This window comes from Streptomyces prunicolor (assembly GCF_045162825.1).
GTDB classification, from domain to species: Bacteria; Actinomycetota; Actinomycetes; order Streptomycetales; family Streptomycetaceae; genus Streptomyces; species Streptomyces prunicolor.
The window spans coordinates 2,241,148-2,298,818 of the sequence record NZ_CP108676.1; the positions used below are offsets into that span (position 1 = coordinate 2,241,148).

Genomic DNA, 57,671 nt, shown 5'->3' on the forward strand with positions numbered 1-57,671 from the left:
TGCCGCCGGTACTGCCACCGGGCGGCGGCGACGGGCAGTCGACCTGGAAGACCTTGTGCTTGCCGTTGCCGTTCTCGCCGACGAAGTTCCAGGTCAGCTTGTACATGCCGTTCGGCAGCTGCGCGACGGGCATGGTATGGCCGGTACCGGTCGTGAGCGTGATGGAGCCGGAACGGGTCGCGCCGCCCGGGATCGACGGCTGCGTCTCGATGGACCAGGTGACCTCTTGAACCGTGTCGAAGTTGAACGCGTCGAGGTAGAAGTCGCAGACCTTCGGCTGGTTGCGCTCGTCGGTGAAGGGCGTGCCCACCTCGTGGATCTTGACGTCTCCGTTGTCACCGGGGGCGGCGACGGCGGCGGGCGCACCGCAGACGACGGTTGCCGCGGCGGCGAGAACCGCCCAGGCGGCGGCTCTACGGGGCAGGAATGAGGTCGGCATGAACAGCCCTCCGAATCAGGTGATTATCGTACGAATTACTCCTTAACCTGATTCCTTTTCACGTCCGGCCCGGCGAACGTGTGCGCAGCGCCGTACGCACCGTCAGATATCGCTAGATGTCGCTCTTCCGGCTCAAGGACGGACCGGCCCGCCGCACCCCGCCGGAAGCCGCACGCCCCTCGGACGATCGGCCCGGTGAGCGCAGCGCGACCCCCGCCGACAGCACCAGCAGCGCACCGAGCATCACGAACGGCGCGGCCACACCCGCGACTCCGGCGACGAGACCGGCGCCGGCGGGCGCGGCGACCTGGCCGAGGCGGTTGCCGGTGAGCCGTAGGGCGAGGGCGGTGGAGCGGGCGTCGTCGGGGGCGGCCTGGACGACCGTCGTCATGGAGAGAGGCTGGCCGACGCCCAGGCAGAAGCCCAGGATCGCGAGCATCAGGCCGATGGCCCAGACCGGGAGCGGCAGGGCGATGCCCGCGCACAGGACGCCCGCCAGGAGGCAGGTCGCGGTCAACAGGGCTGCGCGGCCCAGCAGTTGGAGCAGCGGGGTCAGGACCAGTCGACACGCGATGGTGGCCGCCGCGCGGATGCTGAGCAGGACGCCGATGACCGAGGGTGCGATACCGCGGTGCTCGCCGACCACCGGGAGGTAGGCGGTGAGGATGTCGGTCGCGGAGAGCACGGAGAGGCTGATGAAGATGCCCGCGGGTACGCCCCGGGCGCCCAGGATGCTCTGCATGGGCACGCGATCGCCTTGCTCCGTACGGGACTTGACGGTCGTACGGTCCTCGATGCGCCACAGGGACGTGAACGATACGGCGGCGCCCGCGCCCGCGACGAGGAGGGCGAGCGCGCTGCTGCCGGCCATGTCGGAGCCGCCGATCAGGGCGCCCGCGGCGATGGGGCCGATGAGCTGGCCGAGGGAGGCGCCGATGGTGAAGTGGCCGAAGTTGCGGTCCTGTTCGTGCGGGGCGGACTGGCGGGCCACGAGCGACTGGGCGCCGATCACGAAGCAGAGATGGCCGAGGCCCATCACGCCGCTCCACATCGCCATCGCCCAGAGGGAGTTGGCGAGTCCGCTGAGCGCGCAGCCGCCGGAGATCAGGACCACGCCGACGGGCAGCAGGGGTGCGCAGCGGCCGTGGTCGGTGCGGCGGCCGAGCGGTACAGCGGCGAACAGCGGGAGCAGCGCGTACACGCCCGCGATGACGCCGATCGCCCGCTCGTCGGCGCCGAGTGCGAGGGCCCGGTAGGAGACGGCGGGGCGGGCCATCGACACCGCTCCCTGCGTGAAGCTGAAGGCGATGACGAGGCGGAGCAGCCAGCCGCGGTTCCTGCCGGGCGCCATGACGAAGTCCCTTGTCCCGTGGGTCGAATGATGCCGGGTCAGATGATGCCGAAGAGGATTCCTGCCCCGAGGACGACGAGCGATGTCAGGGCGGCCCACTTGACGACGAACCTGGTGTGGTCGCCGAACTCGACCTTGGCCATGCCGACCAGAACGTACACGGCGGGCACCAACGGGCTGGACATGTGCAGCGGTTGACCGACGAGCGAGGCGCGGGCGATCTCCAGGGTCGAGACGCCGTGGGCGTTGCCGGCCTCGGCGAGCACCGGGAGGATGCCGAAGTAGAAGCCGTCGTTCGACATGAAGTACGTGAGCGGGATGCTGAGCACGCCGGTGACGAAGGCCATGTGCGGGCCCATGCCGTCGGGGATGTTGTCGACCAGCCAGGTCGCCATGTGGTCGACCATTCCCGTGCCTTGGAGCACGCCGGTGAAAACGGCGGCGGCGAAGACCATGCCGGAGACGTTGAGGACGTTCTCCGCGTGGGCGCCGAGGCGGGCCTTCTGGTCGGGCATGTGGGGGAAGTTGACGGTCAGGGCGAGGGCGGCGCCGAGCAGGAAGAGGACCGGGATCGGCAGCCACTCCATGATCATGGCGGTGAGCAGAGTGACCGTGAGCAGCGCGTTGAACCAGTAGAGCTTGGGGCGCAGGGTCGCCCTGTTGGGGTCGAGTCCCTGGAAACCGTCGTCCTCGTCGGGGAGTTCGGCGTCCGCGTCCGTGCCGGAGCCCGAACTGCCGTTGCCCTTGAGGTCGTTGCCGACGCCCGAACCGCCGGTGCCCTTCTCCGCACCCTTGCCCGTGCCGGCGCCCACGAGGACCGTCTCCGACTCGGCGGGCTCCTCCACGAGCACCTCGTCCAGCGTCAGCACGCCGAGCCGCTTGCGCTCGCGGCGGCCGAGGACGTACGAGAGGACGAGGACGGCCAGCATGCCCACGGCGAGCGCCGGGATCATCGGGACGAAGATGTCGCTGGCGCTGACCTTGAGGGCGGTCGCGGCGCGGGCGGTGGGGCCGCCCCAAGGGAGCGTGTTCATCACGCCGTTGGCCATCGCGGCGACGCCGGTCATCACGACGAGGCTCATCTTCAGGCGCTTGTACAGCGGGTACATCGCCGAGACCGTGATCATGAAGGTGGTCGAGCCGTCGCCGTCCAGGGAGACGATCGCGGCGAGGACCGCCGTGCCGACCACGATGCGCAGCGGATCCGCCTTGCAGAACTTGAGGATCCCTCGCACGATCGGATCGAAGAGACCCACGTCGATCATCACGCCGAAGTAGACGATCGCGAACATGAGCATCGCCGCGGTGGGCGCGAGGCTGGTGACGCCGTCGATGACGTAGTCGCCGAGCTTGCCGCCCTTTCCGACGAAGACGCAGAACAGCGCCGGTATCAGCACGAGCGCCGCGATCGGCGACATCTTCTTCAGCATGATCAGGACCAGGAAGGTCGCGATCATGGTGAAGCCGAGGATGGTCAGCATGAGTGGAACACCTAACGTTCGCCTTTGAACTCCCACCAGGGGCGGCGGTCCGACGACGTTAGGTCGCGCAAAGCTCCGTTAACAAGATGTTGACGCGCGAGCAATAAGCGCAAAAGTCCAGGTCACAGCGGTGTGGTGAGCGCGGCGACCTCCACGGGCACTCCGTTGAGCACCGCGTTGCCCGACAGCGGGTCGAGCTGACTGCCGTCGAGCAGCTGGTTCACGTTGACGCCCGGATCGGCGGCGGCGTGGCTGAGCCGGGTGCCGGGACGGTCGTGGCCCCAGCCGTGCGGGAGGCTCACCACACCCCGGCGCAGGGCGTCCGTGATCTCGGCGGGGGCGGTCACCTCTCCCCCGGCACCCTTCACCCGCACCGGCGCCCCGTCGACCACGCCGAGGCGCTCGGCGTCCTCGGGGTGGATGTGCAGGGTGCAGCGGTTGGTGCCGCCGGTGAGGGCGGGCACGTTGTGCATCCAGCTGTTGTTGGAGCGCAGATGCCGACGGCCGATGAGGACCAGCCCGTCGGCTCGGTCGCTCATCGCCTGCCGGAGCCGGGGCAGGTCGTCGACGATCGGCTGCGGGAGCAGTTCGACCTTGCCGCTGCGGGTCTTGAGCGGCTGCGGCAGGCGGGAGGCGAGCGGGCCCAGGTCGATGCCGTGCGGGTGCGCGAGGAGTTGTTGGAGGGTGAGCCCGTCGGGTCGTACGCCGAAGCCGTCGCCGTACGGGCCCAGGCGCAGCATCATGTCCAGCCGTCGCTCAGGGCCGGTGTCGCCGACGAGTTGGGCGGCGACCTCGTGCGGATCGCGGCCGTGGACGGGCGAGTTGGGGTCCGTGACGGCCTTGCCGAGGGTCTGGTCGATGACCATCGTGTCGACGGCGGCCGGGTCGGCGCCGTGCATGCCGCTCGCGGCGAGGATCAACCGGGCGAAGATCTCGGTCTCGGCCATCCGGCCGGGCTCCAGCGGGATCGCGGGGCGGGTGTAGCGGACCTGGTTGCGGACGGCGAGGGTGTTGAACGCGAAGTCGTGGTGCGGGCTTTGGGAGGGCGGGGGCGGCGGCAGTACTACGTCGGCGTGGCGCGCGGTCTCGTTGAGGTACGGGTCGACGCTGACCATGAAGTCCAGTGAGCCGAGGGCTTTGTCGAGGCGGGCGCCGTCCGGTGCGGAGAGCACGGGGTTGGCGGCGGCGACGATGAGGGCGCGGATCGGTTCGCCCTCGGCGGTCGCGGTGTCGATCTCCTCGGCGAGCGCGGAGAGCGGCAACTCCCCTTTCGCCTCCGGGTATTGACTCACCCGTGAGTGCCAGCGCCCGAGCTCGAAGCCGCGCCCCGGTCCGGCGGGCCGAGGTGTCCGGTCGGTGGCGGCCCGCGGGAAGAGGGCACCGCCGGGCCGGTCGAGGTTACCGGTGAGGATGTTGAGGACGTCGACGAGCCAGCTGGCCAGGGTGCCGTGCGGGACGGTGCAGCTGCCGATACGGCCGTACACGGCGGCAGTTGGGGCGGCGGCGAGTTCGCGGGCAAGGGCGCGGATCTCGTCGGCGCCCACGTCACAGGCGCCGGCCACGGCTTCCGGGGTGAAGTCCCGTACGGCCGCGCGGAGTTCCTCGACGCCCTCCACGTGCGGGGCCAACTCGCCCAGTTCCACGAGGTGTTCGTCGAAAAGAACGTAGGTCATCGCGGCGAGCAGCAGGGCGTCGGTGCCGGGGCGGACCGCGATGTGGCGGTCGGCGAGCTTGGCGGTGCGGGTGCGGCGCGGGTCGATGACGGTGAGGGTGCCGCCGCGGGCCTTGAGCGCCTTGAGCTTGCCGGGGAAGTCGGGTGCGGTGCACAGACTCCCGTTGGACTCAAGGGGGTTGGCGCCGATGAGGAGGAGGTGGTCGGTGTGGTCGAGGTCCGGTACCGGGATCGCGTTGGCGTCGCCGTAGAGCAGGCCGCAGGAGACGTGTTTGGGCATCTGGTCGACCGTGGACGCGGTGAAGACGCTGCGGGTGCCGAGGGCGCCGAGCAGGACCTGGGGGTAGAGGGCGCCGGCCATGGTGTGCACGTTGGGGTTGCCGAGGACGACACCGACGGCGTGCGGGCCGTACCGCTCGACGATCGGGCGCAGGCCGGCGGCGACCGCGTCGAACGCCTCTTCCCAGCTGGCCTCGCGCAACTCGCCGTCCCGCCGCACGAGGGGGCCGCGCAGCCGGTCGGGGTCTCCGTCGACAGCACCGAAGGAGGCGCCCTTGGGACAGATGAACCCCCGGCTGAACACATCGTCGCGATCGCCTCGGGCGCCGGTGACCCGGGTGCCCTCGATGGTGAGCATCAGCCCGCAGGTGGCTTCGCACAGGGGGCAGATGCGCAGGGCGGTGCGGGACACGAGGGCCTCCCATGGGCGACGTTGCCTCTTGGCGGCGAGCATACCGAGCGGTATGGGGGGTGGCGAGGGGGCGACGGGGGTGAGGTCGGAAACCTGCGGGGGTGGGGGGGCGGGTGGCGGGGGCTCGGCCGGAAGGGCGGACGGGCGCCCGGCACACAGCGCCCGAACCCCGCCCGGTACCCGCCGAGAGCCAACCGCCCGACCGGAGGTCGGTCCAGCACCCCCGTGCGGGGCAGGCAAGCAGGCAGCCCAAGACCCGCTCGATACCCGCGGAGCGCCACCCGGCGCCCGGACCGCAGGTCAGTCCAACACGCGTGCCAGATACGCCCGCAACAACTCCCGCGTCTCCCCGATGACCTTCTCGTCACCCTCCGGCGCGACCCGGAACGCCAGGTGGACGAGGGCGTCGGCGGTCTCGACGGCGATGAGGAAGGTGCGGCGGAGGTCTTCGTCGGGCTCGCGGGCGAGGTAGCCGGAGAGGAGGTCGGTGAGGCGGTCGGCGACGCGGATGTTGGGTTCCGCGTGGCCCGAGCCGATGGGGATCTGGTTGCCGAAGTCGACGAGGGAGAAGCCGGGCGCGGTGCGCTTCATCGCGAGGTACTCGTCCAGGACGGCGTCCACCGCCGTCCGCCAGCCCTCGGCACCCGACTCCTTGAGTCGCTCGGTGACCCGCTCCGTGTAGCGCTCCAGGTTGCGCTGGGCCAGCGCGTCGGCCATCGCGCGCTTGTTCCCGAAGAAGCGGTAGACCGAGCCGATGGGGACACCGGCGCGCAGCGCCACCGCCCGGGTGCTCAGCGCGTCGTAGCCGACCTCGTCGAGCAGGTCGGCGCAGGCGTCGAGAATCCTGGTCAGCCGTTCGGCGCTCCGCCGCTGCACGGGCGCACGCCGGAGCGATGTCGTGTGGGGCACGGGCTTCATCATGCCTTTCCGTCGCGGTCAGGTGAAGCTCGTACCTGAGTACGGAACTGGGTGTCCGTAGCACTCATTTCGACCCCTGCGCCGACGTGGAGCTGGAGCTGGGGACCTTGCTGCCGTCGGGCGTGGCCTGCGCCACAGACGCCGTGATGTCCGCCGTACTCTCCACCGGTTTGCCGTGCACGGCCCACACGGTGCCGTCGTCGGCGTAGAGGCGCGCGGTGACGTGGTGGGTGCCGTGCTGGACGAGGTCGCCGGCGAGGCGGTACTCGGGGACGCGGAGGCGCGCGACGGTGCGGCCGTCGACGAGGAGGCGGACGGTTCCCCGGCCGGCGACCGCGACCGACTTCGCGCCGGCGGGCGAGAAGCGGAAGTCGTGCACGGTCAGCGTGACGTCCCAGCTGTCCTCGGCGGCGTCGGGCTCCACCTCGATGCCGACCTCCGGCGCGCCCTTCTTGCCCACCTCGCGGTAGTGCCGGCCCTGCTCGTCGGTGTCGTCGAGGACCTTGCCCACCGGCGACGGCGACACCCCCTCGCCCTTCCGCCCCTGGGTATCACCGGAGCCGCAGCCCGCCGATCCGGCCAGCAGCAGGGCACAGACCGCGAGCGCGGTGAGAAGTGCGCGCGACCACGACATGCGGGGGAGAGTAGAACAACGGTCCGACAGCCGGATCCCCCTGGAGGCTGGTTCTTGGTCTCCGTGAGTCGGATTTTCCGGCCGCACCCCTCATTCTTTCCGGCCGCCCCCTCCCCGTCCTCTTGCGCCCGCGAAACCGCAATCCTACGGTGATACATAGGAATCAGACGGCAGGGAGCAGGCATGAGCGGGGACGCACGCAAGACCGCCGAGGGGCTGACCCACCTCACCGGTTTCGGCAACGAACACAGCTCGGAGGCGGTGCCGGGCGCCCTGCCCGAGGGCCGCAACGCCCCGCAGCGCGCACCGCTCGGCCTCTACGCCGAGCAGCTCAGCGGTACGGCGTTCACCGAGCCGAGGGCGCACAACCGCCGCTCGTGGCTGTATCGCGTCCGCCCCTCGGCCGCGCACCCTGCGTTCACCCGAGCCGACAACGGCTCGATCCTTACGGCGCCCTTCACGGAGACGGTGCCCGACCCGAACCGCCTGCGCTGGAACCCGCTCCCCGACCCCGCGCCCGGCACCGACTTCCTGGCCGGCCTGTGGACCCTGGGCGGCAACGGCGACGCGACCCAGCGCACCGGCATGGCCGTGCACCTCTACCACGCCGACGCCTCCATGGACCGTGTCTTCAGCGACGCGGACGGCGAGCTGCTGATCGTCCCCGAGCGCGGCGGGCTGCTGCTGCGCACGGAGTTCGGGCTCCTCCATGTGGAGCCGGGACATGTGGCGCTGATCCCTCGTGGGGTGCGCTTCCGTGTGGAGCTACTGGATGCTTCAGCCCGCGGATATGTGTGCGAGAACTATGGGGCGCCCTTCCAACTCCCCGACCTCGGCCCGATCGGCGCCAACGGCCTCGCCAACGCCCGGGACTTCCGCGCGCCGGTCGCCGCGTACGAGGACGTCGAGGGCCCGGTCGAGGTGGTGAACAAGTTCTGTGGCAACCTCTGGACGGCGACCTACGACCACTCGCCCCTCGATGTTGTCGCCTGGCACGGCAACCATGTGCCGTACACCTATGACCTGCGCCGATTCAATGTGCTCGGCTCCATCTCCTACGACCACCCGGACCCGTCGATCTTCACGGTGCTGACGTCGCCGTCGGACACCCCGGGTCTGGCCGGTGTGGACTTCGTGGTCTTCGCGCCGCGCTGGCTGGTGGGCGAGGACACGTTCCGGCCGCCGTACTTCCACCGGAACGTGATGAGCGAGTACATGGGCCTCATCGAGGGCGCCTACGACGCGAAGGCCGAGGGGTTCGTGCCGGGCGGTGGCTCACTGCACAACATGATGTCGGCGCACGGCCCGGACCGGGAGACCTTCGACCGTGCCAGCGCCGCCGAACTGCGCCCGCAGAAGATCGACGACGGCCTGGCGTTCATGTTCGAGACCCGCTGGCCGGTGACGGCGACGGCCCAGGCGGCACACGCCGATCACCTCCAGCAGGGCTACGACGAGGTGTGGCAGGGCCTTCAACGTCACTTCCGCCCCTTGCCCTGACGATCCCCTACCGGTACGGATGGCCCCGTGACCTCCTTCGCTCCGGACTCGATCGTCCTGAACCGCAAGCTGCCGCTCTGGTACCAGGTGTCGCAGTCGCTGCGCGCCTCGATACTCGGCCGCTCACCCCGGGACCCGTTGCGGCTGCCCACGGAGGAGCAACTCGCGGGGCACTACGGCGTCAGCGTGCTCACCATGCGGCAGGCGCTGAAGGAGTTGGAGGACGAGGGGCTGATCACCCGGCACCGTCGCCGGGGCACGTTCATCGAGCCGGACGTCCAGCGGGCCACTCCCGTACGGCTGTTGGGCTCGGTGGACGCGATCGTCGCCCAGCAGTCCGGCATGACGACGGAACTCCTCGACCACGGCAAGGCGCCGGTGCCGCCCGAACTCACCGAGTACTTCCCGGACTTGCCCGAGGTGGCGACGTACCACCGCCTCCGCAGCGACGAGAAGACCGGCGAGCCCACCAACCACGCCCGCAACCACATCCGCCCCGAACTCGCCGCCCGCCTCGACCTGGACGACCTGATCCGCTGGCCGATGACCAAGGTGCTGCGCGACGTCGTCGGCGCGGACATCAGCCGCATCACGGACACGGTGGCGGCCCGCCTCGCCGACCCGGAGACCGCCCGCCTCCTCCAAGTCCCGCTCCTCAGCCCGATCCTGCACTACACGGGCATCACCTACGACACACAGGGCAGAGTCCTGGACGTGGCAGTCATCCACTACCGGGGCGACCGTTTCTCCTTCTCGGTCACCCTCGACTCCGCGAACTGACGTCGTCGTACGATGCCCAGCGTGACGCACGACGACGCTCCGCTGCTCGCGGACCTCATGCCGTGGTCCGTCGCACCGATCCGGCTCGGCCGGGGGTGGCCGACGGCACCTGACCCGGCAACCCTGAAAGCGCGCTGGGACGCCCTGGTGAAGGCCGAAGTCCCCGACCGGGAAACCCTGTTCGAGCCGACCCGCTCACGCACCCTGCACTCTGCGGTGTCCCAACTCCCCGGCCAGCCCAGCGGCACGGAGAAACTCATCCGGGCCACAGGCCCCTCCCCGGAACCGATCCGCGTCCTGCACGCCCCCTTCGACGAGCAGTGGCTGATCCCCGACCACCGCCTGATCGACGTGGCCCGCCCGGAGTTGTGGCGGGTGGCGGACGAACGCCAGATCTTCGTGGTGGAGACACCGGGCGCCCCCGGCACCTCCGGCCCCCTCCTGCTCGCGTCCACGATCCTCCCGCTGGTCCGCCCAGGCCGCGTCCGCCCCCTCTACCGCCGCCCAGCAGCCGAGGAACCGAACCTGGCACCGGGCCTGCTGCCCCACCTCGCCACCCGCCTCGGCCACTCCCCCACCCCGGCGGACGTCCTCGCCTGGACGGTGACGACGGCCCGCCCCGGCCCGGCCGTACCCCTGACCCGGGACCCCGAACTCTGGGCACGCGGCGTCGAGTTGGGCCACCGCATCCTCTGGCTGATGCGCCGCAACGGCGACCGCCCCAAACTCCCCGGCGGCCGACGCCCGTACGTCCGCGCCCCGTTGCCGGCCCTCCCCCTCACCCTCCACTACGACCGCGACGAGGAGACCCTGCACCTCGACGAGGGCCGCATCTCCCCGGTACCGCCCGAGTCCTGGGACTTCGAGGTGAGCGGGGTACGGGTACTGGAACAGTGGTTCAACTCCCGTACGGCGGAAGCCGACCCGGGCACCCTGGCGGCGATCCGCCCGACGACCTGGCAGCAGACGTGGACGTCGGAACTGCTGGAGCTGATCACGGTGTTGGCGCTGCTGGCGGAACTGCGCCCACAGCAGCAGGAGTTGGAGGTGACGGACCAGATCACGGCGGCGGAGCTGCGCAAGGCGGGCGTCCTCCCGGTGCCGGAGTGGACGCGCCACCCCGCATCGGTCCTCGACCACCACGAGGAGGGCCCGGAGGGCCAGTTCGCACTGCTCTAGCCCCAAAGCCATACAGACAGGGCTGGAGGTGTGGTTGTCAAGCGTCGGGCGGGGTGAGCATCGCGATGAGGCTCTCGACTTTCGCCGACACGCCCTTGCTGCCGTCCGTCGCCGCGACGGCCACGATGCGCGGGTGGCTGGAGGCGCCGCCCACCAGGGCGAACCGCTGGTGCGGGTTGGCGGTGGCGGCGGCCTCGGTGGCTGGTTTCATACCGGCGCCGACGGCGATGACCAGACCGCAGTGCTGTTGGACGGCACCGTTGATGTACGGCAGTGCGGCCTTGGCGTCGATGGTCGGCGTGGGGAATCGCTGGGCGTTGACGTGCCCGGCCGCGGCGGCCTGCTGCATGCCCTGCCAGGCGGCCCGGGCGAGCCCGGCGTCGGTGGCGTTGGTCGGGGAGACGAGCAGGCAGGCACGGAAGTTGCGGGAGACGTTGTTCGCCCGGGGGCTCGGGGCGTCGTTCCCGGACAGGAGCACGGAGAGCGTCACTGCGACGACGGCGGCGGTCAGGGCGCCACCGCCGACGAGGACCGGGCGTCTGCGGACACCGCCGACGAGGCGCGCGATGGTCGGAACCGGCATGGCGATGATCCTTGCTGCTGGTCGGTGGCGGGGTCGGGAGCTGGGGCACCGGGCTCAGGAGGTGCGGCGGCGGCGGCGGAGCACCACGAGCCCACCCGCGGCGATCGCCACCGACGCGGCGGCGATGCCGCCGACGGCCCAGGGCGTGGCGGCGCTCTGCCGTGCGGACTTGGCCGCCGTGCCGCCGACGGCAGCGATCAGCGGGTTGGTACGGGCGGCCGGTGCCGGGGCCCGCAGGGCCTTCAGCGGGTTGACGACGCCGTATCCGAGGTGGTCGTCGCGGCCGTGGGCGCCTCCCGCGCCGGTCGGCCGGTCGGCGGTGGTGATGAGCCGGGCGATGATCTGCCCGGCGCTCTCCGCAGGAAAAGCGGCGCGTAGCAGTGCGGCGGTGGCGGAGACATAAGGAGCGGAATAGCTTGTTCCGTCCTTGGTGAGATAGCCGCCGCTGTTGTTCGTCGAATAGATGCCGACTGCCGGAGCGGCCAGGGATATGTACGAGCCCGATTCACTGGTCGGCCAGAATGCGCTCTCCCTGGTTGTTCCGGAAACGGCGACGACCCCGGGAAACGCGGCCGGATAACTGACCTGATTCCCCGCCCGCCCGTCGTTGCCCGCTGCCGCCACCACGACGATGTCGTGCGCGACCGCGTAGCGGACGGCGTCGCGGAGTTGCGGGTCGGCCACGTCGGTGGTCATCGAGATATTGATGACCTTGGCTCCGTGCCGAGCCGCGTAGACGATGCCCTCGGCGAGCGCGAGCGGATCCGCGGCGCCGTCGGTACTGATCCGGACAGGCAGGATCGACGATGCGGGGGCCAGCCCTGCCATGCCGTGCCCGGTGCCGCCGGTTGCCGCGATGACCCCGGCGACCGACGTGCCGTGCGAGTCGTCGGAGACATCGATCTGGCCGTTGGCCGCCTGGCGGGTGATGTCCGTACCCGGCAGCACCCGCCCGGCGAGGTCGGGGTGACTGGCACCGACCCCACTGTCGACCACCGCCACGGTGACACCGGCTCCCCGGCTGAGCCCCCAGACCTTCACCGCGTCGAAGTGCTGTGCGTCCAGCGGCCATTCGGCACTGAGCGGCGTCACATCCGCCACCGGCAGGGCGGACGCGCCGGTCGCGGACAGCGCCGACAACACGAGCAGCGGCGGCAGCACGCCGTAGAGCAACGCCCGTAGGGTGCCGGTCCGTTGTGGTCCCATCCCCGCCGACCGTCCCCTGTCCGCTATGCAGCCCCGACCCCCGCCGGGGGAGTCAGCTTCTCCCGTGAACGGGTCGTCACATCCCTCGGAATAGCAAAGAAATGCTCGCGGAATGATCAATGCCGGGTCGGTGTTGAGGAAATATGGACGATATGGCACGAGATGAATGACTGTCCGGTTTCGGTTCCGTACTGATAGAAGGTCCCCCAACCGGGCCTGGCACCCAAGGGGCTTGTGGTTCTTCTGGGGGGTAGAACAGCGGTGGGTCATTTCTGGATATCCGCTCGACGTGTGCCGGGTTCGTTACGGGCGACGGCGTTTTTGGCGGTTACCGCGTTGATCGTCACCTATGGCGGGCAGTCGGCGGTGGCGCTGCCGGTTTCGGCGGCGGCGCCTGTCACGCCGGCGCAGCAGGGTGGTTCGGCGGCGGGCAAGAAGCACGCGGTCTCCGCGTCGGCCACGGCGAGCAAGGCGAAGTCGAAGGTCGGCGCCTTGGCGACCGGTCCGGTCAAGGGTGCCGTGCCGGCCTACAAGCCCCATGCCGAGCAGGGTGATCCGGCCGGCTCGGGCAGCCGGGTGCACAAAGCACCCAAGCCGGTTGCCGACGTACCGGCACCGGCGCACAAGAAGCCGCAGGGTTTCCGTGCGTCCACCAGCGTCGAGCAGCCCAAGCTGGACACCGCGACCACTACCGTGTTCAAGAACGCCGACGGTACGTACACCGCCCAGATCCACACCCATGCCATCAACGAGCGTCGTTCCGACGGTAGTTGGGCCCGCATCGCGCCTTCCACGACCGGCTCCGCTCCCGCGACCGGCTCAGCGGCGCCGAGCGCTGCCGCGTCGCCCGGTGCCTCCGACGCGTCGTACCGGACGCTGACGTCCGCCGCCAACCCGACCGGCCAGGGCGCCAGTTCGGCCACGACCTACGTCGAGTCCGGGGTGACGCAGAACTTCAACGGCAACGGGCAGTTGTACGTGGGCCAGTACCTCAGCCACACCTACAACTCCTACCTGCAGTTCAGCGGTTTCAAGACGCAGTTCGCGAACGACTACATCGTCAACTCCACGCTCTGGCTCGACACCGAGTTCTCGGGCAAGGACACCAGCGGCACCTGTTCGGTCCAGCCGGTGAACGTCGCCGCCGTAAGCGCCACTTGGGATCCGACGAAGATCAATACGTATCCGGGTCCGGCGGCCGGTGCGCAGATCGGCAGTGCCTCTTTCGCCGCCGGGACCGACTGCGCCAACGGCCGCCAGTGGGAGGGCATCGGCCTGAACACCGCGACGGCGATGAACTGGGCGCACGGCTGGGCGGCCAACTACGGGCTGCAGCTCACCGCCCCCAACACCGCTGCCGGGGCGAAGGAGTTCTACGCGGACGACGCCTACCTCTCGGTGGAGTACACGCCGAACGGCGCCGGGGCCTCGTACTCCGAGGTCAGCTACGCCTCGCCGTGGAACAACCAGCCCGGCTGGGGCAAGGTCACCGTGCAGAACCGGGGCACCGCGACCTGGACCCCGGCCAACGGCTACAAGCTCTCCTACCAGCTCTACACCGTCTCCGGCACCACCCGCACGCTGCTCACCACCCCGGCCTCGACCCCCGCCGTGATGCCGTCGACGGTCGCCCCGAATCAGCCGGTCACCGTCACCGCCGCCATCCCCGCGCTCACCGCGGGGGTGACGTATCTGATCTGCTGGGACATGGCGTACAACGGTGTGCTGTTCTCCACCTACGGCGTCCCGCAGACCTGTTACTCGCTGCCGGTGGTCAACAACCCGCCGATCATCGACACCTTCACCCCGGGCAACAACGGTTCCGTCTTCAGCCTCACCCCCACCCTCGGTGTCACCGGGCACGACCCGGACAACTACCCGGGCACCGCGCTCAGTTACTCCTTCGCGGTCTACGCCAACGGTTCGACCACCGCGCTGGCGACCTCGGGTGCGATCGCCACCTCGACCTGGGTGGTGCCGGCGGCCAAGCTCGCCTGGGGCGGCACGTACTACTGGACCGCGCTGGTCAGCGACGGCAACGCGACTTCCCTGTGGTCCGCACCGGACTACTTCAACATCCCTTCCGCGCCACAGCCGTTGGTGACCGCGCACCTGGGCGTCGCCCCGTACGACACGACCGTCAAGGGCGTCGACCCCCAGATGGGCGACTACTCCACCCAGGCGACCGACCTGTCGGTGGGCGCGGTGGCCGACGGCCCGGCGCTGAACATCGAGCGGACCTACAACAGCCTTGACCCGGGCGTCTTCAAGGCGTTCGGTGCGGGCTGGTCGTCGATGCTGGACATGCGGGCGACGCCGGACTCCGACGGTTCCGGCAGCATGGTGATCACGCTCGCCGACGGCCGGCAGGAGCGCTTCGGTGCCAACGGTGACGGCACCTACAGCCCCCCGGCCGGTGACTACGCGGTCCTGACGGTCCCACCGGACGGCTACGGCGTCTCGGGTTTCGCGCTGACCGAGAAGTCCGGCATGCGCTACATCTTCACCGTCGGGGCCACCGACCCGGTCACCGGTCAGCCGTACTGGGGCCTGTCCGAGTTCGGCAACCGCAACGGGCACGGAGTGGACCTCGAATGGAAGACGGTCACCCTCACCCTGCCCGGCGGCGGCACCACCGCCGTCAAGGAACCGGTCCAGGCCGGATACGGCGTCAACCAGGACAACGGGTACAACGACGGCGCCACCAACAGTGCGCCCGACACGAACATCCTTATCGAACTGACCTGGGGCGTACAGCAGTTGACGGCGACGGACGGCGCCGTCAAGAACGTCCCGCATGTCATCTCGGTGACCGACCGCACGGTCGCCGGGGTCACCCACCCCTGGACGTACGCCTACAACGCCGCGAACTACCTCACGGGTGTGTGCCCGCCGGCGACCAGCACCACCACGTCCACGGCCTGCACCGGCTACACGTACACCTCGGGCACCAGTTCCGGATCGCACTTCGCCTCGATGGTCCAGGACTCCAACCCGACCGACTACTGGCGGTTCGGTGACGCCACCGGTTCCACGACCGCCGCCGACAGTGTCGTGGTCAACCAGGGCACCACCAACGCCACGCTGGCCAATGTCACCCTCGGTCAGCCCGGCCCGCTGGCCGGATCGCCCGCCACCGCCGCGTCGTTCAACGGCACCAGTTCCTATGCCGCGCTGCCGGACAACCTGGTGGCGGCCGCCAGCAACCTCGCGGTCGGCATGTGGTTCAACACCACCCAGGCCGGGGGCACGCTGTTCTCGTACCAGAGCGGGAAGCCGGGCACGGCCGTCACCTCCGGTTACGTCCCGTCGATCTACATCGGCAGCGACGGCAAGCTCCGCGCCGAGTTCTGGAACGGGCATGCCGCACCGATGACCTCACCGAACGCGGTCAACGACGGCAAATGGCACTACCTGGTGCTCTCCGGTGCCCGGACCGACCAGACCCTCTTCCTCGACGGTGCGCAGGTCGCCACCCTCACCGGCACCACCATCACCTTCGGCGCCTGGCCGTACACCACGGTCGGCGCGGGTGAACTCACCGGCTCCTGGCCGGCCAGCCCGACCGCCAACGCGCTGGGCTTCTTCAACGGCAAGATCCAGGACGTCTCCTTCCTGCAGCACCCGCTCGGCCTCCCCGCCGTCCAGCAGGAGTACGCCTCCGGGACGCTCGCCGCCGACGAACTCACCGGCACCCAACTGCCTTCCGGCAAGACCGCGTTGGCCGTCACCTACAACGCGCTCACCGACCGCGCGGCGACCGTCACCGACGCCGACGGCGGTACCTACCGGCTCGCCTCCCCGGTCACCACGGGCAGCAGCGCCGCCTACTACGGCGCCGTCCGCGGCACCCGGCCCTCGTACGACTACCCGATGACCGAGCAGGCCGGTCTCACCGCGGTCAACCAGTACGGCATCGACAAGGCGGCCGACAGCGCCACCGACGGCATCTACAACGACGTCATGCTGGGCGAACCCGGCATCTTCGGCCCCGGCGGAGACACCGCCGCAGGCTTCAACGGCACCTCCTCGTACCTCTCGCTGCCCTCCGGCGCCCTGGACGACAGCACCGGGAACGCCACCGTCGCCCTGTGGTTCAACACCAAGCAGGCCGGCGGGGTGCTCTTCTCGTACCAGAACGGCCAGACCGGCTCGGTGCCCACCAGCTACACCCCGGCCCTCTACATCGGCTCGGACGGTCTGCTGCACGGCCAGTTCTGGGACGGCACCACTTCCCCGATGGCGTCCAAGGCCGTTGTCAACGACGGCAATTGGCACCTGGTCGAACTCAGCGCCACCGGCACCACCCAGACCCTGTGGCTCGACGGGCAGAGCCAGGCCACCCGCGCGGGCAAGTCCATCGCGGGCCAGGCGGCCACCTGGGGCGAGACGACGGTGACCGTCGGCGCCGGGTACATCGCAGGATCCTGGCCCAAGCTCCCCACCGCCAACGCCCAGGGTTACTTCAACGGTGAGATCGGTCAGGTCGGGGTCTACAAGACCGACGTCGACCTGACCGGAGTCGAGGCCGCGCTCGGCCTGTACCAGGCCAAGGGCTCCGCCACCACCCTGATGCCGTCGACCACGGTCACCGTCACCGATCCCACCCAGGGCACCGAGAAGTACGCCTTCGACCCGGCCAACGGCAACCGCACCACCTCCGTGACCGACGCGCTCGGCGGCACCACCAGTTACGCCTACGACTCCCTCGGCTTCCAGGACGCGAGCACCGACCCCGACGGGCACACCGTCACCCGCCGGCACGACGTGTACGGCAACGTACTGACCACCACCACCTGCCGTGCGGCCAACTCCTGCCAGACCTCGTACTTCAGCTACCACACCAACGCCGCCGACCCGATGGACCCGCTCAACGGCAAGGTCCTCTACGCCGCCGACGCCCGCTCCGGAGCCACCGGGACCGCCGACCCGGCCTACCGCACGGCCTACACGTACACCCCGTTCGGCGCCATCGCCTCGGTGACCACGCCCCCGACCTCGGACTACCCGAGCGGACGGACCGTCAAGTACAGGTACTACAACAACAACGAGACGTTCACCAACACCCTCGGCGTCGTCACCAACGAGCCCTACGGGATGCTCGCCACGGTCACCGACCCCAGGGGCCAGGTCACCAGGTTCACCTACTGCTACGGACAGGTCTGCAGCGAGACCGACCCCTCCGGCGAGACCACCTACTCCAGCCACGACGTGTTCGGCCGGCTGACCACCAAGGCGGTCAGCTCCGACACCTACCCGGTGACCTTCACCTACTACGGGGCGCCGGTCGGCGGTGTGCAGACCAATTACACCTACGACGCCCTCGACCGGGTCGCAACCGTCACCGACCAGGCCACCACCGACGCCGTCACCAGCACCGTCCACACCCCGAAAACCACCTACAGCTACGACGTCGACGGTGACCTGACCGGCAGTTCGACCGCCGACACCACCGGCCACGACGCCACCCGCAGCACCGGCTACGTCTACGACGACCAAGACCGGGTCATCACCGCCACCGACCCGGCGAACCTGACGACCCACTACACGTACGACACCTCCGGCCGGACCACCACCCGCACCGACCCCGGCGGGACCACCTACAGCTACGGCTACTCGGCGACCGGACAGCTGCTCAACACCACTCTGAACGGCTGGACCGGTGACCCGACCGCGCCCTCCGGCGCGCAGGACCTCGTACTGGAGTCGCGGGCCTACGACCCGGCCGGGCGGCTGGCCTCCGTCACCGACTCCATGGGCCGCACCACCAGTTACAGCTACTTCGACGACGACCGGTTGCAGTCCGAGACCGTCGCCTCCGGCACCGCGTCCGCCGTCACCGACAAGGCGTACGACTACGACGCGGCCGGCAACCGCACCTGGGAATGCGACGTCTGGACCGGCACCTCCTGCACCCGGCAGACCACGTACTCCGTCGACGCCGCGGACCGCACCACCAGCACCGCCGTCGACCCCACAGGCGTCAACCGGGTCACCGCCAACACCTTCGACCCGGACGACAACGTCCTGTCCCAACTCCTCACCGGCGACGGCCAGACCCGCCAGGTCGGCTACTCCTACGACGCCGCGGGCCACACCACCTCGCAGTCCGTACGCACCGACGCCACCGGGCCGACCGGCTACTGGCCGCTGACCGACGGCGCGGTCAACGCCGCCGACTCCTCCGGCAACGGCTTCACCGGCGTCCCGGCCACCGGGGCGACCTGGGCACCGCCCGGCGGCAACTACGCCACGTTCAACGGCACTTCAGGCGCAATTCTCACCAGCGGCACCCCGGTGGTGGACACCACCAAGGCCTTCAGCGTCTCCGCGTGGGCGTACCTCAGCGCCACCAGCACCACCAAGGACTTCACGGTCGTCAGTCAGCAGGGCGCCCAGAACAGTGCCTTCCAGCTGGAGTACAACCACACCACCAAGTCCTGGGCGTTCGTCCGAGCCGCCAACGACACCGCCACGTCGGCCAGTTACACCGCCGCGGCGAGCGCTCCGGCAACGGCCGGGGTATGGACCCACCTGGTGGGCGTCGAGGACGGGCTCGGCGGGATGAGCCTCTACGTCAACGCCGCCGAGGTCAGCGGGATCTGCACAGGCTGCACCGGCCCGGTGTCGGATCCGACCCCGATGGCCAGCACCGTCGGCGTCGCGATCGGCCGGGGCAAGGCGGCCACCGCGTCCGTCAACTACTTCGCCGGCCGGATCCGCGACGTCCAGCTGTACGGACGCCAGCTCACCCAGAACGAGATCAGCGAGCTGTACACTTCGGCCACCACCAGCGGCCAGTCCGCCGTCTCCGTCGGCGCCGCCGGCTGGTGGAAGCTCGACGACGGCGAGAGCCCGACCGCCGCCGACTTCTCCGGCACCGGCAACGTCGGCACTCTCAACGCATCCACCAACTGGTCGTCCGACAACGGCGGTTCGGCCGTCTTCGCCGGAGCCGGGCAGATCGCCACCGCCGGTACCGTCGTCAACACCGCCAAGAGCTTCTCGGTGGCCGCCTGGGCGAAGATCACCAGCACGCCCACCGGCAGCTGGCAGACCGTCATCTCCCAGCAGGGTTCCAAGGCCGCCGGTTTCTCGCTGGACTACAACCCCACCGCCGGCCGCTGGGCCTTCGACCGGGCGACCACCGACGTGGCCGCGCCCACCCTGGCTGGCGCCAACTCCACCGCGGCGCCCACCCTCAACACCTGGACCCACCTGCTCGGCACGTACGACGCGAGCACCGGCAAGATGACGCTCTACGTCAACGGCATCGCCCAGGGCACCGCGACCGACACCACCCCCATCGCCAGCACCGGCGCACTGGCCATCGGCCGCGGCTACACCGCCGGGGCCGCCGCCCAGTACTTCAACGGCTCGATCAGCAAGGCGCAGGTCTACAACCGCGTCCTCACCGCCGCCGAGGCGAGCTCGCTCTACAGCGGCGGCGGCACCGCCGGATCCGCACCGCTCACCACCACCTGGACGTACGACCAGCGCGGCCTGCCCACCACCGAGACGGACCCGCGCGGCAACGCGGCCGGGGCGGCCGCCGCGGCCTACACCACCACCGCCGCCTACGACGAGGCCGGCCGGCTCACCACCACCGCCTCGCCCCCGGTCAGCACCGAGACCGGCGGCGGCGCCGCCCAGCAGACCGTGGCCGTCACCAGCGACGGCTACAACACCTTCGGCGACCAGGTGGAGTCCAACGACCCCGACGGCCGGATCGTCACCACCACCTACGACGCCGACAGCCGGGTACTCGCGGTGTCCCAGCCCTCGTACACCGCGCCCGACGGGTCCGGCAGCGTCACCCCGACCACGTCCTACACCTATGACGCGCTCGGCGAGGTCCTGACCGAGACCGATCCGCTGCACAACCAGGCGTCGTACACCTACGACCAGCTCGGTGACCAGGTGCGGCAGACCCTGCCCGGCGGTCGCGTCACCCATACCGGTTACGACACCGACGGCGAACCGCTCAACACCACCGACCCGACCGGCGCCAGGACCGAGGCCACCTACGACCCGCTCGGCCGGCAGATCACCGCCACCCAGGTGGAACGCACCCCCACCGCCGCGGCCTACACCACCGACTACGGCTACGACGCACTCGGCGACGTCACCTCGATCGAGGACCCGCTGCACAACGTGACCACCACGGGCTACGACGCGCTCGGCGAACCGGTCACCACCAAGGACCCGGTGGGCAATGTCACCGGCTACACCTACGACGCCACCGGCCAAGGCCTCACGACGACCGCCGCCGACGGCACCAGGACCACCCAGGGCTACGACCTCGCCGGGCGGCTCACCTCGACCACCAAACTGGACGCCACCGGCGCGGCGCTCAGCTCCACCGCCTACGGCTACGACGGCGCGGGCAACGAGACCTCGGCCACCGACGCCAGGCAGCACACCAGCACCGCCACCTTCGACGCGCTGAACCGGATGGTGAGCCAGAGCCAGCCCGCCGACGCCACCACCTCGATCGCCACGTCCTTCGGCTACGACGCGGCGGGCGGCCGCACCCGCTACACCGACGCGGACAAGAACGTCACCCTCTACACCTACAACTCCCTCGGCCTGCCGGAGAGCAACATCCTGCCCAGCGTCACCGGGCTCACCTCCGCCGCCGACCGGACCACCACCACCGCCTACGACGCCGACGGCAGAATGCACACCGTCACCCGCCCCGGCGGGGTGGTCGTCACCGAGGGGTACGACGCCAACGGCGAGCTGACCTCGCAGACCGGCACCGGCGCGGAAGCCGCCACCACGACCCGCTCCTTCGGCTACGACGCCGCGGGCCGCCCCAACTCGGTCTCCGCACCCGGGGGTTCGGACACCTTCAGCTACGACGACCGCGGGCTCGTCGTCGCCATGGCCGGACCTTCCGGCACCGCGCAGTACACCTACGACGACAACGGCCAGATCGCCTCACGTACCGACAAGGCCGGTACCGCGGCCTTCGGCTACGACGCCGACCAACGGGTCGACAGCGAGACCGACCCGCTCACCGGCACCACAGCGACCCTGACCTACAACACCGTCGGCCAGGTCAAGACGATCGGCTACGGCACCGGCGGAGCCACCCGCGCCTACGACTACACCGCGCTCCACCAGCTCAAGTCCGATGTCCTGACCTCCCCGTCCGGCAGCACCGAGGCGTCCGCCGCGTACACCTACAACCCCGACGGCCAGGTCGCCACCGTGACCACCACCGGCACCGCGGGATCGGGCACCAGCACCTACGACTACGACTACGCGGGCCGCCTGAAGTCCGCGACCACCGGCTCCGGCACCACCGGTTACGGCTACGACGGCAACGGCAACCGCACCACCGCCGGCTCCGCCACGGCCACCTTCAACGCCCGCAACCAGCTGACCTCCGTCGCCGGCGGCTCCGCCACCACCACCTACGGCTACACCGCGCGCGGCACCACCGCGAGCGTCAACTCCTCGGGCAGTACGACCAGTTACAGCTCCGACGCCTTCGACGACGTCACCGCCTCCAGCACCGGCGCCGCCTACTCCTACGACGGCTTCGGCCGACTCGCCACCGCCTCCTCCGGCGGCCGCAACGCCACCTTCAGCTACGACAACGGGACCAACACCCCGGTCTCCGACGGTTCCCAGAACTTCGGCCGGGACCCCTACGGGGGCCTGCTCTCCACCTCAACCGCCGCCGGCACCGGCGCCGCCTTCGCCCTGTCCGACAGCCACGGCGACATCACCGGCGCCTTCACCGGTACCGGCACTGCCCTGAGCGGCTCCACCGCCTACGACGCCTACGGAAACCGCACCGCCTCCAGCGGCAACCAGACCGACCTCGGCTACCAGGGCGGCTGGACCGACTCCGCCACCGGCCAGGTCAACACCGCGACCCGCTGGTACGACCCCGCCAACGGCGCCTTCACCAGCGCGGACTCCGCCACCAACGCGCCCACCCCGGCGGTCGACGCCAACCCGTACGCCTACGGCAACGACGACCCGCTGGACAACACCGACACCAGCGGCAACGACGCCTGCGCCAGCGACGACATCAAGGCCCAGGAGGAGGCCTACGAGCAGATGCAGGCCTGGCTCAAGAACTACCAGGCGGGCCAGATGGGCCGGATGCTCGAATGGTCGCAGGAGCAGTGGGCGATCGGGGCGGCGAAGGCCGCCGCCCAGCGGGTCAAGAACGCCGCCGATGAACGGGCGCTGCACCAGCAACAGGACGCGTGGGAGAAGCAGTTCAACAAAGACTTCGACGACGCGATGAACCAGGACTATTCGAGCGCCGGCTCGCACACGCCGGTGTCCCACGACACGGGCTCGAAGACCGGCAACAACGTGACTGTCCACCTCGGCGACGGCAAGTTGCACACCGTGGGCAACGGCGGGGCCCTGTTCTCCGGCTCGTCCGGCTCGTCCGGCTCGCACAGCACCGCGTACATGGTCGGCGGAGCGGTCGTCCTGGCGGGCCTCGCGATCGCCGCCGGCTTCTTCTTCGCCCCCGAGGCAGCGGTCGCCGGCGCGGTCTTCGTCCTGGCGGCCTCCGTCAGCGACGACTGCGGCGCCAACGGCATCCCCACCCGCCCCAAGAACCAGAACCTCGGCGGCACCAACTCCACCCCGATCCTCGGCACCACCCCCGCCGAGGACGCCGCGGCGGCAGCGGGCCACGACGCCACCAGCTCGACGGCGGCGGACGACGACGGCGTGACAACCACGCAGACCGCCGCCGGTGGCGCCGGTGCCGGCAGTGGCGATCCGGGTTCGACCGCCCAGTGCAGCCCGGAACCGGACGACGGGGGCGACTGGGTCGATCCGGATACCATCAACTTCTCGCAGCGGACGGTGAACCCGAACGACTACGTAGAAATGATGCAGAACGGAAGCTGGGACTGGAACCGGCCCGACGCGGCCCTGCGGGTGATCGAGCGGGGTGGGCAGTTGGTCAGCTACGACAACCGGCGCCTGGACGCGGCTCGGGATGTCCGTGCGCAGAACCCCGACTACCGGGTCAAGGTGGAACGTGTCGATCCATCAGCGGCGAACCCCGAGAAGACAAGCGGCAAGACGTGGGACTGGAGTTTCGAGGACCGTATGAAGAAGCCGTACAACAGGGACGAGAACGGCTGTCGTGTGCCATGGCAGGGGCTGAACGAGCAGCCCGAACACGTAACGAACCCGACGCGCAAGCGATGAACGGGATCACGGAGTTGTGGCGAGCGGGAGAGGCACCCGCCTGGGACGGCCTGTTCCGCGCGGACGGCTCCGCTCGCGCGGTGGAGGTGGACAGCGCCGCCCTGTCATGGTTCGAACTCGGCGCCCCGCTGGACTTCGAGACGTGGCTGGCCGAAAACCCCGAGACCCTGACCTCGATCGACATCCACCCTCAGGGCCTCGCCGAAATCCCGGACGGATCCGGCTATGTCTGCTGCGGCGACGGTTCGCACGGCTCGGAGGGGTTCTTCGCCCGACTCGACCGGGACAAAAATCCCGTGTGGGTGGTCTCGCTGGGCGACTCCAACCCCTTCGTCCGTGCCAAGGTCGACGGGTCCATGGCCACCTTCACCAACAACCTGGGCAACTCGATCACCGTGGATCTCGCCGATCCGGATTTCGCGTGAATGAATCCGGCTCCGCCGGAATGTGATGGGCGCTAGCCCCGCTCGGGATCGAAGGCGTCCAGCACCTTCGCCAACGCCATGTCGAACACCGCGTCCAGATCGATCGGCCCCGGATCCTCCGTGAACGCCGCAGCCATCCGCGGATACGCCCCACCCGCGATCTGACTCCCCAAGTACGCGATCCGCACCGCGTTCTCCTGCTCCTCCGACCACGGCAACGACCGCGACCGCTCAGCAGTCGCCAACTCATTGGTCACGTACATCGTCACGACCCCGTTGAGCAGCCCGACAAGCTGCATCTTCGTGCCGTAAGTCGCCTCGACCGGATCAAGACAGGCAAGACAGCGCTCCAGATACCGCAGGGCATTCGGACTGAACCCGTACACCGGTGACATCAACCGCGGCAGCCAGGGATGCCGATGCATCAACGTCCGCGTCTGATGCGCGACCCGGATCATGTCCGCCCGCCAGTCCCCCGACGGCGCCCACTCCTCGTGCTCGCCGCTGACCGCGTCGACCATCAGCTCGTACAGGTCCTCCTTGCGGGGGACGTAGTTGTACAGCGACATCGTCCCGCACCCCAACTCGGCCGCGACATGTCGCATCGACACCGCGTCCAGCCCCCCACCGTCGGCGATCCGCACGGCCGCCGCCGCGATGTCCGCACGGCGGAACGCCGGCTTCGGCCCCCGCCCCGCACGCTCGGGGCGCGCCCAGATCACTTCGGGTACGGCCGCTCGGTCCGCCATTGATCATCACCTCGCTCACCATCGTAGTTACGTACACCGTACGTAGTGCGCTATGGTCAACCCATGACTACTACGTACGCTGTACTTAGTGAAGGTCTGGAGAAGCGCTTCGGTGCTGTGCACGCCGTGCGCGGGCTGGACCTGGCGGTGGCGCAGGGCACGGTCTGCGGAGTCCTCGGGCCCAACGGCGCGGGCAAGACCACGGCCGTACGCCTGCTCACCACGCTGCTGCGGCCGGACGCGGGCTCCGCTCGGATCGCCGGGCACGATCTGGTCCGGGAGGCTTCGGCCGTACGGCGTCGGATCGGCGTCACCGGGCAGTACGCGTCGGTCGACGGCGACCTCACCGGTCGGCAGAACCTGCGCCTGTTCGCGCGGCTGCACCGAGTGCGGGGCCCGGCGGACCGGGCCGCTGAGCTGCTGGACCGCTTCGGCCTGACCGAGTCCGCCGACCGTCCCGCGTCCACCTACTCGGGCGGGATGCGTCGCCGCCTCGACCTGGCGACGAGTCTCATACGACGCCCCGACGTGCTGTTCCTCGACGAACCGACGACCGGGCTCGACCCGGCCAGCCGGAACCGGATCTGGGACGCCGTACGGGACCTGAAGAGGGAGGGTACGACCGTGCTGCTGACCACGCAGTACCTGGAGGAGGCCGACCAACTCGCCGACGACATCGCCCTGGTGGACCGGGGGCGGGTCGCGCACAGCGGTTCACCTGCTCAACTCAAGGCGCTCATCGGGACGTACGCCGAAGTCGTCGTCGCGCACACGGACGCTCTTGCGAAGGCGGCCGGTGTCCTCGACCAACTCACCGGCGCCGAGCCCTCGTTCGACCACGAGCGCAACGCCGTCGGCGCGGTCACCGGCGATCCGACGCTCACCCTCCCCCGGCTGGTTCGCGAACTCGACGCGGCGGGCGTGCCGTTGCTCGACGCGAGCATGCGACCGCCGACCCTGGACGACGTGTTCCTCCGCCTGACCGACAGCAAGGAGCCCGTGGGATGAGCGCCTTGGCGTACGACGGCAGCGCGATGCTCGGCCGGCAGTTGCGCCGGGTGCGGAACAACCCGGCGCTGGTGATCCTCACCCAGACCATGCCGATCACGATGCTGCTGTTCTTCGGGTACGTGTTCGGCAGCGCGCTCGCGATGCCGGGTGACGCGTACCGCTCCTACCTCGTCCCCGGGTTGCTGGTCGCGACCGCCGCCAACGGGATCATGACGGGCATGTTCCAGGCCGCCCAGGACTCGCACCGGGGCGTGACGGACCGCCTTCGTACCCTGCCGATGAGCAGGGCGGCCGTGCCTCTCGGGCAGGCGAGCGCCGACCTGGTCGTCACGGCGGCCGGTACCGTGCCGTTCCTGCTGGTCGGTCTCGCGGTGGGCTGGCGGATCGAGGGGTCGGCGCTCCAAGCCGCCGCTGCCGTGGGCCTGTTGCTGCTGTTCCGGTTCGCCTGCGCCTGGGTCGGCATCCTGCTCGGGCTGGCCTCCCGCAGCGAGGAGGCGGCCGGTCAGCTCGGCAGCGCGACCTTCATGCTGCCGCTGCTGTCCAACGCGTACATCCCGACGGACCGGCTGCCGGGCTGGCTGCGCACCCTGGCCGAGTGGAACCCGATCAGCGCGCTGACGACGGCCCTGCGGTACCTGTTCGGCAACTCCCCCGTCCCCGAGGGCGCCGCCTGGCCGGTGGCCCATCCGATCGCCGGGTCGCTGGCGTGGTGTGCCGCGCTGATCGCGGTGTTCGCACCGCTCGCCGTACGCCGGTACGCGCACGGCGAGCGGTGAACTACTACTGCTGAGGCGGCAGTTCGGGCCCCAATGACGAGAACTTCTCCTGGGACACGACTCGTTGGGGCGGCCAGGTGATGTTGTCCGGCGGCCAGCTCTGGCCGGTCCGCTCCAGGAACCACTCCGGCGGTTCGTACATGGGCGGTTCGTAGCCGTCGGGCAGGGCCGTCCGCCATACGACGCCCTCCGTGCGTTCCCTGAACTCGTCCTTGATCGCCCTGAGTTGTTCCGGCTGGGTGAGCAGGTCGATCGCCGTCGCCGTGAGATAGCGGGCGGCGGCGATGACGACTGCCCGGCCGGGGGCCGCCGCCGCACAGGACGTGAGGGCCCAGGTGTGCAGCTTGGTGCCGATGGGGGCGAGGGCGGCGCCCATGGAGACGGTCGGTACGTTCCAGCTGATGTCGGCGACGTCCGTCGAGCCGCCGCCGAGGAACACCGGGTTGGGCGGGGCGAGTTCGGCGATCTCGGTGTGCATGCCCTGCTGGGGCAGCCCGAGCGATTCCTGCAGTTCCCGCGCCAACTGCTGCGCCTCGTCGGTGAATTCGGGCGGGCCGAGTTGCCGCATGTTGTCGTACATCAGCTCCGCGAAGGCCCTGGAGGGAAGTTGGTTCCAGCAGGCGGCGGTGATGCGGTGCCGCACCGAGGTCTGCGAGGCCTTCGCCGCGGCCTCGGAGACGGCGATCACCTTGTCGAGGAGGACCTGGACCCGGGCGGGGCTGCCCTCACGGACGTAGTAACTGATCTCCGCGATCTCGGGCGTGACGTTCGGAATGTCACCGCCGTTGTTGATCACCCAGTGGAGGCGTCCGCTGGGCGCCACGTTCTCCTCGCGCAGGAACTCGGAGAGGGTCGCCATCATCACGGCCGCGTCCAACGCGCTCTTGTTGCCCAGGGGATGGCCGCCGTGCCCGGCCACGCCCAGGAAGGTGAAGGTCACCGCCGTCATCGCGGTGCTGGTGCGCCAGCCGGTGGCGTTGGAGGTCGAGGGGTGCCAGTCGAGGAAGGCGTCGAGGCCGTCGTAGACGCCCTGGCTGACCGCGTAGGTCTTGCCGATCAGGTTCTCCTCGGCGGTGGAGCCGAAGAACCTGACGGTGACGGGGAGTTGGTGTCGCTGCGCGGCCTGCGCCACGGCCGCCGCGGCCGCTGCCGCCGCCGTACCGAGGACGCAGTGGCCGCAGCCGTGGCCCGGACCGTAGCCCGGTGCGAAGGGGTCGTGGACGTACTCGCGCGGGTCGTGGTGGCCGACGCCGCTGTGCTGGGAGAGGCCGGGCAGCGCGTCGTACTCGCCGCTGAAGCCGAGGACCGGGCCGCCGGTGCCGTGGGAGTAGGTGGCGGTGAAGGCGGTGGGGAAGCCGGCCGTGCCGAACTCGACCTGGAATCCGGCCTGTTCGAGGAAGGCGGCCTGGGCCAGGGAGGACTTCCATTCGCGCAGGCTGAGTTCGGCGTTGTCCCAGATCTCGGAGTTGAGGCCGGTGATGCGGTCCGTGTGCTCCCTGATCCAGTCCAGCGCGGTCGCCTTGGCGGGGCTGTCCCGGGCGAGGCCCGTGGGTGGGACGTAGGTGGGCGCGGTGGTGTGGGCGGAGGCCGCCATCACCGGGTCGGTGGCGGTCGTCGTCTCGTGGTCGTGCTGATCGTGCGGGTCACACACGGGCACCTCCGGCGGCGCGGACGGATACACCGGCCGATCGGTGCACCGGCCACAGGAATCATCCTTCCCGCATGACAAAGCTGTCACCCCGGGACATGATCCCCGCATGAACGCCCTCCCGCCGCCCCTAGAGGGCATCACCGTCGTCGCCGTCGAGCAGGCCGTCGCCGCGCCCTTCGCGACCCGTCAGCTCGCCGATCTCGGCGCCCGGGTGATCAAGGTCGAGCGGATCGACGGGGGTGACTTCGCACGCGGCTACGACACGGCGGCCGGCGGTCTCGCCTCGCACTTCGTGTGGTGCAACCGCGGCAAAGAGTCCATCGCCCTGGATCTGAAGGATCCGCGCGGGCTGGACGTCGTACGCCAACTCGTCGCGGGCGCGGACGTGTTCGTGCAGAACCTCGCGCACGGGGCCGCCGCCCGGCTCGGGCTCGACGCGGCGACGCTGTGTGCGGCACAGCCGCGGCTGGTCGCCGTGGACATCTCCGGGTACGGCCCGAGCGGCCCGTACGCCGACAAGCGGGCCTACGACATGCTCGTGCAGTGCGAGGCGGGGCTGGTGTCGGTGACCGGGACGCCGGAGCAGCCCGTGAAGGCGGGGATTCCTGCCGCCGATATCGCGGCGGCCATGTACGCCTTCTCAGGTGTGCTCGCGGCGCTCGTGCGCCGAGGTGTGAGCGGGCGTGGTGGGCCGGTGGAGGTGTCGATGCTGGACGCGCTCGCGGAGTGGATGGGGCATCCGTTGCATCACGCGATGCACGGCGGAACTCCCCCGGCGCGCACGGGTCTTGCGCACGCCGTCATCGCTCCCTACGACGCCTATGCCACGGCGGACGGCGGACGGGTGCTGCTGTCGGTGCAGAACGACCGGGAGTGGCGGCGGCTGGCCGAACAGGTCATCCAGCGACCGGAGTTGGGGAGTGATCCCGACTTCGCCACGAACGCGGCGCGGGTCGTGAACCGGGAGCGCACCGACGCCCTCGTCGGTGCGGCGCTGGGTGGGCTCGGCGCCGACGAGGCCGTGGGGATGCTGGAGCGCGCCGGTGTGGCCTGCGCGCGGCTCAGGGACGTACAACAGCTGGCGGAGCACCCGCAGTTGGCGGCCCGGGAGCGGTGGCGGGAGGTGGGTTCGCCGGTCGGGCCGCTGCGGGCGCTGCTGCCGCCCATCACCTTGCCGGGCGGAGGCGAGGCGCGGATGGGCGATGTGCCCGCGCTCGGGGAGCACACCGAGGCGCTGCTGCGTGCCGTGGGGATGGCGGACGTAGAGATCGCAGCACTGCGCCGGGACGGTGTGGTGGCCTGAGCGCGGGCCCCCGGCAACTCCCCGGGGACACCGAGGAGTTGCTCAGCGACCGCCGAACAGTGAACGGCGCAGCCTGCGCAGTGGCGCGAAAAGCTTGACGCGGCTCACTCGGGTACCTGTGGCGCTGCGTTCCTGCGTGGTGTCACGCGAGGTGAGCTCACGCATCAACGAGGTCGCCTCTGCCGTCTCGCGCTGCGGGACGACAGGGCCGCCCAGCACCGAGAGATGGCGGTCGAGGCGCGAACTCGTCGCGCTGCTCCCGCACGTGATCGCAGGGACCCTTGCCCTGCTGCGCACTATCTGTTCCATGTCACTCCCCACCCGTACGAGTCCACCCGGCCCGGGCAGGGTAACCCTATCGCCCCAACCGAGCACTCGTGTATCGAGGTCTCAGGATTCACCTTCCCCATAAGGGTGTTGACGACCCCTCCTTGATTACTCTCCGAATCCAACCGATTTCAGGGCGAGTTGGACAACTGGCTGAGTTGTGGGCTGTGCTGAGCCTCCGTCGGGCTCCACGGTCACTGCGAGTGATGTTGCAGTTTTGTCGAGTCCGGTGGTGACCAAGGGCGTGTCGTCCTTGAAGAGCCCGAGGGAGCGCGGTTGCACATCGGGGCGCATCAGCCACAGTTGACGCACGCGCCCGCTCGGCGGTGCGCCGTATCCGCTCAGGGTGACGACCGCGCGCCCCTCCGACGCGGACGCGATCACGCCGATGCTCCGGCCCGCGCTGTCCGCGCCGGTGGTCGCGCGGGCGTCGGGAGCTGCGAGAACGTGGGCGATCTCACGTGACTGCGCCTGCTCGGCGTTCAGTTTGTCCTGGGTCTGGTTGGCCTGCACGGCGAACAGCGAGGCCACCACGAGAGCGGCGGCGGCCGTGGCGGTGGCGAACGGCGCGAAGAACGGGCGCCGTTGGGGTGCGCGGGCGCGCGAGGCCTGCGGCTGTGTGCCCCACACATGTGCCGGCAGCCGGGGTGTGTACTCCCGCGCCTGTGGTTCGCGCACATGTTCCCGCAGCGGCCCCGGCTCCTGCGGGGTCTGCCGTACGGCGGCCAGCACCCGGTCGCGCATGGCGAGCGGCGGCTGGGCCACCGTGGACCAGGCGAGGCGGACCGCGTCCTCGGTCATGGCCCGCACCTCCTCGGCGCAGCGGTCGCAGCCCCTGAGGTGCTTCTCGAACTGGCGGCGCTCGTCGGGTTCGAGGGCGTCCAGGGCGTAGGGGGCGGCGAGCGAGTGGACGTCCCCCCGGCCGAACAGTCGGGCCAGGATGCTCATGCGACACCTCCCAGGCAGTCGCGCAGCCGGGTGAGTCCGTCACGCATGCGGGTCTTGACCGTGCCCAGCGGCAGCGAGAGCCGCTCGGCCACTTCACGGTACGTATAGCCGTCGTAATAGGCGAGGGTGACGGACTGCCGTTGCAGGGCGGTGAGCCGGTCCAGGCAGCGGCGCACCAACTGCCGTTCCAGGCCTGCCTCGACCTCCTCGGTCACCTGGTCGAAGGCGGGGTGGTGGGAGCGGCGGGCCTCGCGCTGCTCGCGTTCGCCGGCCGCGCGGGCGCTGCGCACCCGGTCGACGGCCCGGCGGTGGGCGAGGGTGAGGACCCAGGACAGGGCGCTGCCCCGGCCGGGGTCGAAGCGGGCGGCGGACCGCCACATCTCCAACAGCACCTCCTGGGACACCTCCTCGGACTGCGCCGGGTCGCGCACCACCCTGCGCACCAGCCCGAACACCGGCCCGGACACCAGTCCGTACAGCTCCTCGAAGGCCCGTTGATCACCTGCCGCCACCTGCACCAGGAGCTCGTCGGCCTCCACCCGTCCCCCACTCTTCGACCGCACGCGGCCCATCCCCTCATCACATCCCGTCACACGAGGCGTTCGTAGCGAACACCTCTACGGATGGGTTACGGATCAGCTTGCCCAAAACGCGGGTCAAGGGACGGATTGGAAGGCGCCAAAAAAACTTTTCAGGTTTGACCAATCCGCCCCGGCACCTGCTCCGAATCCTCCTGCGTCAGGCAAGTTGGCACTGAGGACGGACGGCATGACACCTATCTCCAGGAGCGGTGCGGGGCGCAGGAACATCGCGGCCCTCATATGCGGCGCGCTGGCCGCTGGCGGGCTCGCGGCCGCCGGTGTGGCCGCGCTGGAACCGGGAGTGGCCTCGGCCTCCTCCCACCGGGAGGCCCCCCTCATCTCGGGGACTCCGCAGTACGACAACACGGACCTGTACGCGTTCGTCAGCCCGGACAAGCCGGACACCACGACGATCGTGGCGAACTGGATCCCGTTCGAGGAGCCCGCCGGCGGCCCGAACTTCTACCAGTTCGCGGACGACGCCCAGTACGACCTGCACATCGACAACAACGGTGACGCGCTGGACGACTTCGTCTTCCGCTACACCTTCAACACGCAGATCAAGAACAAGAAGACGTTCCTGTACAACACGGGTCCGGTGACCAGCCTCACCGACCCGGACCTCAACATCACGCAGTCGTACGACATCGAGCTCATCAAGCTCAAGAAGGGCAAGAAGGTCTCCGAGACGAAGGTCGCCGACGACATCCCGGCGGCGCCCTCGGACGTCGGCGACGCGTCGATGCCGGACTACGCCAAGCTGCGCTCGCAGGCGATCTACAAGACGTCGAACGGCGGCGCGACCTTCGCGGGCCAGGCCGACGACCCGTTCTTCGCGGACCTGCGCGTCTTCGACCTGCTGTACGGCGGCAACCTGAGCGAGGTCGGCAACGACACCCTCAAGGGCTACAACGTCAACACGATCGCCCTCCAGGTGCCGAACGACCTGATCCGGCAGTCCAAGTCCCGGCCGACCGTGGGTATTTACTCCACGACCCAGCGCAAGAACGCCAAGGGCTACTACACGCAGGTCTCGCGCCTGGGCAACCCGCTGGTCAACGAGGTCGTCAACCCGCAGAAGGACAAGGACAAGTTCAACGCGTCCGAGCCCAAGGACGACGCGCAGTTCCTGAAAAACGTGACCGAGCCGGAGATCCCGAAGCTCATCGAGTCGATCTACAAGATCAAGGCGCCGGCCGAGCCGCGCAACGACCTCGTCAGCGTGTTCCTCACGGGCGTCAAGGACCTCAACACGGAGCAGCCGTACGCGACTCCGTCGGAGATGCTGCGCCTCAACACGTCGATCAAGCCGACCGCGCACCCCAAGCGCCTCGGTGTCCTGGACGGCGACAACGCGGGCTTCCCGAACGGGCGTCGGCTCACCGACGACGTGATCGACGAGGCGCTCCAGGTCATGGAGGGTGAACTGGTCGGTTCCAAGAACGACTTGGGCGACGCGGTCGACAAGAACGACAAGGGCTTCGAGAAGTACTTCCCGTACGTCGCCGAGCCGACCTCGGGTTCGCGCGGTCCGCTCGCCAAGGGCACGACCAGCGGCAGCGACGTCAAGAACCAGCTGGGCGACGCGTTGCAGCCGGCGGGTTCGTCCTCCGGCACGGACAACATGATGCTGATCGTCGCGTCGGCGGCCTCCGGTGTCGCCGGTGTCCTGCTGATCGGCGCGGGCGTCGCGTGGTGGCGCCGCCGGATGACCCACCGCCCGTACTAAACCCCCCGACTGGCGCGGCCCGCACTTCACCTTCCCCCACGGTGCGGGCCGCGCCACCCCGTGTCGCGACTTCCCTGAGCGGTACGGCACGCGACTTCCTTGAGCAGTACGGCACTTGACCCACGTATCCCCACGTATCCACCGATCCACGGAACCACCCAGGCGATGGAGGAACGGCATGGCCCCGCGCGAGAACGACAACAAGCCGCCGAAGGACGAGCAGCCGGCGGCGACCCAGCGGGAGTGGGAGCGACTGTGGGAACAGGGCGACGACTCGGGGGGCGAGGACGGGGGCAGCACGAAGGAGGACGTCGGGCCGGAGGGTGAGCGGGACGCGGACACGGAAGCCTCCGAGGCGGCGGTCGACGACACGGACCAGGCCTCAACTCCCGTGCACGGCAACGCCGATGAGCCGGGTCACTCTCACGACCACGATCATGACCAGCACCACGATCACGATCACGATCAGGCCGATGGATCCACCACCCCCCACAGCCACACACCCCCCGTGCTCCCCCACCTCGACGACGACCGCATCGCCGCCGTACGTCGCGTAGCCGCCGCGGGCCGTCGCTGGCGGACCGTCCAACTAGCCGGTTGTGCCGCGCTGTTGGCCGTGGCGATGACCGCCGGGGCCATCGCGATGGGGGCGGCCAAGGACAGTGGGGCCACCGGGGTCGCCGCGTCGAGTGCCGTGTCGCCGGAGTTGCTCGCCAGTGGGAGCCTGGACGCGAGTATCGCCGCGCTGCAGGCCCATCTCAGGACGCAGCCCAAGGACTTCGACGGGTGGGCGACGCTCGGGCTGGCGTATGTGGAACAGGCCAGGACGAAGGGCGACCCATCCCGGTACCCGCAGGCGCAGGCCGCCTTCCAGCGGTCGTTGAAGATCTCGCCCGCCAACGAGAACGCCCTTGAGGGCCGTGCCGCGCTCGCGGCAGCCCGGCACGAGTTCAAGGAAGCGCTCACCTACGCGGACCAGGTGCTGAAGGAGAACCCCTACAGCGAGCGCGCCCTGTGCTCCCGTATCGACGCGCTCGTCGAACTCGGCCGCTACGCCGACGCGTCGAAGGCCGCCGACCTCGCCGACGCCCGCAAGCCCGGCGTCCCGGTCTTCACCCGGTACGCGTACGTGCACGAACTGCGCGGCGATGTCACCACGGCCCGCCGGGTCCTGGAGCAGGCCCTCGCCGCCGCCACCTCCCCCGGCGACATCTCGTACGTCGCCGGCACGCTCGGCCAACTCGCCTGGAACCAGGGCGACTACAAGACCGCCCTGAACGACTACGGCCGTGCCCTCGCCGCCGACGAGAACTACCTCCCCGCCCTGGAGGGCCGCGCCCGCACCCAGGCCGCCCTGGGCGACCGCGCCGACGCCATCAAGGGCATGGAGCTGGTGGTCTCCCGCTACCCGCTGCCCCAACCCCTCGTGGAACTCGGCGAGTTGTACGAGAGCCGGAGCGCCGAGGGCGACAAGACCAAGGCCGACGACCAGTACGCCCTCGTCGACGCCTGGATCGCGCTGGCCCGCGCCAACGGCGTCAACGCCGACCTGGACACCGCACTCGCCGCCGCCGACCACGGCGACGTCAAGTCGGCCCTGAAGGCCGCCCGCGCCGAGTGGGCCCGCCGCCACACCGTGCACACCGCGGACGCCCTCGCCTGGGCCCTGCACGTCAACGGCCTGGACAAGGAAGCCCTCCCCTACGCCCGCCAGGCCACGGCCACGAATTACCACAACGCCTCGTTCATCTACCACCTCGGCATCATCGAACTCGCCACGGGCCACAAGGCGGACGGCCGCGCCCACCTGACCAAGGCCCTGAAGCTGAACCCGGGCTTCTCACCGCTGGGCGCGAGCAAGGCCCGTAAGGCGTTGGAGGCAACCAAGTGACGCCGGTCCGCCGCCTGTTGGCTTCCGCGGCGACCGTCCTCACGGCCGCCGGCGCGCTCCTGCTGGTCCCCACGACCGCCGCGAGCGCGCACCCCCTCGGCAACTTCACCGTCAACCGCTACGACGGTCTCGTCGTCGCCCCGGGCGAGCTGCGCGTCACGCACATCGAGGACCTCGCCGAGATCCCGGCGACCCAAGTCAAGCCGGAGATCAAGCGGTTGGGCATGACCGAGTGGGCCCGGCAGCGCTGCGACAAGGCCGCCGAGGGCAGCAAGGTCACCGTCGACGACCGTACGGTCGCCCTCACACCCGGCAGCAGTACCGCACGGCTGCGGCCGGGGCAGGCCGGGCTCAACACCCTGCGCCTGGAGTGCAGTTCGACCGCCCCGCTGCCCAAGGGGAGCACGGTCACCCTGGGCTTCCACAGCGCGGGGCTGACCACCGGCCCGGGCTGGCGGGAGATCACCGCGCGCGCCGACCGGATGACGCTCACCAAGTCGGACGTGGCGACGAAGTCGAACTCGCACGAACTCACCAGCTATCCCAAGGACTTGCTCTCCTCCCCCGACGACACCACAACCGCGTCCCTGCACGCGCGCCCCGGCGGCCCGGCCCTCACCGACGCCGACCAGTCCACGTCGGAACCGCCCGCCGCCTCCGTGCTGCCGCGCGGCGCCGACCGCTGGACGGAGGCCCTGAACAACCTGGTGGCCCGCCACCACCTCACCGTCGGCTTCGCCGCCCTCGCCCTGCTCATCGCGGTCGCCCTGGGCGCGATGCACGCGCTCGCCCCCGGCCACGGCAAGACCCTCATGGCGGCCACGGCAGCCGCGCGAGGCGGTCGCGCCCGCCTCAAGGACGTCCTCCCGCTCGCCGCCTCGGTCACCGTCACCCACACCCTCGGCGTGATCGCCCTGGGCCTCCTGGTCACGGCCGGCTCCGCCGCGACCCCCTCGGTGATCGCCTGGCTGGGCATCGCGAGCGGCGTCCTGGTCCTCTTCGCGGGCACCAACCTCGTACGCCGGGCATGGCGCAACCGCCCACGCCCGCAAGCCCCTTCACACCCGCACCCCCACGAGCACCCTCACGACCACGACCACGACCACCCGCACGAGACCGCCAAGACCCCCGAGCGCGCACTCGTCCTGGTCTCCGCCCACACCGAAGCCGCGCCCACGGCCCCCCACGCCGAGACCCACGCGCACCCCCACCCCCACCCCCACAGCCACGACGACGACCACCAGCACGGTCACAACCACGACCACGGCCATGACCACCCGCACCCCCACGACCACGCCGTGGAACACACGCACGGCGGCTTCACCCACACCCACGAGACCGCCCCCACCGTCCGCGGCACGATCCTGCTCGGTTTCGCCGGTGGGCTGGTCCCCAGCCCCTCCGCCGTGGTCGTCCTCGTGGGCGCCGCGGCGCTCGGTCAGGCCTGGTTCGGGCTGCTGCTCGTCGTCGCGTACGGCGTCGGCCTCGCCCTCACCCTCACCGCCGCCGGATTCGCCGTCGTCAAGCTGGGTACAGGGATGAACCGAGTGCTGGACCGGCGTCCCCGCTGGACCACCAGCCCCATGGCGGTGCTGGTCCGCCGGACCTTGCCGCTGGGATCGGCGTTCGTCGTCGTGGCCCTCGGGGTCGGACTGGTGCTCAAGGGGGCGGCATCAGCGCTCGGCTGAGTTACGTTTGGCGAAAATTCGCCCGGCTGCGAATGGGGGGAGCCCATGTCCGAAGATCCGGGCACTGAACGTGTGATCGCGGGCCGCTACCGGCTCCTGTCCCCCCTCGGTGAGGGCGGGATGGGCACCGTGTGGCGGGCCCGCGACGAGGTGCTGCAACGCGAGGTCGCCGTCAAGGAGGTGCGCGCGCCCGGCGGACTTGCCTCCGACGACGTGGAGCGGATGTACGCCCGCCTTGAGCGCGAGGCGTGGGCGGCGGCCCGGGTCGCCAACCGCAACGTGGTGACGGTGTACGACGTGGCGACGGAGGACGGCCGCCCGTGGATCGTCATGGAGCTGGTGCGGGGTGTCTCCCTGGCCGATCTCCTGGACGCCGAGGGGCCGTTGACACCGCAGCGGACCGCGCACATCGGTGCCGAGGTGCTGGCCGCGCTGCGCGCCGCGCACGACGCCGGGGTGCTGCACCGGGACGTGAAACCGGCCAACGTGCTGATGTCGAACGACGGTCGGGTCGTCCTGACCGACTTCGGTATCGCCATGGTGGAGGGCAGTTCGGCGCTCACCATGACCGGCGAGGTCATCGGCTCGCCCGAATTCCTCGCCCCGGAGCGGGCGTTGGGCCGTACGCCGGGCCCCGAGTCCGATCTGTGGGCGCTCGGTGTGCTGCTGTACGCGGCGGTCGAGGGCCACTCGCCGTTCCGCCAGAACACCCCGCTGAGCACCCTGCGCGCGATCGTCGACGAGGAGTTGCCGACCCCGCGGCTGGCGGGACCGCTCACCCCGGTCATCGAGGGCCTGCTGCGCAAGGACCCGGCCGAACGGCTCTCCGCCGAGCAGGCGGAGCAGGATCTACGGCTGGTCGCCGCGGGCGGTACTCCTCGCGCGTCCACGGCGCCGACGACGCCGTACTCGCCGACGATGGCGGGGTATCCGCAGGACGGCTACTCCCAGCAGGACTCGCGGACGCCGCCGCAGCCGGTGCAGGGGTTCGGGCCGCCGCCCGACTCCTACTCGACGCCGACGGCCGCGGACGAACCGCACCGCAACCGGCGGGCGGCCGCCGTGCTGATCGCGGGGCTGATCGCGCTGGCCCTGGCGATCGGCGGGCTGACGTACGCGTTCATGAACCGGAACGACGACAAGGACGCGAACGCGGGCAAGGACACCAGTACGCCCAAGAGCCAGCCCTCGGACGGGACTTCGCCCAGTGCGAGCAGCGAGACCACGGCCGCGAGCGAAACGCCGAGCCCGAGCGCCAGCAAGTCGTCCTCGGCGCCGCAGTCGGTGAAGGTGTCGGTGGAGGGCGCCAACACCGAGTACTCCGGCAGCTGTCCGCCGCCGAACGCGAAGGCGCCGACCTTCACGGCGAGCATCACGGTGGGGAAGCTGCCCGCCCAGGTGTCCTACCGGTGGGTGACGAAGACCGGTTCGGTCTCCAACCCCGGCTGGAAGACGCTGTCGTTCCCGTCGGGCGGCGGGAAGACCAAGCAGGACCGCGTGTTCCTGACGACGTACTCGACCAGCGGGACGTTCAAGAACGAGATCAGTGTCGAGATCCGCAGCCCGGTGAAAGAAGAGTCCAACTCGGTGCCGTTCTCGGTGACTTGCGTGGCGGAGACCCCGTCGGACGGGGCCTCCCCCTCGGATTCGGCATCACCCTCTGACGGTTGAGACGTCAGACCGCGCCGGTCAGGACCGGCAGATAGCCGCCGGACTGGCCGGCCGCGGTCGGGTGGTACGACTCGGTGATGCTCAGCAGGTTGAGGCTGTGCAGCCAGGAGCTGCCGGAGCAGATCTCGTGGCCGGTGAACTTGGTGCGTACGTCGCCGTAGGTGAAGCCGTGGTCGGCGGCGCGCTTGGCGAGGGCGGCGTCGAGGTAGTCGGCCGCGCCGTTGATGGCGGAGCGCTTGGTCGCGGAGAGGCCGAGGCAGGTGGTGCCGAGTTTGTAGAAGCGCGGGTAGCCGAGCACGACCACGTGCGCGGCGGGGGATTTGGCGCTGATCGCCGAGTAGACCTTGTCGAGGAGGCCGGGCAGCGTCGAGTCGACGTACGCCTTCGCGGTGGCGATCCGGCTGAGGCAGGCGCTGTCGGACTGCAGGACACAGGTCGTCATGACGTCGCTGAAGCCGGCGTCGTTGCCGCCGACACTGATCGAGACGAGGGCGGTCGAGGTGCTGAGGGTGCCGAGCTGGTTGGCGAGAACATCACCCGTACGAGCGCCCGAGCAAGCCTTGAAGTCGAACGTCGAGGGTGAATGCGCGGCCGCCCAGAGGTAGGGGTACGCCTTGGTGCTGCGGTCACAGGACCCGCTGGAGCTGATCTTGCTGCCCGCGCCGACCCCGGAGGAGTAGGAGTCGCCGAGGGCCACATAGCCGCCGGTGGCGGCGAGTTGGGACGCCTGCGCCATCGTCGCCCCGGTGAGGGCGCATGCGGTGGCGAGGAGGAGCGAGGTCACGTATGCCGTAAATCGGGAACGTCTCATGGAACCTCCCTTAGCAGGATCTCTGCCACAACCGTGGTAGCAGCGACACGCACCGGCGGGAAGTGTCCATGCCAACGGAGAGATTGATTGCGTGCTCATGACAGGTCTGTGACAGGCCGTCAACTCCCTTGAACCACACCGGTTCATGACCCAGGCTTTGCTCAGCCTTGGTGCGGAACGCAACGCTCCAGGGTTGTGCGCGCGACAGCGTGCGCACCCCCACAGTCGCGCGCCGACCCGGGCGCGCGCCGCCTGGAGGAGGACTCCCTCGAATGGCACTCCTGCGTAGCAACAAGCTCCGGCTCGCCGCGATCACCGGCGCCGCCACCGCCGCTCTCGTCGGCGGGCTCACCGCACTCCCCGCCCAGGCCGCCCCGGCCACGGGCACGGTACTGGCCGCCGGCTCCCCCACAGCCGTCGACGGCAGCTACATCGTCACCCTCAAGAAGAGCGCCGGTCTCAAGGCGTCCTCGGCCGCGGGCAAGGGGCTGGTCAAGGAGTACGGCGGCACGGTCACGAAGACGTTCGGCACAGTACTGAACGGCTACTCGGCGAGCCTCAGCGCGACCGAGGCGAAGAGACTCGCCGCCGATCCGGCGGTCGCCGCAGTGGAGCAGAACCAGCGCGTCCACCTGACCGATACCACCCAGTCCAGCGCGCCCTGGGGCCTGGACCGCATCGACCAGGCCGCACTGCCGCTCTCGGGGACGTACACCTACCCGGACAGCGCGGGCAGCGGCGTGACCGTGTACGTCATCGACACCGGCGTGCGGATCACGCACACCCAGATCAGCGGCCGTGCCGCGTACGGCTACGACGCGGTCGACGGCGACACCACCGCCTCCGACGGCAACGGCCACGGCACGCATGTGGCGACGACGATCGCGGGTTCGACGTACGGCGTCGCCAAGAAGGCGAACATCGTGGCGGTCCGGGTGCTCGACAACAGCGGCTCGGGTACGACGGCCGGGGTGATCGCGGGCATCGACTGGGTGACCTCGAACCACACCACGCCGGCGGTCGCCAACATGTCGCTCGGCGGCTCCGCCTCCACCTCGCTCGACACGGCGGTCGCCAACTCCATATCGAGCGGCGTGACTTACGCGGTCGCGGCGGGCAACAGCGCCGCCAACGCCTCCTCGTACTCCCCCGCCCGGGTCTCCGCCGCGATCACGGTCGGCGCGACCACCAGCACGGACGCCAAGGCCAGTTACTCCAACTACGGTTCGATACTGGACATCTTCGCGCCCGGCTCGTCGATCCTGGCGGGCTACAACACCAGCGACACCGCCACCGCCACCCTGTCGGGCACCTCGATGGCGACCCCGCACGTGGCGGGCGCGGCTGCCGTCTACCTCGCGGGCCACACCTCGTCGACTCCGGCCCAGGTCGCCACGGCCCTGGTGAACGGCGCCACTTCGGGCGTCGTGACCAGCGCGGGCACGGGTTCGCCGAACAAGCTGCTGAAGCTCGTCTCGTAACACCCGCCCGCACCACGCTCACCCGCTCCACCCGCTCCACCGCTCCGCCCGAACAGCCGTTTCCCCGGAGGCAGCACACGCCTCCGGGGAACATCCTTTCGGGGATGCACGAGAACCGGTGCAAGCGGCTTCCGCACCTTGACGTGCCCGGTCGGGCTGCGCGACATTGAAGTCCGGCATCCGGCGCGCTGGGGGGCAAAGTCGCCAATGCAGACCATACGTATCAAGAGACCATCCGTCGCTGACACCGAGCGGGCACGGCCAGGACCGGGGAGGGATCTGGCACCGCTGCTCGCAGGCGTGGCAGTCGCCGTGGGAGGGGTCGGGGCGCTGCTCGCGCTTGCCGACTCGGGATCACCGTTGCGCGGTCCGTTCGCGCTGTTCTTCCTGTTCGCTGCGCCGGCTTCGGCAATTGCCGCGGTGTTGCGCGGACTTGATCCTTTCGGCCGTGTTCTCACCTCGGTGGCGGGCGCGGTGGTCGTCGACATGCTGGTGGCCCAGGGAATGCTGGCCGTACACCGGTGGTCGGTCGACGGCGGAATCATCACGGTGGCGGTGATCAGTGGCCTGATAGCGCTATCGGTATTCATACGGCATATGCCGGGCCGCACAACGGCTGACAAAGTTGTGTAACGGTCAAACCAACAAAAACGTGAGACCTCCTTCCAGGTCTTGCCATACAGGTTCAATCATCAATACCGTCGTACATCTCACCCGCACTGGTTCATCATTGAGCGGCTCTAGGGGAGGGCTCAAGGACCGCGATGGATCCGGGGCGGGGCGCGGTAGGGGGGTGCCGTGCTCGGTGACCGAATTCTGTGACCGAGTCGTCCGCGCGGCCGGCTTTCATGTTTTCCGGGGGTCGACCAGTTTTGCCAGCTCACCATGCGTGCACGGAGATCCGTATTCTCCGTGGCGCCCGTGAGAACCCCCCTTTCGAACCGGAGCACAGAGCCGGGCCGCCCAGGGGCGGGCGGTCCGCCGGACGAGAGGGACCAGATTCGTGAGTTCTGTTCTGCGCCCAGCTGCATCGGGCCAAGATCCGTTAATGTCGGCCATTTACCGGCCCATCTCCTCTCACCTGGCGATCACACCGCCGGTGAGCGTGGTGATTCCCGCCATGAATGAGGCGGAGAATCTCCCTTACGTCTTCAAGACACTGCCCGCGTGGATACACGAAGTGGTTCTTGTGGACGGCAATTCCACCGACAACACCGTCGAGGTGGCCCGCGAGCTGTGGCCCGGGGTCAAGGTCGTCGAACAGCAGGGCAAGGGCAAGGGGGATGCCCTGATCACCGGGTTCGAGGCTTGTAGCGGCGACATCATCGTGATGGTCGACGCGGACGGCTCGGCCGACGGACACGAGATCGTCAAGTATGTCTCCGCCCTCGTCTCGGGCGCGGACTTCGCCAAGGGCTCCCGCTTCGCCAACGGCGGCGGCACGGACGACATGACGTTCATCCGCAAGCTCGGCAACTGGGCGCTGTGCACGATCGTCAACCGCAAGTTCGGCGCCCGCTACACCGATCTCTGTTACGGATACAACGCGTTCTGGCGGCACTGCCTCGACAAGATCGACCTCGACTGCACCGGCTTCGAGATCGAGACACTCATCAACATCCGGGTGGTCAAGGCCGGTCTCAAGGTGCAGGAGATCCCCAGTCACGAGTACCTCCGTATCCACGGCACGAGCAATCTGCGGGCCGTGCGGGACGGAATCCGGGTGCTCAAGGTGATCCTCAAGGAGCGCTCCAACCGGCGTGCGCTGCGCCGTCGTTCGCACTCCACGATGATCGACACGCTCGACCCGCAACGCGATCCTCAACTCGACAAGCAGCTCGACCCGCAGCTCAACTCGGTGCGGGGAGAGGTGTCTTGAGCAGTCCCGACATCTCCGTCGTGATCTGCGTCTACACCGAGGACCGCTGGGAGGACATCCTCGCGGCGGTCTCCTCGGTGCGGGCGCAGTCACGGCCCGCGCTGGAGACGTTGCTGGTCGTCGACCACAACCCCGCTCTCCTGGACCGACTCACCAGGGAGTACAAGGACGTCGAGGAAACCGGTGAGGTCCGCGTGCTGGCGAACGCGGGCCCGCGCGGTCTGTCCGCGGGCCGCAACACCGGCATCGCCGTCTCGCGCGGCGAGGTCATCGCCTTCCTCGACGACGACGCCGTGGCCGAGCGGGAGTGGCTGCGGTACTTCACCGAGGCGTACACCGATCCGAAGGTGATGGCCGTCGGCGGCCGCACGATGCCGATCTGGGCGTCGGGGCGCCGACCCGCCTGGTTCCCCGAGGAGTTCGACTGGGTGGTGGGCTGCACGTACAAGGGCCTACCGCCGGGCCGGGTCCGGGTGCGCAACGTCCTCGGCGGCAACGCCTCGTTCCGGCGTACGGCGTTCGACGCGGCCGGCGGCTTCGCGACCGGTATCGGACGCGACGGCGACAAGCGTCCGCTGGGCGGCGAGGAGACGGAACTCTGCATCCGGCTCACGCGGGCCAGACCGGACGCGGTGCTCCTGATCGACGACCGGGCGGTGATCCACCACCGGGTGCCCGCGGTGCGTGAGCACTTCGGGTACTTCCGCACGCGTACGTACGCCGAGGGTCTCTCCAAGGCGCTGGTGGCCCGAAGTGTCGGCGCTGACAAGGGACTTGAGTCGGAGCGCCGGTACACGACCCGGGTCCTGCCGGCCGGGGTCGTGCGCGGGCTGCGCGACGCCGTGTTCGCCCGTCCGGGCGGCGCGGGCCGGGCGGGCGCGATCGTCGCCGGGGTGTTCACGGCGGCGGGCGGGTATGTCGTCGGAAGCGTCCGGGCCCGGCGCGGCGGGGCAACCTACGCGGTGGTGGAGATCGAGGGGACGCACGCGAGCGCGGGGGCGGGCGCGGGGGCGGTAATGAGCGCGGAGGGCGGACATGAGCACGGGGAGGCACGCGGGCGTGGGGAAGCACGCGGGCATGGGGGCGCGCACGGGCATGGGGACGCACCCGAACGCGGGAGCGGACACGGACGCGCGGACACACACGGACGCGGTGGCCGCGACGAGCGCGGCGGGGGGCGACCATGAGTGACACACCGGTGCCGATCCTGATGTACCACTCGATCGCCGCCGCCCCGAACGACGCCACCCGCGAACTGTCCGTCGCGCCCGAGGCGTTCGCGGAGCAGCTGGCACTCCTGGGCGACCTGCGCTTCACGCCCGTCAACACGGCTGATCTGGCCGCGAGTTGGCGCTCCGGCAAACCGCTGCCCGAGCGCCCGGTCCTGATCACCTTCGACGACGGCTACGAGGGTGTGCACCGGCACGCACTGCCCGCGCTGGCCCAACACGGCTTCGCGTCCACCCTGTTCGTCACCACCGGCTGGATCCGCGGCGCCCACGACACCGGCGGCGGCCTGGACACCATGCTGGACTGGGACCAGGTGCGCGAACTCGCGGGCGCGGACGTCGAGATCGGCGGCCACAGCCACACCCACCCGCAGCTCGACCAGCTCGACGACGAGACCCTACGGACGGAGCTGGTCCGGTGCCGGGAGATCGTCGCCGACGAACTCGGCGCCGTACCCGTCTCGTTCGCGTATCCGTACGGCTACTCCAGCCGCCGGGTGCGCCAGGCGGTACGGGAGACCGGGTTCGCGCAGGCGCTCGCCGTCGGCAACGACCTCGCCCGGCGCCGCCAGGGGCCGTACGCGCTAAGGCGGGTAACTGTGCGCCGCAGTACGGGAGTCGAGGAGTTCGAGCGGCTCGTCGAGGGCCGTGCGATCGCCCGTAACTTCGCCAGGGACCGTGCCCTCACCCAGGGGTACGCCATGGTCCGCAGAGCTCGACAGGTCCGCCGGAAGGCCAGCCGTTCCCGTGTCTGACACGACGACCACCACCCAGGACGCGGCGCCCGAGACCGAGGCGCCCCAGCGGACGGGGCGCCGACTGCGCCTGCCGGGAAGGAGCAAGTCCTCCGGCGGCAGCCCGCTGTTCCGCAACGCCTACGCCCTGATGCTCAACACCGGGATCTCCGCGGTGCTGGGGCTGGGCTACTGGCTGATCGCCGCCCACTACTACTCGCCCACCGCGGTCGGCCAGGGCTCGGCTGCCATCGCCGCGATGAAGCTGCTGGCCGGGCTCACGGCGGTCACGCTGACCGGCGCCCTGGCCCGCTTCATCCCGGTCGCCGGACGCGCCACCGGACGCCTCATCTTCCGTACGTACGCGGGCAGTTCGATCGTCGTCGCGTGCGGGGCCGGGATCTTCCTGCTGACCCTGAGCGACTGGGGACCCTCGTACCGCTTCCTGCACGGGCCGATCCCCGCGCTCGGCTTCGTGGTCGCGGTCGTCGCCTGGAACCTGCTCACACTCCAGGACGGGGTGCTGACCGGGCTGCGCAGCGCGCCCTGGGTGCCGGTGGGCAACACCGTGTTCTCCGCGGTGAAGTTGGCGCTGCTCGTGGGGCTGGCGTCGGTGTTCGCCGCGAGCGGTGTCTTCGTGTCGTGGGTCGCCGCGATCGCGTTCTCCGTGGTGCCGCTCGGCTGGCTGGTGTTCCGGCGGCTGGTGCCCCGGCACATCAAGGCGACCGAGGAGCACGCGAAGCCGCCGACGCTGCGGGAGATCGGCAGGTTCCTCGCCGGGGACTACACCGGCTCGCTGTTCTCGCTCGCCGTGGTCTACCTGGTGCCGGTGATCATCGCCTCGCAGGTCAGCTCCGAGGACAACGCGTACTTCTACATCACCACGACGATAGGCGGCACGGTCAACCTGCTCGCCATCAACATGGGCGCCTCGCTGACCGTCGAGGGCTCCCACGACCCGGCGCGCATCGCCGCCAACACCCGGGCCGCGCTCAAGCGGATGGCCCGGATCATGCTGCCGATCTGCGGGCTGCTGTTCATCGGGGCGCCGTACATCCTGGGCGTGTTCGGCGCGGGCTACGCGGACGCGGCGACGCCGCTGCTGCGCTGGTTCGCGGTGGGCGCGCTGCTGCGGGTCCTCATGGAGACGTACTTCGCGGTGCTGCGCGCGCAGAGCCGCACCGGTGGACTCGCCTGGCTGCAAGGCCTGTTGTGTGTCCTGGTGCTCGGTCTGACACTGCTGCTGCTCCCCCGCATGGGCCTGACCGGCGCGGGCGTCGCCGAGATCTCCAGCCTCGCGGTGATCGTGGCGATCGCCGCGCCCAAGCTCTTCAAGACGCTACGGGCCGCACCGGCCGCGGAGTTGCCCGAGGACGCGGCACCCGACGGGGACCTCGCCGACCTGGGCGCCCGCGAGGTCCCGGCCACCGCGCCGCGCCGTCGTGGTCCGGCCTGGGCGCTCGACTCCGACACCCTCGCGCTCGGCATCCACGTCGACTTCGACCACCTGGAACGCCGGCCCGACGTACGCCCGGGCCCCGGCACCCCGCCCACCGGCACGCCCATCGTGTCCGGCGAGCAGCGGCCGACCTGGGCGCTCGGCATCAAGCGGTCCGAGATCGTGGGACTGCCGGTGGAGGAACGGGAACCCGGCTCGGAGTCCTCGGTGAGCCCGTCCGCCGAGCCGGAGGTGGACGCGCCGTTCGAGCCCGCCAACGGCTCCGACCGCGTGGTCGTACCGGAGGAATCGCTCGTACGGGAACAGGCCCGGGCGGACGCGGCGGAGCAGGAGCGGAAGGCGCGGGAGTCCGAAGTGCCGCCGCCCGCACGCCCGTTGTCCCTGCGCGAGCGCCTGATGCCCACCCGTCCCGGTGTCGTCCTCGGCTGTCTGCTGGTCGCCGCGCTGCTCCTGTACTGGGTGCCCGCGGCGCGGCTCGGCGAGTCCGATCTGGACCGCATGGGCGGGCTGGGCCTGATCTCGGTGCTGCCGCTGCCCACGCTGGTCGGCGCCGCGCTGCTGATCGTGGTGTTCGCCTCGCTGCTGTGGCTGGGCCGCGAGCACAAGGCGCTGCTGCTGATCACCCTGCTCGCGACGGTGGTCTCGCTGCACGCGCTGCCCGCGGTGATCGAGCCCGAGCCGCGTTTCCCGACGGCGTGGCAGCACCTCGGGTTCATCGACTACATCGACCGCACCGGGTCGGCCGTACCCGACCTGGACGCCCGCTGGAGCTGGCCGGGCTTCTTCGCGGTGGCCGCGTTCATCGGCAAGGCGTGCGGGGTCACCGACTGGTCCGAGGTGATCCGCTGGTGGCCCACGGCCATCCAACTCGCCTATCTGGCACCGATGTTCCTGCTCGTGCGCTCACTGCGGGCGAGCTGGCGGGCGAAGTGGACCGGCATCTGGATCTTCGTGCTCAGCGGCTGGGTCGGCCAGGACTACTTCTCCCCGCAGGGCTTCACGTTCCTCCTCTACCTGGCCTTCGTCGCGATCCTCCTGGTCTGGTTCCGGGCACCGCACGTCCTGTGGACGAAGATCCGGCCCGGCGAGGCGGAGGTCGAACCCACCGACCGGCGCCAACAGGCCGTCCTGCTCCTGGTGTTGATCGGTCTGTTCGCGGCGAGCGTCCCGGCCCACCAGCTCACGCCGTTCGTGATGCTGGGCGTGCTCATGGTCCTCGTCCTGATCGGCCGCTCCGAACTCCGCGGCCTGCCCATCCTGTTCGGGGTGCTGGTCGCGGTCTGGCTCGGTTTCATGGCCGAGCCGTACTGGTCCGGGCACTTCAACGACCTGTTCGGCGGGGTCGGCGGCGTCGGCAGCAATGTCTCGACGTCCGTCTCCGGCCGTATCCAGGGCGGCAGTTCGACCCACAAGCTGGTCCTCTACACCCGCGTCCTGCTGGCCGGCGGTGTCATGGCCTTCGCCTGCTGGGGCTGGTGGCGCCGCCGCGACCACAAGTACCGCGAACGCTCCCTCCTCGTCCTCACCTTCGTCCCGTTCCTGGGCTTCGGCATGCAGTCCTACGGCGGCGAGATGGCGCTGCGCGTCTTCATGTTCGCGGTGCCGGGCGCGGCCCTGCTCGCGGGCCTCGCCCTCTTCCCGCGCACCGGCGCCACCGCCAAGGAGCGCGAGAAGGACCGGATGAGCCTCGCCCCGCTGGCCGCCCTGCTCGCCGGGCTGCTGCTCATGAGCGGCTTCCTGGTGGCCCGTTGGGGCAACGAGGGCTTCGAGCGGGTGCGGCCCGGCGAGGTCGCGGCCATGAACTACGTGTACGCCCACGACAAGCCGACCGTACGACTGCTGTGGCTGACCGAGGACACGGTCAACGACGTGACGCCGGCGATGCCGTGGGGCGCGAAGGACATGGAGCGGGTCAACTACGTTCCCACGCTGGCCCCTTCGGACCCGGTGCTGGTGTCCGGTCTGGTGAAGGCGCTCAAGGACGCGGGCCCGAACTCGTATCTGATGCTCAACAAGAGCCAGGTCGTCTCGCTCCAGCTGGACGCGGGCTACTCGGCGACCTGGGAGTCCCGGCTCATCCAGAACCTGGACAACCGGCAGGAGTTGAAGAAGGTCCTCGTCAACGCCGACGTGACCATGTACTCCCTGCGCGAGCAGCCGGCGGGTGCGGTCCCGAAGCCCGATCCCGGGCCGATCGGACCGCAGATCACCTGGACGCCGTGGTCGGTGGTCGGCGCGCTCGCCGCCCTCGCCCTGATCCTGATGCTGACGGCCCGCGAGGTCGTCCGGGTCGCGGTCCGGCCGAGTGTGCGTCAACTACGGTGGCTACAGAGCAGTTTCTGGTTCTCGCTGCCGCTGCTGGCGGTGGTACTGGCCTCGCTGGTGCAGCGGTTCCTGACGATGAAGTGACCGTGCAGCAGCGGAGTTCCGGGGTTCTACGGGGTCAAGTGGCTTATCGCGTGAGCCACTTGACCCCGTAGGCCGCCAGGTCGAATTCCTTGCCGTCGACCTTCGCGCTGATCTGCCGGTCCAGGGTGTTCACGACCAGGATCGTCCTGTCGGTGGCGAGGACCCGTACGTTGGGCACGTCGTCGGCGGCGACCGACACGGTCTCGTACGTCGTGCCCGGACCGAAGGCCGCGTCGAAGCGGGACACCAGGTCGTACATGGGGAGTTGCTTCCCGCCGTCGGAACTGTCGGTCGGTGTCCACAGGCAGCCCGCGCAGTCCGTGCCCTTCTCGTCCTCCGGGTTCCAGTAGAAGCCGGAGGTGGCGCCGCCCTTGGCCATGGCGATCATGCCGGTGGCCTGGACGGCGACGCGGTGGGTCTCGGACCAGCCCTTGCGGTCGTCGTTGCCGTCGGCGGGCTCGACGTAGTACTCGGCCCACCACAGCGGCAGGTCGTGCGTCTGCTGCCGTACCCACTCGCTCACCGCGGTGAGCTTGTCGGTGGCCCCGAACTCGTTGGGCAGCAGGTCGTCGTCGTTGGTGTAGCTGGAGCCGTCGACGACCACGAAGTCCGCGCCGACCTTGTTCTTGTTCCAGTAGTCGAAGGCGTCGATGATCCGCTGGTCCATCGCGCCCCAAGTCCCCTTGAAGGTGCTGGAGGCGTTCGCGTCGCGCGGGTCCACGCTGTCCATCACCAGATACGGACCGCCGACCATGATCTTCGGGTTGACCTTCTTCAGCGCCTTGTAGACGAGGTTGTAGAGCTGGGTGTAACCCTCGTAGTCCCAGCGCTGTTTCGCGTCGTTCCAGAAGCCCTTGAACTCGTTCCACACGATGAAGTGGGTGACGTCCGGATACCGCTTGGCGACCGTCGCGGCGAGCGCCGCGTAGTCCGCGTAGTGCTCGGGCTTCGGCGCCGTCTCCAACGAGGCCTGGCTCCAATCGGTGTTGCCGACACCGGACTTGCCGCCCTTCATCCAGTCCGGGGAGCAGCACAGCGTGATGACGGGGGTGCCGCCCGACTTGCGCATGAAGTCGACGCGGCGGTCCAGGGCGCCGAAGTCGTAACGCCCCTTCACCGGCTCGGGGTTGTCGGCGCCCCAGCCCATGATGGCCTGGTCCTGGGGGAGTTGGGACTTCGCCAGCAGCCCCTCGACGCGCTCGGTCGCGGTGTCGCTGCCCTCGTCGGCGCTGTACTGGGTGTGGGTGAAGCCCCAGCCGACCTCCGGCCGGTCCTCGTCGGGCGGGCTCGCCGGAGTGCCGTGCACCTTGTCGCCGTCGCGCGAGGTGCCCGCGGTGCTGCCGCCGCCGGGCAGCGTGTTGATCAGGGTCACGATCAGGGCCAGTGCGGCCACACCCACGCCGAGCAGCGCGGTGAGCCGCCACCGCAGTGCCCCCGAATTCCACCCATGACGTCCCATCAAGGGCAACAGTAACGTCGGTTCCGGGCGGTGGGGCAGGTCTGCGCGTGCACAGCCTTGTAACAGGAAGGAGGGGATACACGGCGGACACAAGCGGGACACATCGGATGCATCGGGCGCACCTGGCGGAGGCGACACTCGGGGGCGCACTACGGAAAGCGGGTGCACGGGGCGTCCCTGTGCCGGATCATGGCCCCATGTCCGCTAACCCACACGACGCTCTGCCGATCAGGCTCAACGTCGACGACTCCGACTCCCCGTCCGATGTCGTCGACGCGCTGTTCCTCGGCCGCTTCGCGACGGGCGAGCAGCCGTACTCGCACGCGGCGAACATCGACCGCGTACGGTCCGGGGCGACCCTGCTCCCGCCGGGCGCCCGCGTGCTGCGCGCCGCCCGCGACGACGACCGCAGCGCGACGCTGGCCGAGGGCGACGGCTGGACCCTGCTGATCTCCCGCTGGAACAGGGGCGCCGACGTCACGGTCACGGCGACGACCGAGGAGCTCGCCGAGAAAGTCCTCGACCAGGCGACCGACGGCGCGGCCGACGAGCCCGAACCGCAGCCGGAGAACGTGACGATGGGGTTCTGGTACGTCTCCCCCAGGCGCGGCCCGCACCGGACGACCCGGCAGATCTCGGCGGGCACGTGGGACGAGGTGCGCGCCAACTACACGCGTCCGGTGGCCGACGCGATGGACACCCTGATGAAGACGACGCCGGAGGACATCGCGGGCCGGCTGCTGTTGCTGCACGGCCCGCCGGGCACCGGCAAGACCTCGGCGCTGCGCACGCTGGCCCGTTCCTGGCGGGACTGGTGTCAGGTGGACTGTGTGCTGGACCCGGAGCGGCTGTTCAGTGACGTCGGCTATCTGATGGACATCGCGATCGGCGAGGACGACACGACGGGGAAAGGGCGTTGGCGGCTCCTCCTCCTTGAGGACTGCGACGAGCTGATCCGCGGCGAGGCGAAGCACACGGCGGGCCAAGCCCTGTCCCGCCTCCTCAACCTCACGGACGGCCTCCTCGGCCAGGGCCGCAACGTCCTGGTGGGCGTCACCACCAACGAGGACCTGGAGCGCCTCCACCCCGCCGTGGTCCGCCCCGGCCGCTGCCTGGCCCGTATCGAGGTCGGCGCGCTCACCCGCAAGGAGGCGGTGAACTGGCTCGGCACGGAGGAGGGAGTGGGCCGCGAGGGCGCGACCCTGGCGGAGCTGTACGCGTTGCGCCGGGGCACCCAGCCGACGTCGGTACCGGACCAACGAGAGGGCGCGGACGCGGGGTTGTACTTGTGACGACACCGGCTGCGCTACGGCTCGTAGCCCGCCGGCAACCCATCCAATACGGCTGCCATTCATTTCCGCCGCAGCGGCGCTCAGCCACAACGGCGCACAACGGCGGTGCCGAACTCCCTCACCCCTCCCCGTAAGCCGCCCGCAGGGCATCCCGCACAGCCGCCACCGCATCCCCCTCCGCAAGCCCCAACCGCCGCACCTTCTCCGCATACGCCTGCGCGGCCAACGACGCCTCACGCTCAGCCGCCGAGCCCGCGGCAGCGACGAACGTCCCGTTGCGCCCGCGCGTCTCGATCACCCCGTCCGCCTCCAGGGCCCGGTACGCCTTGGCGACCGTGTTCGCGGCGAGCCCGAGCGACTCGGCCAGCCCTCGGACGGTGGGCAGCCGGTACCCCACCGGCAGCACCCCCGCCCGCGCCTGCTCGGAGATCTGGGCGCGGATCTGCTCGTACGGCGCCGCACTGTCGTCGATGTGGATCTTCAAAGTCACGGCCCGATTGTCCCGCACCCACCACAGAACGCACCCACCGGAAAATGGGAGGCACTCCGGCTCGGGTCCGCCGTAGCGTGCGACTCCATGACCGTGATCGTGCGCGACCTTCGCCCCGGCGTCCGAGCCGACCTGGACGGCTTCGTCCAGGTCCGCCGTGTCGTCCTCCCCTTCATGGTGTTCACCCCGGAGTCCGTCGCCTTCGACATCGCCCACGCCCATCCGGAGGCCGCGCTGCGCAGGCTGGTCGCGGAGGAGGACGGCGAGATCATCGGCACGGCCCAGGTGGGCATCGCCTACGACAGCCCGGAGCCGGGCCAGGGCTTCGTCAACGTGCATGTGCACCCGGAGCACACCCGCCGGGGCGCGGGCGGACTCCTGGTCCGCACCGCCGAGGAACACCTGGCCGGCGCGAACGCCACCCGGCTCCACGCCTGGGTCCTGGACGACCCGGCCAACCGCGTCTTCGCCGAGCACTTCGGCTATACGGCGAGCCGTTCCGCGCGCTTCCTCCGCCTGGACCTGGCGCACGGCACGCTGCCTCCGCTCCAGGACCCGCCGCCGGACGTGGAGATCCGCCCGGGCTCGGACTTCGACGCCGACCCGCGCCCCCTGTTCGCCCTGGACGCGGAGGCGTCGCGGGACGAACCCAGCGACATCGACACCGAGTTCAGCGACTACGAGGCCTGGCTGGACGAGACCTGGCGACACCCCCTGTTCAGCGCCGAGTTGACGTCCGTGGCCGTCGTCGACGGACGCCCTGCGGCCTTCAGCGCGGTCCGCGCGGACGGCGGCACGCGCTACTTCACCGCCATGACCGGCAGCGCCCGCGCCCATCGCGGCCGGGGCCTCGCCAAGCTCGCCAAGAACGACTCCCTGCACCGCGCCCGCGCCGCCGGATACACGGAGGCGTTCACGGGCAACGACGCCGGCAACGAGCCGATGCTCGCGATCAACAAATGGTTCGGCTACGAAATCTGCGCCGCGGAGGTGCGCTATGTCCGTGAACTCACCTGATCCCACACGCCAGTTGGACGTCGTCCTCGTCAAGGCGGGCCGTACGAAGATCCGTTACTCGGCGGAACTGCTCTTCGACGACGGCGTCCGCCTCGCCGTCCGCGCCCCGTGGGCCGGTGACGGCGTCCGCGACTTCGGCTTCGTGCGGTTCGAGCGAGGCGACGTGTTCACCGAGTACTACTGGCGGGACCGCTGGTACGCCGTGAAGGAAGTCCGGGACAGCACCGGGCAGTTGAAGGGCTGGTACTGCGACATCACCCGCCCCGCCACGCTCTCGGGCGCCGAACTCGTCGTGGAGGACCTCGATCTGGACCTCTGGGTCTCCGCCGACAAAAGCGACGTACAGCGGCTGGACGAGGACGAGTTCGAGGAGAGCGGGCTGGCCGGGTCGGACCCCGCGGCCGCGGCGGCGGCCGTGGGGGCGCTCGACGAGTTGGAGAGGCTGGCCCGTGCGGGCGGGTTCGACGCGCTGCTGGCGTGACGTCCGGCGCGCTGTCGGTGTGACGGCGGGGCGGGCCGGGCTACGGCACGGCCACCACCGCGTACCGCTCGTCGTCCACGGCCCTGCCCCAGAGCAGCGGGTCGTCCGAGAGCCGCTCCACGCGCACCTGCCCGGCGGCGGACACCAGGGGTGCCAGGAGCTCGGTGAGACGGTCGGCGGGTATGCCGGCCGGGCTGACCGTGCCCCACACACCCTCGATCAGCACGAGCCGGCCGCCGGGACGCAGCAGTCCGCGCCAGTGCCGCAGGACCCGGGCCGGGTCGGGCAGGCTCCACAGCACATGCCGTACGAGGACGACGTCGAAGCGCTGCTCACCCACCGGTGGCACGGCCGCGTCACCGATGAGGAACGCCGCGTCACGGCCGGCCAGCTTCGCGCGGGCGAGGTCGATCATCGCCGGGGAGAGGTCGACGCCGGTGACGTGGTGCCCCTGCTCGGCCGCGAGGAGCGAGAGACTGCCGGTGCCGCAGCCGAGGTCGAGGATGTCGGCGGGGTCGGCGGGCAGCCAGGCGCGCAGCCGGTCGGCCCAGGCCCGCCGGATCTCCGGGTCGCGCAGGCCGTGATCAGGCTCTTCGTCGAAGGCGGCGGCCTCCGCGTCCCAGTCGTAGTTCGCTACAGGTTCACTCATGCGCCAAGGGTGACACCCGCCACTGACAGTCCCATCGTGACAGCGACCACAGACAGATCCCCGCCGATGAGTCACCCTCCCGGGAACGGTCCACCCCGTGAGAACACGAACCCCGGGTGGACACAAGGAGGCAGCCATGCGCCGCGTAACCGTGCAGAAGCCCCTGAAGAAGTCGGACACCCGTCGGGTACGGGACAAGGCCGACGAGCGCCCTGTGGAGCGCCCCGAGGTCCGAAAGGACATCGCCCGCACGTGGTGGCCGGACGGCTGAGCCCGGCCTGCCGCCTGTCCGCCCCGGTCAGTGCAGCCGCTTCCGGTAGTGGACGCGGTCGTACGGCCCGTCCGTGCGCCGCTCCACGACCTCGTACCCGAGCCTCGGGTAGATCTTCTGGTTCTCCCACATCAGCGCGTTGGTGTAGAGCCTGACTTCCGGCAGACCGAGTTCACGCGCGCGTGCGTCCACGAAGTCCAGGAGCAGCCGCCCGACGCCCCTGCCGTGCGCCTCGGGGTGGACGGCGATGCTGTCGAGGAACAGGTGATCCTCACGCTCCTCGATCACCACCAGCCCGATCACGGGCTCTCCCGTGACGTACACGCGCCCGGCGACCACATTCGCCATGTGGTCCGCCTCCATGGGCTGCGGCACCACACCGATGCGCGGAATGTAGTGGCGGTACGCCATGTCGGTCACGGCCTTCACCACGGGTACATCGGGGACGCCGGCGACACGAACCCCGTCCGGTCCACTCATCCGCACCACATCCCTCTCCGCGCTCACGGAACCGTCCCTCCCTGAGCCCTCAGTTAGCCCTGCCTTAACGCCACCATAAGGATCTCCCTCCCCCCTCTCCAACAGGCGATTTCGCGGTTTCCAGGGGCTAGCTTCTGATCACCCCCACGGGATCCGTCCCCCGCGCCGCGCACCGTCCGAGGAGTTGGAGTTCCGCCATGCCCGCACGCCGTAAGGCCGCCGCTGTCGCCGTCCTCGGTCTGACCCCGCTCGCCCTGACCGCGCTCGGCGCGGCGCCCGCGGTGGCGCACGGTTCGATGGGCGACCCGGTCAGCAGGGTCGCGCAGTGCTACGCGGAGGGGCCGGAGAGCCCGAAGTCGGACGCGTGCAAGGCGGCGGTCGCGGCCGGCGGCACGCAGGCGCTCTACGACTGGAACGGCATCCGGATCGGCGACGCGAACGGGCAGCATCAGACGCTGATCCCGGACGGCAAGCTGTGCAGCGCGAACAACGAGGAGTTCAAGGGCCTCGACCTGGCCCGCGCCGACTGGCCGGCGACGAGCGTGAGCAGCGGCTCGTACACCTTCAAGTACCGCGTGACCGCCCCGCACAAGGGCACCTTCAAGGTGTACATCACCAAGTCCGGCTACGACCCCGCGCAGCCGCTCGCCTGGGCGGACCTGGACCTGGAGCACCCGGTCGCGACCTCCACCGACCCGGTTGCCTCGGGCGGTTTCTACACCTTCTCCGGCACCCTGCCGCAACGCTCAGGCAAGCAGCTCCTGTATGCGATCTGGCAGCGCTCGGACAGCCCGGAGGCGTTCTACTCCTGCTCGGACGTCAGCTTCGGCGGCAGCGGCAGCGGCACGGAGGCCAACGGCGTTGGTACGGACGGGAGTTCAAGGGGCAGTTCAACGCCCACCCCGGCCGCTCCCACGACTCCGGCCCCCACCGCCTCCGCGCCCTCCAGCCAACAGATCGCGGCCGGCGCCGACAAGTCGACGGTCGAGCACCACGGCCACGGGGACGCGGACGCGAGCACGTCGGCGGAGCCGGTCGCCGCGACGAGCCAGCCGACCACCGAGGCCAACGAGCCGCAGACGGCGGGGAGTTCGAAGAACCTCGCCGAGACCGGCGCCAACAACAGCTCGCCGTATCTCATCGTGGGCGGCGCCGCCTCCCTGGCGCTCGGCGCGGCGGCCCTGTTCGCCTCGGTCCGCCGTCGCGCGACCAACGGCCATGGACGGCACGGCCGTTAGTACGGCTGTGCAGGGGGCGGGGCCTGTCCGGCGGCTCAGGTCGGACAGGCCCCGCGGTGCGCCTACGGTCAACTGAGCGCCGACAGGCAGTTGGTGGTGGTGGCGTGCGCGGGGTCGAGGGCGTTGGCGACCTCGTGGAAGGCGATCCGGTCGGTCAGCCCGAGCAGGGCGTGCTCGGAGAGATCGACTGAACACAGGTTCTGGATCAGCACGTTGTGCACGTCGGACCCGCTCAGGAACTGACTCGTGTAGGGCGTGACGACCTCGTCGTACCTGGTGGCGATGACCGTGTAGTGAACACCGGGGACGGTGTCGCCGCCCGCGTTCAGCTTGGCGAGGAAGGCCGAGCCGGCGACCTGGTCGGCGAGGGCGGGAGCGGCCGAGGCGATCACGTCCTCGGCACCCGGGAAGTACGGCAGGAGTTTGGTGAGGCCGTCCAGGGTGGTGCCGTGGTTGTCGGGCGCGATGCCGACGAAGGCGTCCACCTTGGCGGCGCCGCCGAGGAACTTGAGGTAGTAGCGGGGCATCATGCCGCCCTGCGAGTGACCGACGAGGTCGACCTTGGCGGCGCCGGTCGCGGCGAGCACCTTGTCGACGTAGACCTGGAGCTGTGCCGCCGACTCGTCGATGGGGCCGAGGCCGTATACGAGGGGGACGCCGGGGAGTTGGCCGTAGTCGAGGGAGAAGACGCAGTAGCCGCGGGCCTCCAGGTAGGGCGCGAGGGCCAGCCAGTTGTCGGTGCCGTTGGCGAAGGTGCCGTGCACGAGGACGACGGGGTCGGGGTGGGCGGCGGAGGGCTCACAGCTGTAGTCGTTCCAACCGGTGCTGGACGCGGTCGACGCCTGGGCGGTGGCGGCGGGTACGGCGACGACCGCGGCGGTCAGGAGCAGTGCGGTCAGGGGTCTGAGCACTCGTTTCCAGGGCAGCATCGTGTGATCTCCTTGCGGCTCAAGGGAGTTGCGACGGCCTTACGCCCTGTGATCCGGATCACAAGAATGCTGTTCACTCGTCAAGTTACGAGCGAGTAGGTGAAGTGTGAAGTTACGCGTCAGTAAAAACTTCCAGTGATAGCCAGTCACCAGGCGGGCCTGAGGGGACCGTAGGGCGCAATTCGCCGCAAACGGTCACACAACACGCGCACTTCACCCTCACCCAGCAGTTCGATCCAGGGCTGCACGGCCTCCAGCGCCGCTTCCTCCGCGGCTCGCGTGCAGGCCCAGCCCAACTCCGTGAGCACGACCAGCCGGGCGCGCGCGTCACCGGGATGCGGACGCCGCTCGACGTATCCCTTGCGCACGAGTTCGTCGACGAGCTGACTCGCTGCCTGCTTGGTGATGCCGAGGTGCGCGGCGAGATCGGTGGCCGTCGCACCGTCCGGCGCGAGCCGCGCAAAGGCGAAGCCGTGCGCCGGGCGCACCTCGAACCCGCGGGCCACGACCCCGTCGTTGATGCGCTTCGTCAGGTCACCCGCGGCGGCGAGCAGGGCGGCGGTCAGGGCGATGGCCTCGGAGTTCTCCACGACGGCATTGAAACACCCTTGACGAACCGGTCAAGCTGCTTGACCATATTGGGGACATGGTCAAGCAGCTTGACCATCTGGCCACCCGGCTGTCCAGCCGGCCACTTCTGGAGGCAGTCATGCCCGTCGTCCACCCGTCCGACGCCGTCGTCCACGAGATCCACGGCGCCCGCTTCGTCTCGTACGCCCACCCCTCCACCGGCAGCAAGGAACTGTGCGCTTGGCGCGGCGAGATCCCCGCCGGCACCAAAGCCACCCTGCACACCGTCAACCGCGAGGAGATCCTGCACATCCTCGAAGGCGAGCTGGTGATCACGCTCGACGGCCGTACCGAGCGGGTCGGCGCGGGTGACACGCTGATCATCAACCCCGGCGTGACCTTCGGCGCCG

43 protein-coding genes and 1 pseudogene (2 of these 44 only partly in view) are annotated in these 57,671 nt (G+C 70.0%); 24 read left to right on the forward strand and 20 right to left on the reverse strand.

Going from position 1 to position 57,671, the window contains the following annotated elements; genetic code table 11:
* From OG588_RS10065 to OG588_RS10090, 6 genes are all read right to left on the reverse strand, one after another.
* A protein-coding gene (locus tag OG588_RS10065) for a hypothetical protein (RefSeq protein WP_405946979.1) crosses the window boundary here: on the reverse strand, nt 1-439 show its 5' portion. 191 nt of this gene lie to the left of the window's left edge; the window shows 439 of its 630 coding nt (coding positions 1-439); it begins with the start codon at nt 437-439; the stop codon falls past the left edge of the window.
* A 112-nt stretch (nt 440-551) separates the two neighbouring features.
* Nucleotides 552-1,790, reverse strand: a complete 1,239-nt coding sequence (locus OG588_RS10070; RefSeq protein ID WP_405946980.1) for an MFS transporter — start codon at nt 1,788-1,790, stop codon at nt 552-554.
* A gap of 38 nt (nt 1,791-1,828) precedes the next feature.
* The gene (locus OG588_RS10075; RefSeq protein ID WP_405946981.1) at nt 1,829-3,271 is read right to left on the reverse strand and encodes a CitMHS family transporter; all 1,443 of its coding nucleotides are present in this window, start codon (nt 3,269-3,271) and stop codon (nt 1,829-1,831) included.
* A gap of 122 nt (nt 3,272-3,393) precedes the next feature.
* Nucleotides 3,394-5,634 (reverse strand): molybdopterin oxidoreductase family protein, encoded by a 2,241-nt coding sequence (locus OG588_RS10080; RefSeq protein ID WP_405946982.1) that lies wholly within the window; start codon nt 5,632-5,634, stop codon nt 3,394-3,396.
* A gap of 300 nt (nt 5,635-5,934) precedes the next feature.
* Nucleotides 5,935-6,552 carry a TetR/AcrR family transcriptional regulator gene (locus OG588_RS10085; protein ID WP_019059207.1) on the reverse strand — a complete coding sequence of 206 codons (618 nt, stop codon included), beginning with the start codon at nt 6,550-6,552 and terminating at the stop codon, nt 5,935-5,937.
* 64 nt (nt 6,553-6,616) lie between these two features.
* Nucleotides 6,617-7,186, reverse strand: coding sequence for a hypothetical protein (locus OG588_RS10090; RefSeq protein WP_405946983.1), 570 nt, complete (start codon nt 7,184-7,186; stop codon nt 6,617-6,619).
* A gap of 183 nt (nt 7,187-7,369) precedes the next feature.
* Between OG588_RS10090 and hmgA the strand changes: the two genes are divergently transcribed.
* Genes hmgA through OG588_RS10105 form a run of 3 tightly spaced genes read left to right on the forward strand, consistent with a single transcriptional unit; the run spans nt 7,370 to nt 10,645 of the window.
* Complete coding sequence (gene hmgA, locus OG588_RS10095) at nt 7,370-8,686, forward strand: homogentisate 1,2-dioxygenase (protein ID WP_405946984.1); 1,317 nt, start codon at nt 7,370-7,372, stop codon at nt 8,684-8,686.
* Between the two features lie 27 nt (nt 8,687-8,713).
* A complete protein-coding gene (locus OG588_RS10100) occupies nt 8,714-9,466 on the forward strand; it encodes a GntR family transcriptional regulator (RefSeq protein WP_405946985.1) in 753 nt (250 codons plus the stop codon).
* 12 nt (nt 9,467-9,478) lie between these two features.
* Complete coding sequence (locus OG588_RS10105; protein ID WP_405946986.1) at nt 9,479-10,645, forward strand: type ISP restriction/modification enzyme; 1,167 nt, start codon at nt 9,479-9,481, stop codon at nt 10,643-10,645.
* Between the two features lie 37 nt (nt 10,646-10,682).
* Here the strand turns inward: OG588_RS10105 and OG588_RS10110 are convergent, their stop codons facing one another.
* Nucleotides 10,683-11,228 (reverse strand): hypothetical protein, encoded by a 546-nt coding sequence (locus OG588_RS10110; protein WP_405946987.1) that lies wholly within the window; start codon nt 11,226-11,228, stop codon nt 10,683-10,685.
* Nucleotides 11,229-11,282: 54 nt separating this feature from the next.
* Complete coding sequence (locus OG588_RS10115) at nt 11,283-12,434, reverse strand: S8 family serine peptidase (RefSeq protein WP_405946988.1); 1,152 nt, start codon at nt 12,432-12,434, stop codon at nt 11,283-11,285.
* A 336-nt stretch (nt 12,435-12,770) separates the two neighbouring features.
* Between OG588_RS10115 and OG588_RS10120 the strand changes: the two genes are divergently transcribed.
* A complete protein-coding gene (locus OG588_RS10120; protein ID WP_405946989.1) occupies nt 12,771-23,633 on the forward strand; it encodes a LamG-like jellyroll fold domain-containing protein in 10,863 nt (3,620 codons plus the stop codon).
* Complete coding sequence (locus tag OG588_RS10125) at nt 23,630-24,058, forward strand: hypothetical protein (protein ID WP_405946990.1); 429 nt, start codon at nt 23,630-23,632, stop codon at nt 24,056-24,058. Before OG588_RS10120 ends, OG588_RS10125 begins: the two co-directional genes overlap by 4 nt.
* Before the next feature lie 32 nt (nt 24,059-24,090).
* Here OG588_RS10125 and OG588_RS10130 read toward each other — a convergent pair whose 3' ends face one another.
* Complete coding sequence (locus OG588_RS10130) at nt 24,091-24,807, reverse strand: TetR/AcrR family transcriptional regulator (RefSeq protein WP_405946991.1); 717 nt, start codon at nt 24,805-24,807, stop codon at nt 24,091-24,093.
* Between the two features lie 63 nt (nt 24,808-24,870).
* On the opposite strand from OG588_RS10130, the gene OG588_RS10135 reads away from it, so the two are divergent.
* Together OG588_RS10135 and OG588_RS10140 are read left to right on the forward strand one after the other, a co-directional pair.
* Complete coding sequence (locus OG588_RS10135) at nt 24,871-25,815, forward strand: ATP-binding cassette domain-containing protein (RefSeq protein WP_405946992.1); 945 nt, start codon at nt 24,871-24,873, stop codon at nt 25,813-25,815.
* On the forward strand, nt 25,812-26,594 hold the full coding sequence (locus OG588_RS10140) for an ABC transporter permease (protein ID WP_405946993.1): 783 nt from the start codon (nt 25,812-25,814) through the stop codon (nt 26,592-26,594). Before OG588_RS10135 ends, OG588_RS10140 begins: the two co-directional genes overlap by 4 nt.
* Before the next feature lie 4 nt (nt 26,595-26,598).
* On the opposite strand, the gene OG588_RS10145 is transcribed toward OG588_RS10140, so the two are convergent.
* The gene (locus OG588_RS10145; RefSeq protein ID WP_405946994.1) at nt 26,599-28,245 is read right to left on the reverse strand and encodes an amidohydrolase; all 1,647 of its coding nucleotides are present in this window, start codon (nt 28,243-28,245) and stop codon (nt 26,599-26,601) included.
* Between the two features lie 106 nt (nt 28,246-28,351).
* On the opposite strand from OG588_RS10145, the gene OG588_RS10150 reads away from it, so the two are divergent.
* Nucleotides 28,352-29,548, forward strand: a complete 1,197-nt coding sequence (locus tag OG588_RS10150; protein WP_405946995.1) for a CaiB/BaiF CoA transferase family protein — start codon at nt 28,352-28,354, stop codon at nt 29,546-29,548.
* A gap of 42 nt (nt 29,549-29,590) precedes the next feature.
* Here the strand turns inward: OG588_RS10150 and OG588_RS10155 are convergent, their stop codons facing one another.
* The 3 genes from OG588_RS10155 to OG588_RS10165 form a co-directional block, all read right to left on the reverse strand.
* A complete protein-coding gene (locus OG588_RS10155) occupies nt 29,591-29,857 on the reverse strand; it encodes a hypothetical protein (protein WP_033286328.1) in 267 nt (88 codons plus the stop codon).
* 126 nt (nt 29,858-29,983) lie between these two features.
* Nucleotides 29,984-30,823 (reverse strand): anti-sigma factor domain-containing protein, encoded by an 840-nt coding sequence (locus OG588_RS10160; RefSeq protein ID WP_405946996.1) that lies wholly within the window; start codon nt 30,821-30,823, stop codon nt 29,984-29,986.
* On the reverse strand, nt 30,820-31,362 hold the full coding sequence (locus OG588_RS10165; RefSeq protein ID WP_019059221.1) for a sigma-70 family RNA polymerase sigma factor: 543 nt from the start codon (nt 31,360-31,362) through the stop codon (nt 30,820-30,822). Before OG588_RS10165 ends, OG588_RS10160 begins: the two co-directional genes overlap by 4 nt.
* A 229-nt stretch (nt 31,363-31,591) precedes the next feature.
* Here OG588_RS10165 and OG588_RS10170 point away from each other — a divergent pair, with 229 nt between their 5' ends.
* The 4 genes from OG588_RS10170 to OG588_RS10185 all read left to right on the forward strand — a co-directional run bounded on the left by OG588_RS10170 (nt 31,592) and on the right by OG588_RS10185 (nt 38,383).
* Nucleotides 31,592-33,133 (forward strand): DUF4331 domain-containing protein, encoded by a 1,542-nt coding sequence (locus tag OG588_RS10170; protein WP_405946997.1) that lies wholly within the window; start codon nt 31,592-31,594, stop codon nt 33,131-33,133.
* A gap of 178 nt (nt 33,134-33,311) precedes the next feature.
* The gene (locus OG588_RS10175; RefSeq protein ID WP_405946998.1) at nt 33,312-35,024 is read left to right on the forward strand and encodes a tetratricopeptide repeat protein; all 1,713 of its coding nucleotides are present in this window, start codon (nt 33,312-33,314) and stop codon (nt 35,022-35,024) included.
* Nucleotides 35,021-36,712 carry a sulfite exporter TauE/SafE family protein gene (locus OG588_RS10180; RefSeq protein WP_405946999.1) on the forward strand — a complete coding sequence of 564 codons (1,692 nt, stop codon included), beginning with the start codon at nt 35,021-35,023 and terminating at the stop codon, nt 36,710-36,712. The genes OG588_RS10175 and OG588_RS10180 overlap by 4 nt, the downstream gene beginning before the upstream one ends.
* 45 nt (nt 36,713-36,757) lie before the next feature.
* On the forward strand, nt 36,758-38,383 hold the full coding sequence (locus OG588_RS10185; RefSeq protein WP_405947000.1) for a protein kinase domain-containing protein: 1,626 nt from the start codon (nt 36,758-36,760) through the stop codon (nt 38,381-38,383).
* Between the two features lie 4 nt (nt 38,384-38,387).
* On the opposite strand, the gene OG588_RS10190 is transcribed toward OG588_RS10185, so the two are convergent.
* Nucleotides 38,388-39,194, reverse strand: a complete 807-nt coding sequence (locus OG588_RS10190; protein WP_405947001.1) for an SGNH/GDSL hydrolase family protein — start codon at nt 39,192-39,194, stop codon at nt 38,388-38,390.
* Nucleotides 39,195-39,466: 272 nt separating this feature from the next.
* Between OG588_RS10190 and OG588_RS10195 the strand changes: the two genes are divergently transcribed.
* The 6 genes and pseudogenes from OG588_RS10195 (at nt 39,467) to OG588_RS10220 (ending at nt 48,385) form a co-directional block, all read left to right on the forward strand.
* Entirely contained in the window at nt 39,467-40,675 is a 1,209-nt protein-coding gene (locus OG588_RS10195; RefSeq protein ID WP_405947002.1) for a S8 family peptidase, read from the forward strand.
* 300 nt (nt 40,676-40,975) lie between these two features.
* Nucleotides 40,976-41,308, forward strand: a complete 333-nt coding sequence (locus OG588_RS10200) for a hypothetical protein (RefSeq protein ID WP_405947003.1) — start codon at nt 40,976-40,978, stop codon at nt 41,306-41,308.
* Nucleotides 41,309-41,678: 370 nt separating this feature from the next.
* Nucleotides 41,679-42,554, forward strand: coding sequence for a glycosyltransferase family 2 protein (locus tag OG588_RS10205; RefSeq protein WP_405947004.1), 876 nt, complete (start codon nt 41,679-41,681; stop codon nt 42,552-42,554).
* Nucleotides 42,551-43,534, forward strand: a pseudogene (locus tag OG588_RS10210) (glycosyltransferase family 2 protein); the annotation flags it as partial. The gene OG588_RS10205 and the pseudogene OG588_RS10210, both read left to right, overlap by 4 nt.
* A gap of 203 nt (nt 43,535-43,737) precedes the next feature.
* Nucleotides 43,738-44,538, forward strand: coding sequence for a polysaccharide deacetylase family protein (locus OG588_RS10215; RefSeq protein ID WP_405947005.1), 801 nt, complete (start codon nt 43,738-43,740; stop codon nt 44,536-44,538).
* Complete coding sequence (locus OG588_RS10220) at nt 44,531-48,385, forward strand: lipopolysaccharide biosynthesis protein (RefSeq protein ID WP_405947006.1); 3,855 nt, start codon at nt 44,531-44,533, stop codon at nt 48,383-48,385. Before OG588_RS10215 ends, OG588_RS10220 begins: the two co-directional genes overlap by 8 nt.
* A gap of 43 nt (nt 48,386-48,428) precedes the next feature.
* Here OG588_RS10220 and OG588_RS10225 read toward each other — a convergent pair whose 3' ends face one another.
* Nucleotides 48,429-49,844, reverse strand: coding sequence for a GH39 family glycosyl hydrolase (locus tag OG588_RS10225; protein ID WP_405947007.1), 1,416 nt, complete (start codon nt 49,842-49,844; stop codon nt 48,429-48,431).
* A 197-nt stretch (nt 49,845-50,041) separates the two neighbouring features.
* Here OG588_RS10225 and OG588_RS10230 point away from each other — a divergent pair, with 197 nt between their 5' ends.
* The gene (locus tag OG588_RS10230) at nt 50,042-51,136 is read left to right on the forward strand and encodes a DUF5925 domain-containing protein (RefSeq protein WP_366097789.1); all 1,095 of its coding nucleotides are present in this window, start codon (nt 50,042-50,044) and stop codon (nt 51,134-51,136) included.
* Between the two features lie 118 nt (nt 51,137-51,254).
* Here OG588_RS10230 and OG588_RS10235 read toward each other — a convergent pair whose 3' ends face one another.
* Complete coding sequence (locus OG588_RS10235; RefSeq protein ID WP_405947008.1) at nt 51,255-51,626, reverse strand: GntR family transcriptional regulator; 372 nt, start codon at nt 51,624-51,626, stop codon at nt 51,255-51,257.
* 87 nt (nt 51,627-51,713) lie between these two features.
* Here OG588_RS10235 and OG588_RS10240 point away from each other — a divergent pair, with 87 nt between their 5' ends.
* Together OG588_RS10240 and OG588_RS10245 are read left to right on the forward strand one after the other, a co-directional pair.
* A complete protein-coding gene (locus OG588_RS10240) occupies nt 51,714-52,643 on the forward strand; it encodes a GNAT family N-acetyltransferase (RefSeq protein ID WP_405947009.1) in 930 nt (309 codons plus the stop codon).
* Complete coding sequence (locus OG588_RS10245) at nt 52,624-53,124, forward strand: DUF402 domain-containing protein (RefSeq protein ID WP_405947010.1); 501 nt, start codon at nt 52,624-52,626, stop codon at nt 53,122-53,124. Before OG588_RS10240 ends, OG588_RS10245 begins: the two co-directional genes overlap by 20 nt.
* Nucleotides 53,125-53,164: 40 nt before the next feature.
* On the opposite strand, the gene OG588_RS10250 is transcribed toward OG588_RS10245, so the two are convergent.
* Nucleotides 53,165-53,773 (reverse strand): class I SAM-dependent methyltransferase, encoded by a 609-nt coding sequence (locus OG588_RS10250; RefSeq protein WP_405947011.1) that lies wholly within the window; start codon nt 53,771-53,773, stop codon nt 53,165-53,167.
* A 136-nt stretch (nt 53,774-53,909) separates the two neighbouring features.
* Here OG588_RS10250 and OG588_RS10255 point away from each other — a divergent pair, with 136 nt between their 5' ends.
* On the forward strand, nt 53,910-54,044 hold the full coding sequence (locus OG588_RS10255) for a hypothetical protein (protein ID WP_328684266.1): 135 nt from the start codon (nt 53,910-53,912) through the stop codon (nt 54,042-54,044).
* Between the two features lie 27 nt (nt 54,045-54,071).
* On the opposite strand, the gene OG588_RS10260 is transcribed toward OG588_RS10255, so the two are convergent.
* Nucleotides 54,072-54,524, reverse strand: coding sequence for a GNAT family N-acetyltransferase (locus OG588_RS10260; protein ID WP_405953082.1), 453 nt, complete (start codon nt 54,522-54,524; stop codon nt 54,072-54,074).
* Between the two features lie 197 nt (nt 54,525-54,721).
* Here OG588_RS10260 and OG588_RS10265 point away from each other — a divergent pair, with 197 nt between their 5' ends.
* The gene (locus tag OG588_RS10265; RefSeq protein WP_405947012.1) at nt 54,722-55,762 is read left to right on the forward strand and encodes a lytic polysaccharide monooxygenase; all 1,041 of its coding nucleotides are present in this window, start codon (nt 54,722-54,724) and stop codon (nt 55,760-55,762) included.
* 68 nt (nt 55,763-55,830) lie between these two features.
* Here the strand turns inward: OG588_RS10265 and OG588_RS10270 are convergent, their stop codons facing one another.
* Nucleotides 55,831-56,691: an esterase/lipase family protein gene (locus OG588_RS10270; RefSeq protein WP_405947013.1), complete on the reverse strand. Its 861-nt coding sequence runs from the start codon at nt 56,689-56,691 to the stop codon at nt 55,831-55,833.
* Between the two features lie 146 nt (nt 56,692-56,837).
* The gene (locus OG588_RS10275; protein ID WP_266873883.1) at nt 56,838-57,281 is read right to left on the reverse strand and encodes a MarR family winged helix-turn-helix transcriptional regulator; all 444 of its coding nucleotides are present in this window, start codon (nt 57,279-57,281) and stop codon (nt 56,838-56,840) included.
* Between the two features lie 119 nt (nt 57,282-57,400).
* Between OG588_RS10275 and OG588_RS10280 the strand changes: the two genes are divergently transcribed.
* Nucleotides 57,401-57,671, forward strand: partial view of a cupin domain-containing protein gene (locus tag OG588_RS10280; protein WP_405953083.1) — the 5' portion only. It continues 104 nt past the right edge of the window; the window shows 271 of its 375 coding nt (coding positions 1-271); its start codon is at nt 57,401-57,403; the stop codon falls past the right edge of the window.

Excerpts from the sequence above, each read along its gene's own strand:
- OG588_RS10125 (WP_405946990.1), top strand. The coding sequence starts at position 23,630 with ATGAACGGGATCACGGAGTTGTGGCGAGCGGGAGAGGCACCCGCCTGG.
- OG588_RS10090 (WP_405946983.1), bottom strand. The coding sequence starts at position 7,186 with ATGTCGTGGTCGCGCGCACTTCTCACCGCGCTCGCGGTCTGTGCCCTG.
- hmgA (WP_405946984.1), top strand. The coding sequence starts at position 7,370 with ATGAGCGGGGACGCACGCAAGACCGCCGAGGGGCTGACCCACCTCACC.
- OG588_RS10185 (WP_405947000.1), top strand. The coding sequence starts at position 36,758 with ATGTCCGAAGATCCGGGCACTGAACGTGTGATCGCGGGCCGCTACCGG.
- OG588_RS10245 (WP_405947010.1), top strand. The coding sequence starts at position 52,624 with ATGTCCGTGAACTCACCTGATCCCACACGCCAGTTGGACGTCGTCCTC.
- OG588_RS10190 (WP_405947001.1), bottom strand. The coding sequence starts at position 39,194 with ATGAGACGTTCCCGATTTACGGCATACGTGACCTCGCTCCTCCTCGCC.
- OG588_RS10240 (WP_405947009.1), top strand. The coding sequence starts at position 51,714 with ATGACCGTGATCGTGCGCGACCTTCGCCCCGGCGTCCGAGCCGACCTG.
- OG588_RS10225 (WP_405947007.1), bottom strand. The coding sequence starts at position 49,844 with ATGGGACGTCATGGGTGGAATTCGGGGGCACTGCGGTGGCGGCTCACC.
- OG588_RS10270 (WP_405947013.1), bottom strand. The coding sequence starts at position 56,691 with ATGCTGCCCTGGAAACGAGTGCTCAGACCCCTGACCGCACTGCTCCTG.
- OG588_RS10215 (WP_405947005.1), top strand. The coding sequence starts at position 43,738 with ATGAGTGACACACCGGTGCCGATCCTGATGTACCACTCGATCGCCGCC.
- OG588_RS10230 (WP_366097789.1), top strand. The coding sequence starts at position 50,042 with ATGTCCGCTAACCCACACGACGCTCTGCCGATCAGGCTCAACGTCGAC.
- OG588_RS10155 (WP_033286328.1), bottom strand. The coding sequence starts at position 29,857 with ATGGAACAGATAGTGCGCAGCAGGGCAAGGGTCCCTGCGATCACGTGC.
- OG588_RS10115 (WP_405946988.1), bottom strand. The coding sequence starts at position 12,434 with ATGGGACCACAACGGACCGGCACCCTACGGGCGTTGCTCTACGGCGTG.
- OG588_RS10110 (WP_405946987.1), bottom strand. The coding sequence starts at position 11,228 with ATGCCGGTTCCGACCATCGCGCGCCTCGTCGGCGGTGTCCGCAGACGC.
- OG588_RS10085 (WP_019059207.1), bottom strand. The coding sequence starts at position 6,552 with ATGAAGCCCGTGCCCCACACGACATCGCTCCGGCGTGCGCCCGTGCAG.
- OG588_RS10195 (WP_405947002.1), top strand. The coding sequence starts at position 39,467 with ATGGCACTCCTGCGTAGCAACAAGCTCCGGCTCGCCGCGATCACCGGC.
- OG588_RS10105 (WP_405946986.1), top strand. The coding sequence starts at position 9,479 with ATGCCCAGCGTGACGCACGACGACGCTCCGCTGCTCGCGGACCTCATG.
- OG588_RS10265 (WP_405947012.1), top strand. The coding sequence starts at position 54,722 with ATGCCCGCACGCCGTAAGGCCGCCGCTGTCGCCGTCCTCGGTCTGACC.
- OG588_RS10150 (WP_405946995.1), top strand. The coding sequence starts at position 28,352 with ATGAACGCCCTCCCGCCGCCCCTAGAGGGCATCACCGTCGTCGCCGTC.
- OG588_RS10255 (WP_328684266.1), top strand. The coding sequence starts at position 53,910 with ATGCGCCGCGTAACCGTGCAGAAGCCCCTGAAGAAGTCGGACACCCGT.
- OG588_RS10170 (WP_405946997.1), top strand. The coding sequence starts at position 31,592 with ATGACACCTATCTCCAGGAGCGGTGCGGGGCGCAGGAACATCGCGGCC.
- OG588_RS10260 (WP_405953082.1), bottom strand. The coding sequence starts at position 54,524 with ATGAGTGGACCGGACGGGGTTCGTGTCGCCGGCGTCCCCGATGTACCC.
- OG588_RS10140 (WP_405946993.1), top strand. The coding sequence starts at position 25,812 with ATGAGCGCCTTGGCGTACGACGGCAGCGCGATGCTCGGCCGGCAGTTG.
- OG588_RS10135 (WP_405946992.1), top strand. The coding sequence starts at position 24,871 with ATGACTACTACGTACGCTGTACTTAGTGAAGGTCTGGAGAAGCGCTTC.
- OG588_RS10130 (WP_405946991.1), bottom strand. The coding sequence starts at position 24,807 with ATGGCGGACCGAGCGGCCGTACCCGAAGTGATCTGGGCGCGCCCCGAG.
- OG588_RS10070 (WP_405946980.1), bottom strand. The coding sequence starts at position 1,790 with ATGGCGCCCGGCAGGAACCGCGGCTGGCTGCTCCGCCTCGTCATCGCC.
- OG588_RS10160 (WP_405946996.1), bottom strand. The coding sequence starts at position 30,823 with ATGAGCATCCTGGCCCGACTGTTCGGCCGGGGGGACGTCCACTCGCTC.
- OG588_RS10250 (WP_405947011.1), bottom strand. The coding sequence starts at position 53,773 with ATGAGTGAACCTGTAGCGAACTACGACTGGGACGCGGAGGCCGCCGCC.
- OG588_RS10175 (WP_405946998.1), top strand. The coding sequence starts at position 33,312 with ATGGCCCCGCGCGAGAACGACAACAAGCCGCCGAAGGACGAGCAGCCG.
- OG588_RS10075 (WP_405946981.1), bottom strand. The coding sequence starts at position 3,271 with ATGCTGACCATCCTCGGCTTCACCATGATCGCGACCTTCCTGGTCCTG.